The organism is Ancylobacter polymorphus (genome assembly GCF_030813495.1).
GTDB lineage: Bacteria > Pseudomonadota > Alphaproteobacteria > Rhizobiales > Xanthobacteraceae > Ancylobacter > Ancylobacter polymorphus.
Genome location: NZ_JAUSUI010000010.1, coordinates 1 through 55,888 on the forward strand (window position 1 = coordinate 1; position 55,888 = coordinate 55,888).

General features: G+C 64.6%; 54 protein-coding genes and 9 pseudogenes (1 of these 63 cut by a window edge). 42 read left to right on the forward strand and 21 right to left on the reverse strand.

From position 1 onward, the window contains the following. Positions 1-97: 97 nt before the first annotated feature. Positions 98-676: pseudogene (locus tag J2S75_RS19310) on the forward strand (IS630 family transposase); the annotation flags it as partial. A 70-nt stretch (positions 677-746) separates the two neighbouring features. Here the strand turns inward: J2S75_RS19310 and J2S75_RS19315 are convergent. After that, a pseudogene (locus J2S75_RS19315) lies at positions 747-974 on the reverse strand (transposase domain-containing protein); the annotation flags it as partial. Between the two features lie 215 nt (positions 975-1,189). Here J2S75_RS19315 and J2S75_RS22510 point away from each other — a divergent pair. The 5 genes and pseudogenes from J2S75_RS22510 (at position 1,190) to J2S75_RS19335 (ending at position 4,638) form a co-directional block, all read left to right on the forward strand. Next, on the forward strand, positions 1,190-1,405 hold the full coding sequence (locus J2S75_RS22510) for an IS66 family transposase (RefSeq protein ID WP_370874177.1): 216 nt from the start codon (positions 1,190-1,192) through the stop codon (positions 1,403-1,405). Further along, positions 1,377-1,775 (forward strand): annotated as a pseudogene (locus tag J2S75_RS22515) (IS66 family transposase); the annotation flags it as partial. The gene J2S75_RS22510 and the pseudogene J2S75_RS22515, both read left to right, overlap by 29 nt. A gap of 6 nt (positions 1,776-1,781) precedes the next feature. Further along, positions 1,782-2,336, forward strand: a pseudogene (locus J2S75_RS19325) (transposase); the annotation flags it as partial. Between the two features lie 432 nt (positions 2,337-2,768). After that, a complete protein-coding gene (locus J2S75_RS19330; protein ID WP_307022348.1) occupies positions 2,769-3,266 on the forward strand; it encodes a MarR family winged helix-turn-helix transcriptional regulator in 498 nt (165 codons plus the stop codon). 37 nt (positions 3,267-3,303) lie between these two features. Further along, the gene (locus J2S75_RS19335) at positions 3,304-4,638 is read left to right on the forward strand and encodes a DHA2 family efflux MFS transporter permease subunit (RefSeq protein WP_307022350.1); all 1,335 of its coding nucleotides are present in this window, start codon (positions 3,304-3,306) and stop codon (positions 4,636-4,638) included. Positions 4,639-4,717: 79 nt separating this feature from the next. On the opposite strand, the gene J2S75_RS19340 is transcribed toward J2S75_RS19335, so the two are convergent. The 5 genes and pseudogenes from J2S75_RS19340 to J2S75_RS19360 form a co-directional block, all read right to left on the reverse strand. After that, entirely contained in the window at positions 4,718-5,293 is a 576-nt protein-coding gene (locus tag J2S75_RS19340; protein ID WP_307022352.1) for a maleylpyruvate isomerase N-terminal domain-containing protein, read from the reverse strand. 11 nt (positions 5,294-5,304) lie between these two features. Continuing rightward, positions 5,305-6,405: a cupin domain-containing protein gene (locus J2S75_RS19345; protein ID WP_307022354.1), complete on the reverse strand. Its 1,101-nt coding sequence runs from the start codon at positions 6,403-6,405 to the stop codon at positions 5,305-5,307. A 152-nt stretch (positions 6,406-6,557) separates the two neighbouring features. Next, positions 6,558-7,208 (reverse strand): maleylacetoacetate isomerase, encoded by a 651-nt coding sequence (gene maiA / locus J2S75_RS19350; RefSeq protein ID WP_307022356.1) that lies wholly within the window; start codon positions 7,206-7,208, stop codon positions 6,558-6,560. After that, positions 7,205-7,904: pseudogene (locus J2S75_RS19355) on the reverse strand (fumarylacetoacetate hydrolase family protein). The gene maiA and the pseudogene J2S75_RS19355 overlap by 4 nt, the downstream one beginning before the upstream one ends. Before the next feature lie 39 nt (positions 7,905-7,943). Then, positions 7,944-8,612, reverse strand: coding sequence for an FAD-dependent monooxygenase (locus tag J2S75_RS19360; RefSeq protein WP_307022358.1), 669 nt, complete (start codon positions 8,610-8,612; stop codon positions 7,944-7,946). A 102-nt stretch (positions 8,613-8,714) separates the two neighbouring features. Between J2S75_RS19360 and J2S75_RS19365 the strand changes: the two genes are divergently transcribed. Continuing rightward, entirely contained in the window at positions 8,715-8,960 is a 246-nt protein-coding gene (locus J2S75_RS19365; RefSeq protein WP_307022688.1) for a hypothetical protein, read from the forward strand. Here the strand turns inward: J2S75_RS19365 and J2S75_RS19370 are convergent. The 5 genes and pseudogenes from J2S75_RS19370 to J2S75_RS19390 all read right to left on the reverse strand — a co-directional run. Next, positions 8,899-9,153, reverse strand: a pseudogene (locus J2S75_RS19370) (helix-turn-helix domain-containing protein); the annotation flags it as partial. The gene J2S75_RS19365 and the pseudogene J2S75_RS19370 sit on opposite strands and share 62 nt — an antisense overlap. Before the next feature lie 121 nt (positions 9,154-9,274). Continuing rightward, a complete protein-coding gene (locus tag J2S75_RS19375; RefSeq protein WP_307022360.1) occupies positions 9,275-10,234 on the reverse strand; it encodes an ABC transporter substrate-binding protein in 960 nt (319 codons plus the stop codon). A 90-nt stretch (positions 10,235-10,324) separates the two neighbouring features. Next, the gene (locus J2S75_RS19380; protein ID WP_307022363.1) at positions 10,325-11,623 is read right to left on the reverse strand and encodes an amidohydrolase family protein; all 1,299 of its coding nucleotides are present in this window, start codon (positions 11,621-11,623) and stop codon (positions 10,325-10,327) included. Next, complete coding sequence (locus J2S75_RS19385; protein ID WP_307022364.1) at positions 11,596-11,916, reverse strand: hypothetical protein; 321 nt, start codon at positions 11,914-11,916, stop codon at positions 11,596-11,598. Before J2S75_RS19385 ends, J2S75_RS19380 begins: the two co-directional genes overlap by 28 nt. After that, positions 11,903-12,265, reverse strand: coding sequence for a Rieske (2Fe-2S) protein (locus tag J2S75_RS19390; protein ID WP_307022366.1), 363 nt, complete (start codon positions 12,263-12,265; stop codon positions 11,903-11,905). The genes J2S75_RS19385 and J2S75_RS19390 overlap by 14 nt, the downstream gene beginning before the upstream one ends. Positions 12,266-12,459: 194 nt before the next feature. Here J2S75_RS19390 and gcvA point away from each other — a divergent pair, with 194 nt between their 5' ends. Beyond that, positions 12,460-13,356, forward strand: a complete 897-nt coding sequence (gcvA, locus tag J2S75_RS19395) for a transcriptional regulator GcvA (protein ID WP_307022368.1) — start codon at positions 12,460-12,462, stop codon at positions 13,354-13,356. 408 nt (positions 13,357-13,764) lie between these two features. On the opposite strand, the gene J2S75_RS19400 is transcribed toward gcvA, so the two are convergent. From J2S75_RS19400 to J2S75_RS19410, 3 genes are all read right to left on the reverse strand, one after another. Beyond that, a complete protein-coding gene (locus J2S75_RS19400) occupies positions 13,765-13,971 on the reverse strand; it encodes a hypothetical protein (protein WP_307022370.1) in 207 nt (68 codons plus the stop codon). A gap of 77 nt (positions 13,972-14,048) precedes the next feature. Beyond that, on the reverse strand, positions 14,049-15,269 hold the full coding sequence (locus J2S75_RS19405) for a Gfo/Idh/MocA family protein (protein WP_307022372.1): 1,221 nt from the start codon (positions 15,267-15,269) through the stop codon (positions 14,049-14,051). A gap of 9 nt (positions 15,270-15,278) precedes the next feature. Then, the gene (locus tag J2S75_RS19410) at positions 15,279-16,238 is read right to left on the reverse strand and encodes a PDR/VanB family oxidoreductase (RefSeq protein WP_307022375.1); all 960 of its coding nucleotides are present in this window, start codon (positions 16,236-16,238) and stop codon (positions 15,279-15,281) included. A gap of 115 nt (positions 16,239-16,353) precedes the next feature. Between J2S75_RS19410 and J2S75_RS19415 the strand changes: the two genes are divergently transcribed. The 3 genes from J2S75_RS19415 (at position 16,354) to J2S75_RS19425 (ending at position 21,215) form a co-directional block, all read left to right on the forward strand. Then, positions 16,354-17,691 carry a Rieske 2Fe-2S domain-containing protein gene (locus tag J2S75_RS19415; RefSeq protein ID WP_307022377.1) on the forward strand — a complete coding sequence of 446 codons (1,338 nt, stop codon included), beginning with the start codon at positions 16,354-16,356 and terminating at the stop codon, positions 17,689-17,691. A gap of 34 nt (positions 17,692-17,725) precedes the next feature. Next, positions 17,726-19,195: an aldehyde dehydrogenase family protein gene (locus J2S75_RS19420; protein WP_307022379.1), complete on the forward strand. Its 1,470-nt coding sequence runs from the start codon at positions 17,726-17,728 to the stop codon at positions 19,193-19,195. A gap of 247 nt (positions 19,196-19,442) precedes the next feature. Then, positions 19,443-21,215: a thiamine pyrophosphate-binding protein gene (locus J2S75_RS19425; protein ID WP_307022381.1), complete on the forward strand. Its 1,773-nt coding sequence runs from the start codon at positions 19,443-19,445 to the stop codon at positions 21,213-21,215. Here the strand turns inward: J2S75_RS19425 and J2S75_RS19430 are convergent. Further along, positions 21,212-21,718 carry a MarR family winged helix-turn-helix transcriptional regulator gene (locus J2S75_RS19430; RefSeq protein WP_307022383.1) on the reverse strand — a complete coding sequence of 169 codons (507 nt, stop codon included), beginning with the start codon at positions 21,716-21,718 and terminating at the stop codon, positions 21,212-21,214. The genes J2S75_RS19425 and J2S75_RS19430 overlap by 4 nt on opposite strands. A 278-nt stretch (positions 21,719-21,996) precedes the next feature. Between J2S75_RS19430 and J2S75_RS19435 the strand changes: the two genes are divergently transcribed. The 4 genes from J2S75_RS19435 to J2S75_RS19450 all read left to right on the forward strand — a co-directional run bounded on the left by J2S75_RS19435 (position 21,997) and on the right by J2S75_RS19450 (position 25,982). Further along, positions 21,997-22,884, forward strand: coding sequence for an ABC transporter ATP-binding protein (locus J2S75_RS19435; protein WP_307022385.1), 888 nt, complete (start codon positions 21,997-21,999; stop codon positions 22,882-22,884). A 3-nt stretch (positions 22,885-22,887) separates the two neighbouring features. After that, positions 22,888-23,649, forward strand: coding sequence for an ABC transporter permease (locus J2S75_RS19440; RefSeq protein WP_307022387.1), 762 nt, complete (start codon positions 22,888-22,890; stop codon positions 23,647-23,649). Positions 23,650-23,668: 19 nt separating this feature from the next. After that, on the forward strand, positions 23,669-24,682 hold the full coding sequence (locus tag J2S75_RS19445; RefSeq protein WP_307022389.1) for a LysR family transcriptional regulator: 1,014 nt from the start codon (positions 23,669-23,671) through the stop codon (positions 24,680-24,682). A gap of 391 nt (positions 24,683-25,073) precedes the next feature. Continuing rightward, the gene (locus tag J2S75_RS19450; protein ID WP_307022391.1) at positions 25,074-25,982 is read left to right on the forward strand and encodes an NAD(P)-dependent oxidoreductase; all 909 of its coding nucleotides are present in this window, start codon (positions 25,074-25,076) and stop codon (positions 25,980-25,982) included. Between the two features lie 7 nt (positions 25,983-25,989). Here J2S75_RS19450 and J2S75_RS19455 read toward each other — a convergent pair whose 3' ends face one another. Next, complete coding sequence (locus tag J2S75_RS19455; protein WP_307022393.1) at positions 25,990-26,919, reverse strand: LysR family transcriptional regulator; 930 nt, start codon at positions 26,917-26,919, stop codon at positions 25,990-25,992. Positions 26,920-27,153: 234 nt separating this feature from the next. On the opposite strand from J2S75_RS19455, the gene J2S75_RS19460 reads away from it, so the two are divergent. The 19 genes and pseudogenes from J2S75_RS19460 (at position 27,154) to J2S75_RS19560 (ending at position 44,511) form a co-directional block, all read left to right on the forward strand. Further along, the gene (locus tag J2S75_RS19460; RefSeq protein WP_307022657.1) at positions 27,154-27,960 is read left to right on the forward strand and encodes a class II aldolase/adducin family protein; all 807 of its coding nucleotides are present in this window, start codon (positions 27,154-27,156) and stop codon (positions 27,958-27,960) included. A gap of 48 nt (positions 27,961-28,008) precedes the next feature. Continuing rightward, the gene (locus J2S75_RS19465; RefSeq protein ID WP_307022395.1) at positions 28,009-28,992 is read left to right on the forward strand and encodes an ABC transporter substrate-binding protein; all 984 of its coding nucleotides are present in this window, start codon (positions 28,009-28,011) and stop codon (positions 28,990-28,992) included. Further along, positions 28,989-29,807: an ABC transporter ATP-binding protein gene (locus J2S75_RS19470; RefSeq protein WP_307022397.1), complete on the forward strand. Its 819-nt coding sequence runs from the start codon at positions 28,989-28,991 to the stop codon at positions 29,805-29,807. The genes J2S75_RS19465 and J2S75_RS19470 overlap by 4 nt, the downstream gene beginning before the upstream one ends. Before the next feature lies 1 nt (position 29,808). Continuing rightward, on the forward strand, positions 29,809-30,561 hold the full coding sequence (locus tag J2S75_RS19475; protein WP_307022399.1) for an ABC transporter permease: 753 nt from the start codon (positions 29,809-29,811) through the stop codon (positions 30,559-30,561). Next, entirely contained in the window at positions 30,558-31,295 is a 738-nt protein-coding gene (locus J2S75_RS19480; RefSeq protein WP_307022401.1) for an ABC transporter permease, read from the forward strand. Before J2S75_RS19475 ends, J2S75_RS19480 begins: the two co-directional genes overlap by 4 nt. A gap of 137 nt (positions 31,296-31,432) precedes the next feature. After that, on the forward strand, positions 31,433-32,347 hold the full coding sequence (locus tag J2S75_RS19485) for an EamA family transporter (protein ID WP_307022659.1): 915 nt from the start codon (positions 31,433-31,435) through the stop codon (positions 32,345-32,347). Between the two features lie 248 nt (positions 32,348-32,595). Further along, entirely contained in the window at positions 32,596-33,588 is a 993-nt protein-coding gene (locus J2S75_RS19490; protein WP_307022403.1) for an ABC transporter substrate-binding protein, read from the forward strand. 78 nt (positions 33,589-33,666) lie between these two features. Then, positions 33,667-34,632, forward strand: a complete 966-nt coding sequence (locus tag J2S75_RS19495) for an ABC transporter substrate-binding protein (protein WP_307022405.1) — start codon at positions 33,667-33,669, stop codon at positions 34,630-34,632. Between the two features lie 20 nt (positions 34,633-34,652). After that, the gene (locus tag J2S75_RS19500; RefSeq protein ID WP_307022407.1) at positions 34,653-35,465 is read left to right on the forward strand and encodes an ABC transporter permease; all 813 of its coding nucleotides are present in this window, start codon (positions 34,653-34,655) and stop codon (positions 35,463-35,465) included. Positions 35,466-35,561: 96 nt separating this feature from the next. Continuing rightward, positions 35,562-36,269: a CoA transferase subunit A gene (locus J2S75_RS19505; protein WP_307022409.1), complete on the forward strand. Its 708-nt coding sequence runs from the start codon at positions 35,562-35,564 to the stop codon at positions 36,267-36,269. Next, positions 36,269-36,931, forward strand: coding sequence for a CoA transferase subunit B (locus J2S75_RS19510; RefSeq protein ID WP_307022411.1), 663 nt, complete (start codon positions 36,269-36,271; stop codon positions 36,929-36,931). Before J2S75_RS19505 ends, J2S75_RS19510 begins: the two co-directional genes overlap by 1 nt. Then, positions 36,928-37,641, forward strand: a complete 714-nt coding sequence (gene pcaH, locus J2S75_RS19515) for a protocatechuate 3,4-dioxygenase subunit beta (protein ID WP_307022413.1) — start codon at positions 36,928-36,930, stop codon at positions 37,639-37,641. Before J2S75_RS19510 ends, pcaH begins: the two co-directional genes overlap by 4 nt. After that, positions 37,634-38,329 (forward strand): protocatechuate 3,4-dioxygenase subunit alpha, encoded by a 696-nt coding sequence (gene pcaG / locus J2S75_RS19520; protein WP_307022415.1) that lies wholly within the window; start codon positions 37,634-37,636, stop codon positions 38,327-38,329. Before pcaH ends, pcaG begins: the two co-directional genes overlap by 8 nt. Continuing rightward, positions 38,326-39,471 carry a lyase family protein gene (locus J2S75_RS19525; RefSeq protein WP_307022417.1) on the forward strand — a complete coding sequence of 382 codons (1,146 nt, stop codon included), beginning with the start codon at positions 38,326-38,328 and terminating at the stop codon, positions 39,469-39,471. The genes pcaG and J2S75_RS19525 overlap by 4 nt, the downstream gene beginning before the upstream one ends. A gap of 3 nt (positions 39,472-39,474) precedes the next feature. After that, a complete protein-coding gene (gene pcaDC / locus J2S75_RS19530; protein ID WP_307022420.1) occupies positions 39,475-40,650 on the forward strand; it encodes a bifunctional 3-oxoadipate enol-lactonase/4-carboxymuconolactone decarboxylase PcaDC in 1,176 nt (391 codons plus the stop codon). Positions 40,651-40,731: 81 nt separating this feature from the next. Next, positions 40,732-41,940, forward strand: coding sequence for a 3-oxoadipyl-CoA thiolase (gene pcaF, locus J2S75_RS19535; protein ID WP_307022661.1), 1,209 nt, complete (start codon positions 40,732-40,734; stop codon positions 41,938-41,940). 670 nt (positions 41,941-42,610) lie between these two features. Next, a pseudogene (locus tag J2S75_RS19545) lies at positions 42,611-43,201 on the forward strand (IS110 family transposase); the annotation flags it as partial. Positions 43,202-43,556: 355 nt separating this feature from the next. Next, positions 43,557-44,210 (forward strand): annotated as a pseudogene (locus J2S75_RS22555) (autoinducer binding domain-containing protein); the annotation flags it as partial. 151 nt (positions 44,211-44,361) lie between these two features. Then, positions 44,362-44,511 (forward strand): SDR family oxidoreductase, encoded by a 150-nt coding sequence (locus J2S75_RS19560; RefSeq protein ID WP_307022422.1) that lies wholly within the window; start codon positions 44,362-44,364, stop codon positions 44,509-44,511. A 114-nt stretch (positions 44,512-44,625) separates the two neighbouring features. Here the strand turns inward: J2S75_RS19560 and J2S75_RS19565 are convergent, their stop codons facing one another. The 3 genes from J2S75_RS19565 to J2S75_RS19575 all read right to left on the reverse strand — a co-directional run bounded on the left by J2S75_RS19565 (position 44,626) and on the right by J2S75_RS19575 (position 47,485). After that, positions 44,626-45,717, reverse strand: coding sequence for a hypothetical protein (locus J2S75_RS19565; RefSeq protein ID WP_307022424.1), 1,092 nt, complete (start codon positions 45,715-45,717; stop codon positions 44,626-44,628). A 71-nt stretch (positions 45,718-45,788) separates the two neighbouring features. Beyond that, the gene (locus J2S75_RS19570; RefSeq protein ID WP_442320039.1) at positions 45,789-46,817 is read right to left on the reverse strand and encodes a nucleotidyl transferase AbiEii/AbiGii toxin family protein; all 1,029 of its coding nucleotides are present in this window, start codon (positions 46,815-46,817) and stop codon (positions 45,789-45,791) included. Then, the gene (locus J2S75_RS19575; protein ID WP_307022664.1) at positions 46,814-47,485 is read right to left on the reverse strand and encodes a DUF6088 family protein; all 672 of its coding nucleotides are present in this window, start codon (positions 47,483-47,485) and stop codon (positions 46,814-46,816) included. Before J2S75_RS19575 ends, J2S75_RS19570 begins: the two co-directional genes overlap by 4 nt. A 188-nt stretch (positions 47,486-47,673) precedes the next feature. Here J2S75_RS19575 and J2S75_RS19580 point away from each other — a divergent pair. Next, positions 47,674-48,023 (forward strand): annotated as a pseudogene (locus tag J2S75_RS19580) (damage-inducible protein); the annotation flags it as partial. A gap of 300 nt (positions 48,024-48,323) precedes the next feature. On the opposite strand, the gene J2S75_RS19585 reads toward J2S75_RS19580, so the two are convergent. Next, on the reverse strand, positions 48,324-49,682 hold the full coding sequence (locus tag J2S75_RS19585; protein WP_307022426.1) for a sensor histidine kinase: 1,359 nt from the start codon (positions 49,680-49,682) through the stop codon (positions 48,324-48,326). Beyond that, positions 49,679-50,338: a response regulator transcription factor gene (locus J2S75_RS19590; protein WP_307022428.1), complete on the reverse strand. Its 660-nt coding sequence runs from the start codon at positions 50,336-50,338 to the stop codon at positions 49,679-49,681. Before J2S75_RS19590 ends, J2S75_RS19585 begins: the two co-directional genes overlap by 4 nt. 142 nt (positions 50,339-50,480) lie before the next feature. Here J2S75_RS19590 and J2S75_RS19595 point away from each other — a divergent pair, with 142 nt between their 5' ends. From J2S75_RS19595 to J2S75_RS19625, 7 genes are all read left to right on the forward strand, one after another. After that, entirely contained in the window at positions 50,481-50,795 is a 315-nt protein-coding gene (locus tag J2S75_RS19595) for a PepSY domain-containing protein (protein WP_307022430.1), read from the forward strand. 166 nt (positions 50,796-50,961) lie between these two features. Then, positions 50,962-51,300, forward strand: a complete 339-nt coding sequence (locus J2S75_RS19600; RefSeq protein WP_307022432.1) for a hypothetical protein — start codon at positions 50,962-50,964, stop codon at positions 51,298-51,300. A 42-nt stretch (positions 51,301-51,342) separates the two neighbouring features. Continuing rightward, a complete protein-coding gene (locus J2S75_RS19605) occupies positions 51,343-51,813 on the forward strand; it encodes a DUF2271 domain-containing protein (RefSeq protein WP_307022434.1) in 471 nt (156 codons plus the stop codon). A gap of 9 nt (positions 51,814-51,822) precedes the next feature. Next, complete coding sequence (locus J2S75_RS19610; RefSeq protein ID WP_307022436.1) at positions 51,823-54,030, forward strand: PepSY domain-containing protein; 2,208 nt, start codon at positions 51,823-51,825, stop codon at positions 54,028-54,030. Beyond that, positions 54,011-54,985 (forward strand): FAD:protein FMN transferase, encoded by a 975-nt coding sequence (locus tag J2S75_RS19615; RefSeq protein ID WP_307022438.1) that lies wholly within the window; start codon positions 54,011-54,013, stop codon positions 54,983-54,985. Before J2S75_RS19610 ends, J2S75_RS19615 begins: the two co-directional genes overlap by 20 nt. Positions 54,986-54,988: 3 nt before the next feature. Beyond that, positions 54,989-55,237, forward strand: a complete 249-nt coding sequence (locus J2S75_RS19620; RefSeq protein WP_307022440.1) for a hypothetical protein — start codon at positions 54,989-54,991, stop codon at positions 55,235-55,237. Continuing rightward, positions 55,234-55,888: the 5' portion of a VIT1/CCC1 transporter family protein gene (locus J2S75_RS19625; RefSeq protein WP_307022442.1), read on the forward strand. Its footprint extends 47 nt past the window's final position; 655 of the gene's 702 nt are visible here — the first part of the coding sequence; its start codon is at positions 55,234-55,236; the stop codon falls past the right edge of the window. The genes J2S75_RS19620 and J2S75_RS19625 overlap by 4 nt, the downstream gene beginning before the upstream one ends.

The window sequence follows — 55,888 nt, forward strand, 5'->3', positions numbered from 1 at the left end:
ACGCCATGTAGTCTTGCCGGTCCACCTTCGCCTCCTGCGTGCAGATCGCCAGCCTACCAAATCGGATCGTGCATAGCTAACGCGAATTGAGCCTTAAAAAAACTTCGCCCGGACCCTGAACGCTCATGTCGGGCATCTGCCGAAGGGCCAACGGATCGAGGTCTGGTTCCAGGACGAGGCTCGGATCGGGCAAAAGAACGGGATCGTCCGACAGTGGGCGCGGCGAGGGACGAGACCCCGCCAGCCGGCCGATCAGCGCTACGAGAACGCCTATCTCTTCGGCGCGATCTGCCCGGCGCGTGGCGTCGGCGCCGCCTTGGCGCTCCCCTACATTGGCACCGACGCCATGCAGATGCACCTCGACGAAATCTCGACCATGGTCGCCCGAGGAGCGCACGCCGTGCTGCTGCTCGATCGCGCCGGATGGCACACCACGGGAATGCTCACGGTGCCGAAGAACGTGACGCTGATCTTCCTGCCGTCGCGATCACCGGAGTTGAACCCGGTCGAGCAAATCTGGCAGTACCTGCGCTCGAACTGGCTCTCCAACCGCGTCTTCGAGACCTACACCGACATCGTCGACGCCGCCTGCGATGCCTGGCGCAGGCTCGTCGACAGTCCGGACGTCATCACATCGATCGGAATGCGCGACTGGGCACACATCGGTCAGAAATGAGGGCCGTTGGTATAAGCGCTGTTGTCAGGCCACGGCCCTGAACTCGGGAGCCTGAATGTAGGCCCAGGGGAGGAGAGGTGCCGTCGATCTGGCTGTTGGGGTGGCCGTTGACGATCCTGGTGAGCACGTCGGCGAGGTAGCCGAGCGGCTCGACGCCGTTGAGCTTGCAGGTTTCGATCAGCGAAGCGACGACGGCCCAGTGCTCGGCGCCGCCATCCGATCCAGCGAAGAGTGCATTCTTGCGGTTCAGCGCGATCGGGCGGATCGAGCGTTCGACGGTGTTGCTGTTGATCTCGATGGTAAGCGATCCATGTCGCCCTGGGAAGCCTGCTCCTGCGAAGAATCAGTCACTGAACGCATTCTCAAACGGACTCTGAGGACGTCAGCGAGGCCCTCGACATCGTTCCCGCCCTGCTGCGCGTGATCCGCACGATCCGGCCCAAATACGCCTGTCGGGCCTGCGAGGCCCATGTAGTCCAGGCGCCGGCGCGCCCGCGGGTGATGGATGGTGGCATGGCGACGACGGCGCTGGTGGCGCATGTGGTCGTCTCCAAGTTCGCCTGGCATCTCCCCCTCTATCGCCAGGCGCAGATCTTCTCGGGTTACGGCATCCATCTCGACCGGGGAACGCTCGGCGGCTGGGGTCGGACGGGCCACCGCCTGGTGGCTGAAACCGCTTTACGAGCGGCTGCTCGCCTTCATCCGCTCGCAGCCGCGGGTGTTCTGTGACGAGACGCCCCTTCCGCGGCTCGATCCGGGGCGCAAGCGCACGAAAGTCTGCCAATTGTGGGCGCAGGCGATCGATGATCGGCCCTGGCAGGGACCGGCGCCGCCGGCGGTCGGCTATGTCTTTGCCGAAAGCCGCGGGACGGGAGAGATCGAGACGCAGCTTTCAACCTTCGGCGGCATTCTCCAAGTCGATGGCTATGCCGCCTACAAGAGCCTGGCCAAGCAGCGGCGCAAGAGCAATGCCGCACCCCTCAGGCTTGCCTTCTGCCTTGCACATGCGCGCCGCAAGTTCGTCGAGGTGGTCAAGACGACGAGCTCGACCGAGGCACTGGCGGTGGTCGCCGCTATTGCAGAGGTCTACCGGATCGAGGAACGCAAGCCCGCCAAGCTCGCCCAGAAGGACCGGGACGCCCGCTGGACGGTGAAGTACACCAAGGCCAAGCCGCGCGAGGACGGGAGCCTGCCTTCGGTCGACCTCGCCATTCCGGCGTTCGGCTACAAGAATCATGTCTCGATCGACCGCGGCTTCGGCCTGATCCGGAACTGGATGACGACACATGCCGCCGCGCACGACGGGGCGCGTCTCGAAGAGGTGCTGGATCGGACAAACACGGCCAGCGACGTCTGGGCGGACACGGCCTATCGGTCGGCGAAGAACGAGGCGATGCTGGCGCGGCGCGGGTTAGTCTCGCGCATTCATCGCAAGAAGCCGCCGGGTCGGCCGATGCCCGATCGCATGCGCATCGCCAACGCGCGGAAATCGAAAGTCCGCAGCGCTGTCGAGCACGTGTTCGCCCATCAGAAGGGTCCGATGGGCCTCGTCGTTCGGACCATCGGCATCGCACGCGCCAGGGTGAAAATCGGCATGGCGAACCTGGCCTACAACATCCGCCGCTTCGTCTGGCTGAGGACGAAATACGCCGTCGCATGACCAAAAGGGCCGCGACGGCGGCCCATATCCGGGCCACGCTTGGACCCTGAACCGGTCCGCTCGATGTTCCGAGCGCACGGAGCCGCCGCCACGCCGACAATCACCGCGACAAAACGCAGTTATTGGAGCTGTCCAGTCACCGTCAAGCAATTCCTTCTGGACGATCGGAATAACGACTTGTCATTTACACGAATGTATTTGCGTATACTCGATACATGGCAAATACTGCGCCAACGCCAAGAGCATTGACCTTGACGTTGGGTCGACATGACGGTTCGCCGAACGGGATCTGCGCCCGCCCGGCCTGCCGGAATGGCGGCGCGGCCCGCGAGCGCGCCGGAAATGGCCTGTTAGGACCTCCGGCCGCTACGCGACGAACTCTTTTATGAAGCTAAACTTGCAAGTTTGGCTGCTGCGGTGTAGCGTTATCTTATGTCCGATGTCGATGATCCGCGAACGGTGCCCGAGGCTGACGCCGCCGCACTCTCCATGGCCGTGAGGCAGCTGTTTCGTCGCCTGAGAGCGGAGGCAGAGCCCGGCGCCTTCAATCTCTCCGAGGTCAGCACGCTCGCCCGGCTGGACCTGCACGGCCCCGCCACCACGGCAAGCCTCGCGCGAGCGGAGGCGATGACGCCGCAATCGATGGGCGCCATCCTCGTCAGCCTCGAACGAAAGGGGCTGATCGAGCGCCGCCCGCACCCGACCGATCGCAGGCAGACACTGCTCGCGCTGACGGCCGCCGGCAGATGCGAACGGCAGCGGCGCAGCGCGGCGAAGCGGGACTGGCTCGTGGCCGCCATGGGACGCCTCGACGAGGCTGAGCGCCGCGCCCTCATCGCCGCGATCCCGCTGATCGCCCGGCTCGGCGAAAACGAGGGGCCGGCGGACAGCAGAGAAGCTCCGCCGCGCGCGGAACACACCGGTGGATAGCCGCCCGTCGCCAGTCGCCGGCCGGCTCGACGCCTCGGTGTGGAAGGTCGCCTTCGTCGCCATCCTCGGCACACTGCTCGCGCAGCTCGATGCGACGACGATCAACGTCTCCCTCGCGCAACTGGCGCGGGAATTTCGCGTCGACCTGTCGGTGGTGCAATGGGTCACGACGGGGTATCTGCTGTCGCTGACCCTCGTGCTGCCGCTGAACGGGTGGCTGGTAGAGCGTGTCGGGGCGAGAACGCTCTACATCTTCTGCTTCGCTTCCTTCGTCGCGGCCTCCGCGCTCTGCGCCGTCGCATGGTCCGCGCCGTCCCTGATCGCCTTCCGGCTGCTGCAGGGAATGAGCGGGGGACTGCTCGCGCCGATGGCGCAGATGATGATCGCGCGCGCCGCCGGCGATCAGATGACGCGGGTGGTCGGTATCGTCGCTCTGCCGGTCATTTTCGCCCCCGTGCTGGGGCCGGTGATCGCAGGGTTCATCCTGCAGCACGGATCCTGGCGCCTGCTCTTCCTGGTCAATCTGCCGGTGGCGGCGCTGGCCTTCGCGCTGGCGCTGATCTGGCTGCCGGAAGATGAGCCGAGTGAGCGGCGCAGGCCGCTCGACTGGATCGGACTGGCGCTTCTGTCACCGGGGCTGGTGCTCGTGTTGATCGGCCTCGGCGACCTTGGCCGGACGGCCGGCTGGGCGATGCTGGCGGGGGCCTGCGTGCTGCTCGCCATGTTCGTCTGGTGGGCCGCCGACCGCGGCAGCCGCGCCCTGGTCGATCTCCGGCTCTTCAGGAGGCGCGGCTTCGGCAACGCGGCCATGACGCAGTTCCTGTCGAACGGCGTACTGGTCGGCGGCCAGACCCTGATCCCGATCTATCTCATCGACGGCATCGGCCGCTCGCCGACGGAGATGGGATGGCTGCTCGCCCCACTCGGCCTCGGCATGGCGATCACCTATCCGCTGCTTGGCAGGAGCGTCGGGCGCTGGGGCGTACGGGCCGTTTCCACGGCGGGCGCCTTGCTGGCGTTCGGCGGAACTCTGCTGTTGCTCCATCTCGCCGTTCACGGTTTCGAGCCCTCCGTGCTCGTACTGGCGCTCTTCATCCGGGGCATGGGTCAGAGCGCGGTCGGGCTCCCGGCGATGTCGGCCGCCTACAGTGCCGTTGCCCGCGACGAACTGCCGATGGCGTCGACCTCGATCAACATCGCCCAGCGCCTCGGCGGGCCCACGCTTACGGCCATCTGCATCGTGTTCCTCGACTGGCGCATCGGCGCCGGCGGCGGTGCGGACGGCTTCGGCGCCTATGGCTGGGCCTTCCTTCTGCTGAGCGCGATGACGGCGCTGACCGTCGTCGCGGCCCTGCGTCTGCCCCGGAGGTGAGCCGCTCCTCCCCTGCCCATGGCCTGGACCTCGGGACGGACCGGCATCCGACAGCCCCGGCGCCGGACGGGATCCGATGTCATGGCGGGTCGAGCAGATCGGGCGGAATGTCCGTTGCGCTGCCGCCGCAGTCGAGGTCGAGGGCGCGGCGCCAGATCTCCCGCGCGCGAAGAAGGGGCGTCTCGCGCACAGGCACCGCCACGCCGCCGGCCAGCGGTCTCACGCGGGCGCTCCAGCCGGGCGCGTCGAGGTCCCGCCATTCGACGTTCAGATGGACTTCCGCGTGGTGGAACAGATGGCGCAGTGCATGCGGGGGGAGCGTTGCGCCGAATTCCACGTCCTCGATCTGGTTCTCCGGCTCGGCGAGCTGCTCCCGGTCAAGGCCGTTGCGGGCGGCCTCGACAAGGCGGGCCAGCCCCCGCGCATGGTAGCCGACATGAGCGACCACATGCCGCCGGCTCCAGCCCGGAACGCGCGAGGGCAAGGCGAGGGCTTCGTCGTCGAGTTCGTTGAGCTTGCGGGCGAAATAGGCGGTGCCGCGTCGCGCCAGCAGGAGATCGCGTTGCGGCGCCGCCGGCGAATCATATCGCGCGCCGGTCCCCTGCCGCTCGCGCAGGCGCTCGTGCGCCCATGCCTCCTGAGCGGATCGATCCATGCGAGCACCTGCTATGTCAGCGCGCCGGTGCCGACGATCTGGGTGCGGGCGAAGTGAAGCCGCTCCATGATCGGCGCATCCGAGAAGCGGAAGAGATCGAATTCGGTCTCGGCCCGGAGCGACCAGGCCACCCATGACGGCACGACGAAGAGGTCGCCTTTGTCGAGCTTCGTTTCTGAGCCGTTGAGTATCACCGAGCCGGCCCCGTCGAAGACCTGGAACACGGACGAGCCGACCTCGCGGCGTGGCGGGGTCGTCGTCCCGGCCCGCAGGCGATGGAACTCCGCCCGGATCGTCGGCATGATGTCGCCGCCGGTCGTGGGATTGACGTAGCGCACGGCAGCGTGGCCCTGCTCCACCGTGGCGGGCTGGCCCTCGTCCTCAAGCAGAAGCTGCTCGGTCAGCGCGCGGTCGGTGAACTCCCACCGATAGGCGCCGAGCGGCGAGCTGACGGTATTCTGCAGCGAGGAAAGCGGCCGGAGCCCCGGATGGGCCCACAGCCGCTCGCCGCGCGAGAAGCGGGGCGTGGCATAGTCCGTGACGCGGTCCGACCCGAACTCGAAGAAGCCGACGTCGTTCTGGTAGGAGAACGGGATGTCGAGGCCGTCGATCCAGGCCATGGGGTGATCGGTGTCGTTGTGGTGGCCGTGGAAATGCCAGCCCGGCGTCAGCAGGAGATCGCCCCGGCTCATGCGGACGGGATCGCCGTTCACCACGGTCCACACGCCCTCGCCCTCGACGACGAAACGGAACGCATTCTGCGCGTGCCGGTGCTCGGGCGCGGTTTCGCGCGGGCCGAGATACTGAATCGCCGCCCACAATGTCGGCGTGACATAGGCTTTCCCGCCGAGGCCGGGATTGGCGAGGCCGATCGCCCGGCGCTCGCCGCCGCGCCCGACCGGCACGAGCTGCCCCGAGCGCTCCGCCAGGGGAAACAGCCGCGACCATTTCCAGACATGCGGCGTCGCCTTCGGATTGGGCATGACCGGCATGATGTCGTCGATCTGGGTCCAGAGCGGCATCAGATGCTCAGCCTCGAAATCCGCGTAGAGCTGGCGCAGCTCCGGCGTGTCGACCGGTTTCATCACGTTGCTATGGCTGGTATCGCTCATGCGTTCCTCCTATGGCCCTGCCCGCTTCGGGGCTCGGCCCGGCTTGGTCTTCACGGCAGCCGATGCCGCGCCCCCGCCGCGGCCTTGTTTACGCCGGCTATCCGTTCCGGCGGCGCGAGCGGGCGTCCGTTCGCGCTGGCACTGGCCTCCCCCTATTCGGCGTCGGGCTGCCTTTCCGGCGCCGCATCGGCAAAGGCGGGAATGTCGGCGCACGCCTGGAAGATGCGCGCGATCGTGGGATAGGGATCCATGTCGACGCCGAAGCGCCGGTTGTTGACGACCTGAGCGTAGAGGCAGAGGTCGGCCAGCCCCGGCGAGCCGCCATGGCAGAAGCGTCCGGTTCTCGGGTCGCCGGCCAGCAGGGTCTCCAGCGGCGCGAAGGTCTCGTCGACCCAGTGCCGGAACCACAGCGACGTCGCCTCCTCGTCAGCGCCGAAGGCGGATTTCAACCGGGCCAGGACGCGCAGATTGTTGAGCGGATGGATCTCGCACGCGATGGCATAGGCAAGCGCCCGGACCCGCGCGCGGTCGACGGCGCCGGCCGGCAGCAGCGGCGGCTCGGGATGGGTCTCGTCAATGTACTCGATGATGGCCAGCGACTGGGTGAGCACCGTCCCGTCCGCGAGCACGAGCGAGGGCACCAATCCCTGCGGATTGACCGTGAGGTAGCCGGCCGCGCGCTGCTCGCTCTTGCGCAGATGATGCGCCACGTAGGTGTAGCCCAGTCCCTTGAGATTGAGGGCGGCGCGCAGCGGGATCGAGGTCGAGGAACGGAAATAGTTGTGCAGCGTGAGGCCGGTCATCGCTCCGGCTCCCCGATCGTCGTGGTCAGAGTGCCGAGCCGTTCGATCTCCACCACGCAGACGTCGCCGGGCACCAGTGCGCCGACGCCGGCCGGCGTGCCGGTGTAGACGAGGTCGCCGGGAAGGAGACGCACGGCGCGCGACAGGATCGACAGGAGTTCGGGGATCGACCAGATCAGCTCGGCGAGGTCGGCGTCCTGGCGGACGGCGCCGTTGACGGACAGCCTGATGGCGCCGGTCTCCGCGCCGGCCGATTTCGGATGCCTTGTAGATCGGCCCGCAGACCGCCGAGTGGTCGAAGGCCTTGCCCCAGTCCCACGGGCGCCCTCTGTCGCGGGCCTCGAACTGCAGGTCGCGGCGCGTCAGCTCGTTGCCGATCGTGTAGCCCCAGATCAGATCCCAGGCATCCTGTTCGGCAACGTCGAACCCCGACCGACCGATCGCGACGACAAGCTCCGCCTCGTGATGGAAATTCGCCGTGAGCGGCGGATAGGGCACGACGGCACCGTCGTCGACCACGGCATCGGCCGGCTTGGTGAAGAAGAAGGGCGCCTCGCGGGCAGGGTCCTTGCCCATCTCGCGCACATGGGCCTCATAGTTGCGGCCGACGCAGAAGATGCGCCGGACCGGGAAACGGGCGCCGTCGCCGTGCACCGCGACGCTCGGCGTCGGCTGGGGCTTGAATACGAAGCTCATAAGGCGTTCCTCGTCGTTGTCTTGGCCGTCCCGGCTGCGTCAGGCCGCCGCCGCCGGCGGCAGGATGGAACCGCCGTAGAGCCAGCTCAGGCGGTCGTAATATTCATTCGGCGTCCACGACTTCAGGACCGAATTGCGCACGAGCGCCGCCGCCCCGCCGGGGTGATAGATGAACTTTCCGATCTCGCGGGAGCCGAGCTGCACCCGGGCCGTATGCGGTATCCGCAGCGCCTGGTAGGTCCGAAAGGCCTTGTCGATGTCGCCCGGATAAGCGGCGACCAGCTCGGCCAGCGTCACCGCGTCCTCCATCGCCATGCAGGCGCCCTGGGCCAGGTACTGCAGCATCGGGTGCGCGGCATCGCCGAGCAGCGCGACCCGCCAGTCGATCCACCGCTCGACGGGTGTCCGGTCGCAGAGCACCCACAGCTTCCAGTTCGAGCCGTGCTCGATGACACGCCGGGCTCGCGGGTGGATGTGCTCGAAGCCCTGCATGACCTCCTCGACTGGCACCGGCTTGCTGACGACGGCCTCCTTGACGTCGTTGTGGTAGGTCACGACGAGATTGAAGACCTTCCAGCCTTTGAGAGGGTAGTGCACGATGTGGCATTTCGGGCCGGCCCACAGAGTCGCCGCGTTCCAGCGCCTTGCCTTCCTGACCCCATCATGCGGCGACCCTGCGTCGACCGCGAAGAGAAGCGAGTGACCCACGGGGCGACGCGATCCAAGACATCATCGCCGCCGTCAAGCGTGGGCACCAAGTGTTAGATTCCATCCACTAGGCTACCTGATCGTGCTTCGGTCGAGGAGGCTTTGGCTGCGCTGCCCGCCGGCTTGGACGAAGGCGCGCTTGCCGAAGAGCTGACGCAAGCCTTTCCGGGCTTTTCCTTCTCGGCCGCCAGCATCGACGATCCCTATTGGCGCGACACCCGGTCGGTCCTCGCGCCGGACGGCACCCGCATTGCCCGAGCTCCGACCGTGGATGACGGCGCAGATGGAGCCGGGGTGGAGGCCCCTTCGAGCGAATGTCGCGCAGTCCGTCGGGCCCCTGTTGGTTGAAGCGATGGACCCAATCGCGCAGGGTCTGGCGATCCATCCCACCGATCCGCGCCGCCTGCTCGCGGTCCATCCCGTCGAGCACCGCCGCCAGCGACAACAACCGTCGGCTCTGATTGGCGTGCTTCGATGCCGCAGCGAGCCGCCGCAGGTCCAAAGCCGAGTAGTCCGTCCGAAGCTTCACCGCAGCGGCCATGGCGCGAATCCTCCCCGCGCCATGGAATCAGCGATCCGACCCCCCGAAAAGCCCGGAAGAGTCAGCCGCCGTGGCCGTTGGTATTACGCTTCAACTCGGCTTCTTCCCCGTGAATTGCCTGTCACCGCGGAGGGATTTGGATGAGTTGGCGAATCTGGCCCGCATCCAGCGCGGCGGTGATGTATTTTTGCGAAACGGCATCTTCGATCAGCTGATCGATGCCATGGATCACATCGGGATCGAGTACCGATTTGGGGAAGAATTGTTTGCGAATCCGCCGGGCATCGTCAATGCTGATGTGAGCGAATTCAGCGTAAATCTTCAATGCGTCATCGCTCTCATACATCCAGTCGATGGTCTCACGATAAGCAGATGCGAATCTCTCGATCTGATTCCTTTTTGCCAAGAGCGCGGGGAGATTTGCGATATTCACCCGACTGGTCCGTTCCTTCACTCCTCGAGCATCGTCACCCGTGAGAAGGATACGGATCTCCTTTCTATCGAGTTGTGCCAGACCAAAGGGCGGGGCGCTCCATCCCACGGCAATCTGGCCTGAGAGGACTTGCGTTAGGGTGGCGGCCGCGCCGCCGGTCGCGACGGGTGTCGCCTTGAGGATACCGGTTTTGGTGAGCTCCATGACGACAGAATGGGAAGAGGAGCCGTTTGCCGAGTAGGCGATGGTCTTGCCATTGATGTCGGCGAGCGATCTGATCGGAGAATCTGTTCTGACATACCAGAACAGATCGGCGGCCCCGGTTTGCTCGTTGCCAATGATGCGCACCGGAGCTCCTTTCGAAAAGGCGCCGAGCACGGCCATCACACCAATGGCCGTGCCCACATCGGCACTGCCAGACAGCACCGCTTGCAGCGTCTCACCGCCGCCATACGACCAGATGACGTTCACATCAAGAGCGTGTTTTTTGAAGATTCCGGCTCTCTGCGCTAGCTCGGCTACAGATGTGTCCCAGTTCCCCTGTTGGGTTGAGGCAACCGTCAATCTCCCGATTTGAGCCGCGGCAGGGCGGCCAATAGCGGCGCTCGCTATGAGAGCGCCACCAAGCATCTGCCGTCTATTGAGCATATATGGTCCTCCCATGGACTTTGATTTTAGTTAGAATTCAATTTAGTTTTTGATATTGCATCACGATATAAGGGCTTGGATTTGAGCAATCTATTTTGCGACGACAGGTTCCGCGCTCCGGCTTTTGGCGGGGAAACGGTGGGAAATGTCGATGTTGAATATCTTCTGGGCGGTTCCGCCGAGAATGTTCTTTTTAGCTTCAGTGGTAAGAAACGGCAGATCCCAGATGGTGCTGGGTAGGTCCATGTCCCAATGAGGGTAGTCGGACGCATAGAGGAGCTGCGTCGGCGCATTGATCATCTTCATGGTTAATTCGAGCGCTTCCCCATTACTAACCATTTCCATGGGCTGCGTCGTATAAAACATCTCTCGCATGTATTCACTCGGAAGCTTCCTGAGCGCCGGCGCTTCAGAGGTACGCATGCGAAAGTCGTGATCTAATCGCTGCATCAACCAAGGAATCCAGGAGAGGCCGGACTCGATCCATATGACATTGAGTTTAGGAAAGCGTTCAGGAAGCCCGTTGATCACCCAGTTCGAGCAATGCACTGCATTGAAGAATGTAAAACCAAGAGCATGTGCGGTCAGGAAGCGATTACATTGAGAAATGATCTGATCGCTCCAGTGATATGATGCGTGAAAGGCGATCGGTACACCAAGTTCTTCGATAAGGGCGTAGGTTTTCATATATGCATTGTCATGAACTGGCTTGTACCGCGTGGATACTACCATGAAACCTGCGACGCCCTTCTTGCCGGCATGCTCTTTTACCACTGCATAAGTAGCTTCCGGATCGTTGAAGGGAAGGTACAGCATTGTTACGAGCCGCGGATTGGACGGTAAAAGAACCTCTGTCATCCACCGATTGTATGCGCGCGCCATGAGGACTTCGACTTCGACCTGGGGGTGCAACCCGAGCAAAAGCATCGGTGTCGGAAACAGGCAGGCATAGTCGACGCTGAATGCGTCCATCCACTTGTGGGCCTGCTTTGCATCGCGCTCCGCTCCGGTCAATCCGAGGCGGCTTCCTTCACCTTTTCGCTCAAGATAGCGCGTCACGCGCCCTCCAACATCCTGATATCCCGGCTGATCAAAAAAAACGGCGCTGGCACCGCGGTAACGATAAGTGTTCAGCGCTACCTGCCGAAAGGCAGGATCATCAATCATCTGTAAAATTGGTTCAAGGTTGTCGGTTTCATAGTGATGGCAATCTGCATCAACAATTAATATGTCGTCGAGTCCCCGCTCGATAGCCTGTTGCCGCGCGTTGGCAAGATGTAGGCTCGTGTCGAATGTTGGCGTATTAAGATCATATTTGGGATCGCTTGACTGAAAGCGCATGTCCAATAACCCTTCGAAGCCTATTTTATGCCGGAGAATGACTGCCACATGCCAAGCTCAAATAGCTCAACATTAGCCGCCTTCAACAGCATTGTTGTTGTGATGAGAACATTTGTGGCGCTGAGCGACGGATCTACATAAGGTAAGGCCCGGCTGCCACGCTCAAATTTCCTTGCATACATCTTGATGATGTGCACGAAAGCCGCTTGTAATTCCTCATCGGACATGACCGCCGATCCGTCATCAACGTTGACCTCCAGATTCAGCTCGGAGAGCCTGTCGAGGCCGGCGTAAGGCGATGCTTGCGGGGCATCCGAAGGCCGATCGTCAGACGACAACATAGATTGCTCCATCCCGCTCCTGGACAGGAAATACACGCAGCGACTTCGCTCCATCGCCGGCGCAGCGCCCCGTTTCGATGAGGAATTCCCAACCATGCCAAGGGCAAACCAAGTGGAGATCATCGGTGTAGCGCATGCCCCGGTATTCGTGGCCTGCCCCGATAATTTCCTCGACCCGATGGATCATCATGCCTTCGCAGACGGGCCCACCCTGATGCGGACAAACATTCAATATGGCTCTTAGGCGACCATTCGCTCGCAGCACTCCAATTTCGAGGCCACCATGCTTTATGAGCTTACGCTCGCCTTCTCCCAATTCACTTGACTTCGCCACATACAATTCTTCCATCTCGTTTCACCAGCCTGCGACAGTTTTACTTATATTGGTGTAACACCGGTTGATACTTCTTCTAAGAAAACTATCAGCGGCCGAGATCGCGGCAAAACAACGAATTCTTGCCCCGACATAAGGAAAACTTATATACGGAATTGGGCGCGCCGCCGTGGGCGAGACACTGATGGCCGTGGGGGGGGGGAACCAGTATGCGGACTTTAGTACCATCAATCAGCGCGTTGCGCGCATTCGAAGCGACAGCGCGCCATGGCAGCTTCACGCGCGCCGCCGCCGAGCTCAACGTAACCCAGGCCGCGACGAGTCAGCAGGTTAAAGGATTAGAGAGCTATCTCGGAGTTACGCTGTTTATCCGATCCGGCAATGGCCTTATTCTGACCGATGCGGCGCAAAGATATCTTGTATCAGTCAGGAGCGCGATTGAACTTTTAGCGCAAAGCACAGAAGACCTCGTGCAGAGCGAAAACGATCATGTTCTTACGGTAAATTCCTTGGCGACCTTTACGTTTCGCATGCTTCTACCACATCTTGCGGACTTCAGGGCTCGTCATCCGGATATCGGACTTCGCGTGTCAGCAAGCGTGTCGCACGAGGAATTTGATCGTAAACCTCACGACGCGGCCATTAGGCTCGGTTATGGAGACTATCCTGGAATGCGCGTGGACCCGTTGTTCGAGGATCGAGTATTTCCAGTCTGCAGCCCCGTGCTTCTCGCCCGCTGGGGTGGGCTGAGCCATCCGGAGCAGCTTGCACGCCATGTTCTGCTCCGCAGCGGGTTCTCGTTTCTCCTCGCAGATGCGTGGCCGGCGTGGCTTCGTGCCGCTGGCGTTGCTCATATCCCCTTGAAGAACGAATTGGCGTTCGAGTTCGCGTTCGCCGCTCTGGATGCCGCGAACCAAGGGCTCGGCATAGCATTGGGACGCGGGCCATTTGTCCAGTGCGATTTGGCGGAAGGCCGCCTTATCAAGCCGTTCGATATCGAGGTATCGACGGGGCGAGCCTACTATTTGACCTCTCCAATCGAGGTCGCAAATCGGCCGAAAGTAAAGCTGTTCCGTGAGTGGTTGCTGGAACGAGTTACCAGTTGACGATCCCGGCTATCTGGCGGTCTGACAGGCGCAAGGCGTGTGACCTATAGCGCTTCTGAGCGAAGTGGGTGTCGGTCGCGTGAGGAAAACGCGCCAAGCCAAAAAGTTGGAGCATTTCGGCGTTTCCGCGAAACGATGAAATGCTCTAGCGGCCAGGGCGCTGTCGGCCAGTCGCCACCGATTCGCCAAGGCGATTGGTGATCGAGGCGACCAGCATGGATCATCTGCACGGCGGCGAGCCTGTTATTGTGTAGCGCTTTTGGCGCATCGGGTATTGAAGTACGTCGCTGTAAGGAGGCGTTCGGGCCGTGGCGAGATGGTTTGCCGAGGCAGAAGGCGACTGATGCGAAACGGACTGGCTCTCCGACAGACCGGCTATCCGTTGGGATGGTTCGTAGACGGCGTGCGTTACCGGTTGCTTGCAGGCTCCTCGGGCGGTGGATTGTTCGCCGCGGCCGAGAGAATCGCGATCGTGTCCTGCTCGGCAGCGGCCGCACTCTTGTAGCGTGGTGTGGTCGTCACCAACGGCCGGTCAGCATCAGCGGGATAGTAGATTTCGAGCGCGTAGCGCCCGGAGGCCTGGTCCTCGACCGGTTCGATACGGATTACGGGCATGACGTCTCCTTTGGGTGGGAGGGATACGATAGTCGCAGGCTAGACTAAACTCTGATGCCAAGAGTACGTATTGAGGTTTACAGCCCGCCGCCAAGAACCGGGCCACGTGCTCGCTGATGGGCGAGCACCGTCTCGTTGCCGGACCTCGCAGATTCCAGAATCCCGAGGCAAATCTCCAGCGTCGCCATTCCCCACTCGCCCGAATGCAGCGGTGGTACGTTTTTCCTGACGGCGGCATAGAGTTCGTCGATCACTTCCGCCCTTGGCACCGCGGGCTGGGGCAGCGGTTCGAGCCAGCGCTTGTCGTCGGCATAAATCATCACGCCGTCAGCCATCGGCCGCAAATCCGCCTTCTCGCACGACACGATAATGTGCCCGAAATGATTGTGCGCCGCCGGCCTCGCGAATGAGCCGATCGCGCTCGGCGCGATTCCGTACGCACGGGTGTTCTTCAGCGCGGCCTCCTCCTCCGGCGTCGAGACTTTCGCGAGCGCACGCCGCGCCGCGCCATAGCTCTCGGGATTGCGCTTCCGTCCCATTTCGCCAAACCAGTTGAGCGCCTCGTCGCTGTCATAACGCCCATAGCCGCTATAGGTGAGGGTCGCACTCGCACCCTCGTCGAAGGTCAGGAAGGCCTGGTAGGCGCCCTCGGTCGGCCTCGATGGGTCGAAGCGCCCGGTCACTGCGCGCACCGACCGGGCGGCGGACGCCGCCAGCAGCCTGACCACATCAACCTGATGCGCCGCCTGGCTGAACACCACGCCTCCGCCCTGCGAGGTGTCCAATTCCTCCGGCCGTCGGGGTCGGTACAGGAAATCGGTGTAGTTCGCCGCTGTGATCATGCGCGGCCGTCCGAACGATCCGGAACGGATGAGCATTGCCGTTCGAAGATACGGTGCGTCGAAGGAGTGGCTGTGCCCCACCATCAGGTGCACCGCGTTGCGGCGCGCGGCATCGATCATCGCCTGGCAGTCCTCGATGGTCAGCGCCATCGGCTTCTCGACCAGAATATGTTTCCCGGCCTGCGCCGCGAGCCGGACATGCTCGACATGGAACTGGTGAGGCGAGGCAATATAGAGCGCCTCGACCCTCTCGTCGGCGCACAGCTGCTCCAACGAAGCGTAGGCGCGGGCGGGAAGGTGCGGACGGGAGAAGTCAGCCTCGAACTGCCGGCGCGCTTCCTCCCGGGGATCGCTGGCGCCGACAAGGCGTACGAGCGGATGCTGCGCCAGCGTCGGCAGCATGAGCATGAAAGCGCGTCCGAGACCGACGACGCCCAATCGCAACGGATCTGTCATGGCGGTCTCCTAGAGATCGAGCACGAGCTCGGCCGACTTGGCACGAGACACGCAGATCATGATGTTGCGGGCGCGCTCATGATCGGAAAGCGCGAGATCGCGGTGATCGGCCTCGCCTTCCACGAGTCTGGTCCGGCACGTACCGCAGGTGCCGCTTTCGCAGGAGCTGGGCAGCGTCTTGCCGGCCTCGCGCAGCACCTCGAGGATCGACTTGTCGACGGGCACCTCGTAGCTCTCGCCGCTCTTCGCCAGGCGCACCACAAAAGGGGTGTTGTCCTCCGGCCGAGCCTTGGCCGCGCCGAAGTCCTCAAAGTGGACGGCCGCCGACGACCAGTGCCCGGTCATATCGCGCACAGCCTCCATCAGGCCGCGCGGTCCGCAGCAATAGAGGTGCGCCCCTTTCGGCTCCTCGAGCACCGGCCAGAGATCATAGGCCTTCTCGGGATCGCCGCAATCGTGATGGATGACCACCTTGCCGCGAAACGCGGGATCGCTGAACTCCTCACGGAACGCCATCATCGCCGGCGTGCGCGTGAAATAATAGAGCTTGAACGGCTTCCCCTTGGTAGCGATCAGATGCTTGATCATCGCCCGGATCGGGGTGATGCCGATGCCTCCCGCGATGAAAATGTAGCTCGACGGGCCGCTCTTCAGCTCGAAGTCGTTGCGTGGCGGCGTGACGGCGAGCTCGTCACCTTCCTTGGTCTGATCGATCAGGCTGACGGAACCGCCGCGGCCCCCGCGGTCCTTCTTGACGGCGATCATATAGCGATCGGTTTCATCGGGGTCATTGCACAGCGAGTATTTCCTGATCTCGCCGGTGGGCACCCGCACACTGAGATGCGCCCCTGGGGTGAAGGCGGGTAAGGGGCCTCCATCGGGTGCTCTCAACTCGAACAGGCAGATGTCCTCCGCAACCGGCTCCTTGGCACTGATCCTCACCGTAAGCGTTTGATTTTCTTCTGTCATATCGTCGTCCGCCCGCTTCCCTCGACAAGGGCTTGAAACCAGAATAATCTAATACTTAGATATCTAAGTAATATGCGGCTGGCTAGCCCCAACCGCGCAACTGGAGGAACCACCCGTGCTGAACCATGAGGAAAACCAGCTTCTGTGCCGCGTCGAAGGCGAGGCGCCGATGGGACAGTTGATGCGGCGGCACTGGGTGCCGGCGCTGCTGTCGGAACAGCTCGTCGAGAATGATGGAGCGCCTGTGAAGATACGGCTGTTCGGCGAGGATCTCGTGGCATTCCGCGATACGGATGGCCGCATTGGCGTGCTGGGCGAGTACTGCCCGCACCGCAAGGCCTCGCTCGCCTTCGGCCGGAACGAGGAATGCGGCCTGCGCTGCCTCTATCATGGCTGGAAATTCGACGTTGACGGCAATGTGCTGGAGATGGTCTCCGAGCCGGCGGAAAGCGGCTTTGCCGAGAAGGTCAAGCACAAGGCCTATCCGACGCATGAGGCCGGCGGCTTCGTCTGGGTTTATATGGGCCCCAAGGAGCAGATCCCCGAGTTCGAGGCGCCGCCCTGGGCGCCGACGCCGGAGGCGAAAGTGTCGATCGTCAAGATCGACCTGCCTTGCAACTGGGCGCAGATCATGGAGGGGCAGATCGATTCCGCCCATTCTTCCAGCCTGCATTCCTCCGACATGAAGCCCGCCCGGGTCACCACGGCCGGCGCCACCAGCACCCACTGGACCCGACCCTCGACCGACAAGAATCCGCGCATCCAGGTGCAGCTGACCAATTACGGCTTCCGCTATGCCGCGATCCGCCGGCCGATCGCCAACGCGCAGACGCACGATTATGTGCGGCTGACCACCTATGTAGCCCCCTTCACGGCGCTGATCCCGCCCAACGCCTCCTATAATGTCGCCACCGTGATCGTGCCCAAGGACGATGTGTCGAGCTATTTCCACTTCATCGCCTGGGGCAATGACGACTGCATCGACCAGGAGAGCTGGCGGAAGTTCTGCGTGGCGCAGGTCGGCATCGACCTCGACAAGAACTACAAGCCGGTGCTGCGGACCCGCGCGAACAACTATCTGCAGGACCGTCAGGCGATGAAGCTCGGGAACTTCACGGGCGTACCCGGCATCCCGAACCAGGACATCATGATGTGGGAATCCATGGGTCCCATCGCCGACCGCACCAGCGAGCGGCTCGGCGCCAGCGATATCGCCATCGTTCAGTTCCGACGCGTGATGATCGATGCAGCGCGCAAGCATGCCGCCGGCGGCGGCGCGATCGGTCTCCTCGCGCCTCATATTCCGCAGGCGAAACTGCGCTCCTACCAGGGGATTGTCCCCAAGAACGAGGACTGGCGAAAGCTCGGCGCCTCAAACGAGGAGATCGCCATGTTCGACGGTCTCGAGCAGGACGAGACCGAAGCCGAGATGGCGGCGGCGGCAAACAGCTGAGTGGCGCAAAGAACGGACAGCGAGGACGTATTCAATGCACCATTCCTTTCCGGCGCCGAGCGGGCGCAGCCTTTATGTCGGCGGCGCCTGGCATCATCCGAGCGCGGGGCGTTACGTCGAAACCTTCAATCCCGGCCTCAACGAGCCGATCTGCGAGGTAGCAGACGCGACGGCGGCCGACATTGATGCCGCCGTGGCGGCGTCGCGAGCGGCATTCGGCGTGTGGCGGGACGTTGCACCGCTGGAGCGCGGACGAATCCTGAAGGGCGTCGCCGAAGTCGTGCGCAAGAATGCGCGCGAGCTCGCGGCACTCGACGCGGCCAATTGCGGAAATCCGGTGAAGGAAATGCTGGGCGACGCGGCCATCGCGGCCGCCCAGCTCGAGTTCTTCGCCGGACTGGTGACCGAGATGAAGGGCGACACCATTCCCATGGGCCCAGATGCGTTGAACGTCACGGTCCGCCAGCCCCTGGGGGTCGTCGCGCGCATCCTGGCCTTCAATCACCCCTTCATGTTCTGCGCCGGCAAGATGGCGGCGCCGCTCGCCGCGGGAAATGCGGTCATCATCAAGCCGCCGGAACAGGCGCCGCTGTCGTCGCTTCGTCTCGCGGAGCTGGTGCACGACCTGTTGCCAAAAGGCGTGTTGAGCGTGATCCCGGGAGGACGCGACGCCGGGGCGGCGCTCGCCTCTCATCCGGGTGTCGACAAGGTGGCGATCATCGGCAGCGTCGGCGCCGGACGCGCGGTGATGAAGGCGGCCAGCGATACGCTGAAGCCCGTCCTGCTCGAGCTCGGCGGCAAGAACGCCTTGCTCGCCTTTGCGGATGCCGATCCCGAGCAGATCGCCGATGCCATAATCGGCGGCATGAACTTCACCTGGTGCGGTCAGTCCTGCGGCTCGACCAGCCGGGCGTTCCTGCACAAGGACATCTACGAGGACGTCCTCGCCCGACTGCCGGAAAAGGCAGGGCGCTTCGTTCCGGGCATTCCGACCGACGACGCCACGACGATGGGCGCGATCATCAGCAAGGTCCAGCATGATCGCGTCATCAGCTACATCGCCTCCGCCAGGGAAGAAGGGGCGCGGCTCATCACGGGCGGCGGCGTGCCCGCCGATCCGGCACTCCAGCGCGGGTTCTACATTGAGCCGACCATCTTTGCCGACGTAACGCCGACGATGCGGATCGCCCGCGAGGAGATATTCGGCCCGGTGCTGGCGGTTTCGCCATGGGACGACGAGGAGACGCTAGTGCAAAACGTCAACGCTCTCGAATATGGACTGACCTGCTCGATCTGGACGAATGATCTTCTGAAGGCGCATCGGACCGCCATGGCCGTCGAAGCCGGCTTCGTCTGGATCAACGAGGTTTCCAGGCACTTCCTCGGTGCCCCCTTCGGCGGATGGAAGCAGTCCGGCATCGGCCGGGAAGAATGCCTTGGCGAGCTGATCTCGTTCACCCAGGAAAAGAACATCCATATCAGCCTCAAGCCGAAAACGCGGTAGGATACTGCCGGCTCGATCAGATCGGTTGATCCGCATCGCCATCGGCACCTGTGCCGATCGGTGGCGCATCGCCGAGCCGCTCCCTGAACCCTCAGCTCACTCCCTCGCCCAAAGGGAGCGAGCTTTCTGCCAGACATATCTCATCGTTCCCGTCGCGACACGGCTGTGAGAGAACGCCGGCAACGCTGCGCCGAGCAGCACCAAGAAATGGCACGATGCGACGGAGGAAACCGTGACGAATTCTGCGATGTCGGAGATCGACGCTCCGCTGCCGTCGGGCGACAATGGAGTCTGGGGCAGCGACGTCGTCGCCGGGATGCTGCGCCTCCTCGACATTCCCTATGTCGCCTTGAACCCCGGATCGAGCTTCCGCGGACTCCACGACAGCATCGTCAACCATCTCGGCAACCAGCGGCCGCAGATGCTGCTGTGCCTGCACGAAGAGCATGCCGTCGCTGTGGCCCATGGCTATGCCAAGGTCACCGGGAAGCCGATGGGCGTGATCCTGCACAGCAATGTTGGACTGATGCACGGCGCCATGGCGATCTACAATGCCTGGTGCGACCGCGTGCCGATGCTGATCCTGGGAGCCACAGGACCGGTCGATGCCGCCGAGCGCAGGCCCTGGATCGACTGGCTTCACACAGCGAAGGATCAGGGCGCCCTGATCCGCCCGTATGTGAAATGGGATGATCAGCCCGTCTCGGTTCCCGCCATGATCGAGGCGCTCATTCGCGCGGCGAACGTCACGCGCACGGCGCCGATGGCGCCGGCCTATGTGTGCCTGGACGTCTCCATGCAGGAACAGCGTCTCGATGAACTGCCCGCACTGCCGGCTCCAGGGCGGTTCGCGGCCCCGTCCCCGTCCGTGCCGGGGCGAGCCGACGTCCGGTCGGCGGCGGACATGCTCGCGCGCGCGGCCAAGCCGGTGATCCTGTTCGGGAGAGTGTCCCGCAGCGGCAGTGACTGGGCGCGCCGCGTCGCACTCGCCGAGAAGCTCGGCGCCTGCGTTCTGACGGATATCAAGGTCGGGGCAGCATTTCCGACCGATCACCCGCTGCACGCGGCAAAGCCAGGCTTCTTTCTCGACGAGGCGGCGGCGGCGACGATCCGGAACGCAGACCTGATCCTCGCCTTCGACTGGGTCGACCTCAGCGGCACGCTGCGCCAGGCCGGCGATATCGCAGAAGCCCAGATCATCAACGTTTCGCTTGATCATCACCTTCACAATGGCTGGAGCATGGATCATCAGGCGCTGGCACCGGCACATTTGCATCTCGTCGGCGATCCCGATCTGGTCTTGCATTTGATCGCGGACGAACTCGGTGCCGAGCCGGGCCTCGATCCTGCCGTGCTTCCGGCGGCGCCGGCCTTGAAATTGGCGGAAGACAGGCCGCTCGACATCGTCTCGCTGGCAGCCACAATGGGCGAGGCTTTCAGGGACCAGGTGATTTCCCTCGTCCGGCTGCCTTTGGGCTGGGCGGGCGACAGCTGGCATTTCCGCCACCCGCTCGACTATCTGGGCACCGACGGCGGGGCCGGCATCGGCTCGGGGCCGGGCATGCTGGTCGGAGCCGCGCTCGCGCTGGCCGGATCCGAGCGGCTGCCGGTGGCGGTGCTGGGAGACGGCGACACGATGATGGGAATATCGGCGCTCTGGACCGCCGCGCACTACAAGCTGCCCTTCCTCGCCATCGTCGCGAACAACCGCTCGTTCTACAATGACGAGATCCATCAGGAGCGTGTCGCCCTGACGCGCCATCGTCCCGTAGAGAACAAATGGATCGGCCAGCGGATCGACGAGCCCGATATCGATATCGCGGCGATCGCGCGTGCGCAGGGTCTGGTCGGGCTGGGACCCGTGTCGACGGCCGGTGAACTCGCGGCAGCGCTTGCCGAAGGGTTGAAGGCGGCTAGGTCCGGCTCACCGGTCGTGATCGACGCCCGGATTGTGCCCGGATACAGCCCCGCCATGGCCGCAGGCATGACGCGGCAAGGCGCGAGCCCGGTCGAGGCTTAGGGATCGACGCCGTCGTCCCCGGTCGAAACTTCGGCCAGATTGCTCTGGACGGTGGCGAGATAGCGCAGGAAGCGGACCTTGTCCTCCGCGCTGAACCCGGCGGTGGCGCGTTCGACGACCTCGATCGCGAAGGGCATCATCACCTCCTTCAGCGCATGACCCTTCGCGGTGAGCAACACGTTCAGCTTGCGCCGGTCGGTGTCGTCGCGCTCGCGCGTGATCAGGCCGGCGCGTTCCATCGCGATGAGGGCTGTAAGGGTCGTCGGCTCCATCGTGCCGATCCGGCGCGACAACTCGCGCTGGGTCAAGCCGTCCTCCTGCCACAGCGCACGCAGGAAGTACCACATGCCAGGCGTCACGCCGTAAGGCTCGATCTTCGACTGGAGATAGCGCTGCGTGGCGCGGTTGGCCATGCGCAGCTGATAGCCGACGCTGCTTTCGAACGGGAGCTCGATCGGAGACGGCCTCCGCGGATTGTGGGCAGCCCTGCTTGTACCGGCCATCAGTCTTCCAATTCGATTGCAGCTCCGCGGCCACTATAGCCGGTTGGGAGAGCATTCATCCACCATGGGCGGCATGGCTGGCCCACAGCCAAATGTTTGAGAGAGCAAGCGAGATAATCTTGGACCTCAAACGGTGGTCCTCGTACCTTCAGAACCAAGCAGGCCGCAACATGACAAGGGCCGCGTCTTAGGGAAGGTCGAATGCTGCCAGCCGACAGATGCCACCCAGGACCGGTGCGCTGGGCTCCACGAGGGAGCTCGGCACGCGGGCGATGCCCATGAGCGACAGCAAGCCAGAGGACAACAGGGACATGCGTGCATCTTCTGCCAACCTGCGTCTCGCGCCCGCCGAGATCGCCGAGACCGACCTGATCATCGACGGCGTTTCGAAGCGCTTCAATACGCGGGAGGGCACGGTCACTGCGGTTGACGGCATGTCCTTCTCCATCGAGCGGGGAGAATTCGTCTCGATCATCGGCCCTTCTGGCTGCGGCAAATCGACGATCTTCAGTATCCTGGGAGGCCTTGTCCGCAGCTTTGACGGGCGTGTTACCGTCAATGGCGAGGAGATCTCCGGACCTCACCCCGCGATCGGAATGGTGTTCCAGGAGGAATCGACCTTTCCCTGGCGCACGGTTATCGACAATGTCGCCTTTCCGCTGGAAGTGCAGGGCGTCGCCAAGGCCCAACGATACGAGATCGCGCGCCGATTCATCGACATGGTCGGTCTGGCCGGGTTCGAACAGCGCTATCCGTCCGAGCTCTCCGGAGGCATGCGCCAGCGCGTCGCCATCGCGCGTACGCTCGTGTTCGAGCCCAAGATATTGCTGATGGACGAGCCCTTTGCGGCCCTGGACGAGCAGACGAGGCTGCTCCTCGGCGACAAGGTTCTCAAGATCCAGCAGGACCTGCGTCAGACCACGCTGCTCATCACGCACAACATTACCGAAGCGGTACAGCTTTCCGACCGCGTCATCATCATGACGTTCCGTCCCGGGAGGGTGAAGCGTATCGTCGATATCCGCCTGCCTCGTCCGCGTCATGGCGATGTCGTCAGCAGCGAGGCCTTCGGTCGCTATGTCGCCGAGATCTGGAGTGATCTGCGCGAAGAGGCCTCGCGCGGCATGGCGGAAACAGAAGCCGGCGCTCGCCAGAGCAAGGCCTGACAGATGAGATACCTGACCCTCCTACCCCTATTCTTCGGCTTGGCCAGCGTCGCCATCTTCCTCGGTTGCGTCGAGCTGCTGCTGACCTTCGGTCTCCTCAACCAGTTCGTCATCCCGTTTCCCTCGGCGGTGCTCGGCAGCTTCGGCCGGTTGTTCGCCGAGGAACAGCTTTTCCATCGTCTGGTGCTGACGGGCACGGAAGCCCTGGCAGCGAGCGTGCTGGTCAGCCTGTTTGGCATCTCCATCGGCGTGCTGCTGCACCGATGCCGGGTGTTGCAGCTCGCGACGGAGCCCTGGATTGCGGCCATTACCGCAGCTCCGATCGTCTTGGCCTATCCGCTCTTTCTGGTCATGTTCGGTCGCAGCGCCGTCACCATCGTGGCGATGGGTTTTTTCGCCGGCCTGGCGCCTGTCATCCTCAAGACGCTTGAAGGCTTGAACGGGGTCCGGAAAAGCTTCATCAATGTCGGCCACAGCTACAAGCTGACGCCCGCGCAGCTTTTCTGGAAGATTGAATTGCCGGCCGCCGTCCCGACGATCTTTGTAGGCGTTCGCCTCGGGTTGGTCTTCGCTCTCATCAACCTGATCGGCGTCGAATTCCTCATTAATTTCGGAGGCCTCGGCCAGCTCGTCAATGATCTCGCCGAGCGCTACGATCTGCCGGGCGTATTCGCGACGATCGTCTTCGTCATCCTTGTAAGTGTCGTGATCTTCTCGGCGCTGGAACGCATGGAGCGCTGGTTCCGGCCCGCGGACCGAAGCTGAGGACGTTCGGTCTGGAACGATGGCGACGCCGGCGGTCGATTGCCGAGCCGCCGCGTTGGACATCATAATGCGGACGGGCGAACCGTGCCGTCGGGAGGCCGCGATCAATCTGCGACAGCTTCGATATTTTGTCCGCATTGCCGAGGTCGGCAACATCACCAAGGCCGCCGAGGAGTTGAACGTGGCACAGCCCGCCCTCGGCCTGCAGATTCGCCAGCTTGAGCAGGAATTGCAGACCGGGCTGCTGGTTCGGCACTCGCGCGGCGTCGTGCTGACCGAGGCCGGAAAGCTCTTGCTGGAGAGGGCTCGACGCCTGCTGCAGGATGTTGACGATATCCGACGCGATGTCCTGGCGTTGTCCGACGTCGACCAGGAAGTGCTGTCCCTTGGCCTGACACCCAGCATCATGCTGCAGATCGGTCCGGACATGCTGCTCGACGCCAAGAATATGATTCCGACGGTTTCTCTCAGTCTGGTCGAGGAGCTCAGCTACGGTCTCGTGCTCTCGCTCGAACGCGGAGAGGTCAACTACGCATTCGCCTATGGCGTCGACCAGGCACGACCAGGGGTGGAGCGCCGGCCCATTCTGGAAGAGGAATTGCTCTTCATCCGGCCCGCGACCGACGCGGTCATCCCTGAGACAACCACGCTTGCCGAGGCATTGACGCATGAGCTGGTGCAGGCAGGGGAGCGGGACATGGTGCAGCAACTGCTGAGGACCGCGGCGGAAAAGTTCTCGTTGAGCCCCCGCATCCTCTACGAGGCGCAGTCGATCCCGGCAATGCGGACGCTCGTCGTGCGGGGTGCCGCGGCAAGCTTCATGCCCTATGGGACGGCCGTTGAGGAACTGCGCACCGGCAAGCTGGTGATGCAAAGGATAACGGACGTACCCCTCAGGCGGACCCTCTATCTGATCAAGCCGACCAATGCTCCCGCCTTCAAGCAGCAGGATGCCATCGATAGCTTCCTCGAGTCGGTCGTGCAGCGCCTGCTCGAATCTCTCGGAGCATTGGCGCGCCGCGTTGGTACGTGATGGCCGCCTGCGTTGATGCAGCCGCTTCAGCTGTCGAGCCTGCGGTTCGGAGAACCGACAGGATTCCCGTGATCGCAGGTCCGCCGCATCGTCTGGTCGACTTGTTGCAGACTCGGCCCTCCTCTCGCGATCGCTTCGGCGTGCTGGCGTTTTCCGCACAAGGCCCATTGTCGGAAACGCCGGTCGGGGCCGATCTGCGGCCTACGCGGGCGTTTCGAAATAGAAGGGTTGCTTGCGTGGTCTTGACGTTTCCTCGCCAGTTTGAGGGCGCGGCCTTGTACCCGACCGGGAGAGCTAGAAGAGAACTTGCTCGCGGGGCGCGGAAAATTGTCCTTCACCACATTTTGCTGCGGAATAACAATACAGAGTTCCAGTGTGGTCGAGCAGAACGATGATATCGCGTGGTGTGGATGTTCCGGTGATTGGTTTTCTCGGGCTAGGGGCCCTCGGGGCACCGATCGCCCGAAGGCTGGCGGGTGCGCGCTCGATCGTCGCCTTCGATCCGGCTCCTGCGCGGCTGTCCGGTTTAGCGACAGGGATAGAACATTTGGATTCGCCAAAGGATGTGGCGGATCGCGCCGACATTGTATTCGCGTGTCTGGTAGAGGAACGACACCACCGCGACGCTCTCTTCGGAGGTAATGGAGTCCTGCATGGCCAGCGCTGCAAGCACTATGTCCACCTGGGGACCAGCGGTTCACCGTTCATCGAGGAGTTGGACAGACGGTTGTCAGCCGGAGGGATCGCGACGGTCGACGCCCCGGTAACCGGCGGCCCGCCAAAAGCCCGCGCGGGTGAATTGACGACCATCGTTTCGGGCGTCACCGGAAGCGTCGCCTTTGTAAGGGAAGCGATGTCCCGGTACAGCAGCAAGATCGTCGTCGCCGGCGACAAGCCGGGCCGTGCCCAAACCCTCAAGCTCGTCAACAATGCGATCGCGCTGACGAATCTGGTTGCGGCCTGTGAAGCCATGGTGATTGGCGCGAAGGCCGGCATCCCAGCCGATACGATGCTGGACGTCATCAACAGCGGTAGCGGCCAAAATAGTGCGACGCTGGGCAAGCTTCCCCATCACATCCTGCCGCGCTCCTTTGATTTCGGCGCGACGCTGGCGGTCGTGATCAAGGATCTCGAATTGTTCCTGGCCGAACCGGCCGCTTGCGCGGCGACGCTGACCGACACCTGCCGCAGTGCCCTACAGGCCTTTCGGCGCGCAAAAGACGAGGGCGTCGAGATTGATGATCTGACCGCCGTGGTACGGCCAATGGAACGCCGCGCGGGCATCGAACTCGGGCGGTAGCCGGGGTTCAGGCGAGCATCAGAACCTCGCCCATACCCCAAGCCCGGGCAATTTCACGATAGACCGACAGAAACGTCGAGATCAGCAGGGTGTCGATGGCAGGATCGAGGTCCGTCGGGCGGATCGCGTAAAGGGTCCGGTCAAGCGCTGCATCGAGGATCCTGGATGCAGAGAGTTGACCCGCCACGACTTCGTCGTGGACACATCCCAGCGGCAGGATGGCTAAGGCGAGACCGCGTGCGACCAGTTGCTTAATGGCGGTGATCGAGTGCACCTCATAGGCGACGTCGAGCGCGAGCGCTTCGGTTGCCGCCCGTTCCTCGATCATCCGGCGCACGACATCGCCGCGGTCCGGCATGGCGAACCGATTGCCCAGAGCTTCATGCAAGGCAACGGTCTTCGTCCGGCTGTCGGGGTGCTCCGGCCGGCGTATGAGGTAAAGCGACTCGCGCAACAGTGGGGTGCAGCGCAGCGTCGCGGAGGCATCAGGCTTGAAAGCGAAGATAATATCGGCCTTGCCCGATGCCATGCCCGCGACGATGACGTGGCTCAAACCCTCGGTCAGCTGCAGGTTTATCTTGATTGGCGAGCGGCCGACCGCTTCGATCAGGTCTGCGCCAAGCAGCAGCGTCAGACTGGGCGTCAGGCCGACAGTCACGATTTGTGGGGTATCATCACCGCGGAAAGCCGCCAGGTTTCGCTTGATCTCGTGCCTGCTATCCAGGGTTCGCCGAACCCAGTCAAGAAATAGCTTGCCTGCCTCGGTCGGCTGTACCCCCCGGCTGGTCCGCATAAGCAGCGAGACACCCATCTCATCTTCGAGCTGGCGAATCTGGATGCCGAGCGCGGTTTGGGCGATGTTTAAAGCATTGGCCGCCTGGGTGATGCTGCCATGTGCGCAGACGTGAAAATAGCATTCGAGCTGCCGAAACCTCACCGCGCTCGTCTCCCCTTCGGCACGTTGGACGATCGCATCAGACGCCAGATGCCGTTTACAGCCGCCCCGCCAAGCCGGATTCTAAACTTAGTGAGCGATTTTTCCGCTTGCGGCAAGGGGATTTTAGCGTTTCCCGGCACGCGCGCGATGCGCAATTGCTGAGGCACGTGGAAATAGGGGCGGCGAGGCTGACGGCGGCATGGACAGGACGATACAGACGGCGACCAGGTGGCGATGGCTTTCGCAGGTCAGTTGCTCGGGCAACACGAATTGGCAGAGCGAAGGATGACAGCGTTGCCACGCACGGCCGTCGGAATCCCCGGTGAGATCCTTGACGGTGCGCTCGAGACCGTGCTGAACGATCTCGTCGCCGCCAACCGCATCCTGGCGCGGGAAAACGTGCTCGACGGCTTCGGCCATGTCAGCGCCCGCCATCCGTCGAATCCCGATCGCTATTTCATTTCACGCTCGCGCAGCCCGGCCCTGGTTGAACGCGCAGACCTCGTCGAGCTCGACATGGACGATCAGCCAGTGGTGGAGACGCCCGTCAGGCTCTACGCCGAGCGGGTGATTCACAGCGCCATTTATCGGGCGCGTCCAGACGTCATGTCGGTCTGCCACCATCATGCGGCCGCCGTCGTCGCCTTCTGCATCGCAGGCGTCGACATCGTTCCCGTCTGCCATCTGGGTGCGGTGATCGGAAGCCGTGTGCCGATGTGGGACAGTCGCGAAGCGTTCGGCGACACCGACATGCTGGTGCGCACGATCGAGCAGGCAGAATCCCTTGCGGCCACGCTAGCGGACAACTGGGTCGTGGCGATGCGACGCCACGGGGCGACGGTGGTCGGGCGCACGGTACGGGAACTGACCTTCCGCGCCGTGCATCTGCGCCTGAACGCGGAACTCCAGCTTCAGGCCGCCAGCCTGGGCACGATCTCTCCCCTGACCAGTGGCGAGACCGCACTGTCCAGCAGAGCAAATCTCAACGAGGCCGTCGAAAGCCGAATCTGGGAGTACTGGACGGCCGGCATCGCCGGCTGAACATGCAGGCAATCCATTCGAAAAAAGAAAAGCGAGGGAGGAAAGACAATGAGATTGAAGCACTGGTTTGAGTCGTGGCTGCCGGCACTGGCGCTGGCCTGCTGGCTCGGCATGCCGGCAGCGCACAGCGAGGAGATCGTCGTCAGCAACTACGGCGTCTCCGCCAGCGGAATGCCCTTCGCCATCGCCATGGAGAAAGGGTTTTTCGACGGCAAGGTCTCGGGAATCCTGTCGTCACAGGGAGGCGGCACGACGGTCCGCAATCTGCTTGCCGGGCAGATCGCCTATGCCGAGGTCAGCCCGATCGCCGCCGCCACGGCAATCCGGCAGGGTGCGCCGCTGAAGATCATCAGCAACAATGTCCAGACCGTGTCCGAATTCGGCTGGATGGTGAAGCCGGATTCGCCGATCAAGAGCATTGCCGATCTGAAGGGCCGCAAGATCGGCTATTCGAGTCCGCGATCGGTTAGCCAGGCCCTCGCGATGCTCATTGTCGAGAAGGCCGGACTCAAGGCCTCCGACGTCGAACTCGTCATGACCGGCGGCTTGGGCGAGGCGCTGGTCGCGCTCGACCTCGGCGCCATCGATGTCGCGCCTGCAACGGAACCGTTGCTTTCCAAGTATCGGGACAAGTACCGGATCATCGCGACGGCGGACGAGTTGTTCCCCTCCATGAGCAATGTCGTGGGCGTGACCACGGACGCCGCCGCCGCCAGCCGGGGAGATTTCCTGCGCGGCATCGTTACCGGCCGGGCAAAGGCCGTCGCCTTCATGAGCGACAATCCGGAGGAAGCGGCGCAGATCGTCGCCAAGGTCTACAAGCTTGATCCTCCCATCGTCCTGGAGGCCATCAAGCATCTGACCCGCAAAGGCGAGGGGCTGCCTTACTGGAGCACAGGCAAGTTCGACCTGGCCGGGCTCAAGGAAATGTGGCGGGCACAGATCCTCGTAGGCGCCGCCGAGGGCGAGATCGACTGGACGAAGCTGATTGACGTAAGTTTCCTGCCTGAAGCCGAACGCAGCCTGAAATGAACATGGCGGCGAGAATTGCGGAGGCTCATGTCGGGCTGACCGGCGTGACGCGCGTCTTCGGCAGCGATCCGCAGACGCAGGTGAAGGCCCTCGGGCCGATCGAGCTGGAACTGCGCAAGGGGGAGTTCTTCGCGGTGGTCGGACCATCCGGCTGCGGCAAGTCCACGCTCTTCGACATCGTCGCCGGCCTTTCGCCGGCGACGAGCGGCAAGGTGACGTTCGAAGGACGGCCCCTGACGGGCAGCGCGGTGCCCGACGGCATCGGGGTCGTCTTCCAGGAGGATGCTTCGTTTCCGTGGCTGACGGTCGCGGACAACGTCGCCTTCGGCATCCGGCGGGCGGGGCTGAGCGAGGCGGAAGTTTCCCGCCGGGTCACCGCGACTCTCGCTTTGATGGGGCTGGCGGATTTCGCCAAGGCCTATCCTGCGCAATTGTCGGGAGGCATGCGTCAGAGGGTCTGCATCGCCCGGACGTTGGTGCAGCGGCCGCGGCTCATCCTGCTCGACGAGCCGTTTGGCGCACTCGATCAGCAAACGCGGCTGATCATGGGCGAAGAACTGCTGAAGCTCTGGCGCGAGACGGGTGCCACGATCCTGCTGATCACGCATGCGCTCGACGAGGCGGCGATGTTGGCCGATCGGATCGGCGTCATGTCGGCCCGACCGGGTCGAATATTGGACATAGTCGAGACGCCCTGGGGGATCGAGCGGGATAGCCGCGTGGTGTCTGACCCGCGCTTCGGCGACATCACGGGTCGGTTGTGGTCGCGCCTGCGCGAGGAATCGATGGCGGCGCTCGCCACCGCGGGACAATGAGATGCGACACGCAGCTATCCTTCGCTTGGCCATCATCGCGGCGATCGTCGCTCTGCTAGAACTGCTGTCGCGCTCCGGCGTGATCTCGCGCTTCGTCGCGCCGCCGCCTAGCGAGATCGCGGTGGATCTCGTCCGTCTGCTGACATCGGATCGGGTTCAAGCCGCCATTGCGCAAACGCTCTCCAAGATCACCATCGCCTGCGGTGCCGCAATCGTCGTCGGCACCGCGCTGGGCGTGCTCATCCACCGCTCGCGGGCATTGGCGCAGACGCTTTCGCCCTATTTCGGAGCCTACTACGCCGTCCCGATCTATGCGTTCTATCCGCTGATGATTGCGATCTTCGGCATCGGCGAGGCGCCGCAGATCGTCATTGGCTTCATGCTCGCCATCGTCGCGGTGATCGTCAACACGATCAATGCGCTTGACCGGATTCCGCGCGTTCTCCGCAAGACCGTCGCCATCTATGGAATGGGATCGATCGAGGCATCGTGGAACGTCTATTTGCCCTATGCCGGCCCCTATCTGGCGACCGGCATCAAGCTCGCCGTCGCCTATTCCTTCATCGGCGTGATCGGGGCGGAGTTCATCATGTCCAGGATCGGCATCGGTCACGAGATCGTCTTTGCCTACAATAATTTCGACAATGAGGTCATGTATCCGCTCATCCTCTTTGTCCTGCTCGTCGCCGGCACGATCAACGGACTGTTCTCTGCCTGGGAAAAGCGCCTGCTCGGCCGCAGGAGCCGTTCATGACGAAGGATCTCCGGAATCATGTGCTCGTTCTCGTTGTGCTTCTGGTGCTATGGCAGGCGGTGTATCTCTTCGTCGGCGATCTTGCGTTGCGCTCGCCGCTGGATACGGCTCGCGCCGCCTTCGGCTTGGTCCGTTCAGAGGGTTTCGGCGCTCACCTGCGCGAGACCGCGACCGCCTTCGCAACCGCCTTGGCCATCGCCATCGTGCTGGGGGTCGCGATCGGCTTCGCACTCGGCATGAACAGGTTGGCCGGCGAGGTCGGCGAGCCCCTCCTGGTGTCGTTCTATTCCCTGCCGAAAATCACCGTCTATCCCATCGTCCTGCTAATCTTCGGCATAGGCATGCCATCCAAGGTGGCCTTCGGCGCCATCCACGGCATCATGCCCATTGCGATCTTCACACTCGGCGCCTTGAGGAATGTGCCCCCCGTCTTGATCCGCACCGCCAGGGTGCTGCGCCTCGGCGCATGGCAGAGCGCATGGTCGGTGCTTTTTCCGGCGGCCAGGCCGGAGATCTTTACCGGGCTGCGGCTCGGCTTCTCGCTGACACTCATCGGAACGCTTCTGGGAGAGATGTTCGCCTCGCAGCGCGGTCTCGGCTTTCTGCTGATGCAGGCCATCGGCTTGCACGACACCGATCTCATAATGGCTCTGACATCGCTGATCGTATTGTTCGCAGTGCTTGCAAGCATGATGCTTCTCGCATGCGATCGCGCGCTGCGGCACGGATCCTGAACAATGGTTCACTTTTCCGATTGCGAGTCGCAACATCATGACAGACGACGGCGCGTCGGCGGGGGTCATGCCGGAAAGGAGGCGCGATTGCCGCATCGGGCGCGGACACGATTTCCCGATATGGAATCGTGATCGACATGCTGGGCGAGGCGTTTGCGTTGGCGTCCGTGTTGTCCTTCTCCTTCGGGAGTATTGCCGTGTTCAAAGCGGCACAGGACGGCAGGAGCGGCGGCGGTGCCCTGCTTTCCGTCGTGATGACGGCGGCTATGGCAGCTGCGGTCTGGCTGCTGGTCGGATCGGGGCACTCCGTGACCGGGCTCGGTGGGGACGGGTGGAAGGGCTTGCTGTGGTTCGCGGTGAGCGGCCTGTTGACGACGACGGTGGGGCGCTCTCTCTACTTTGTCTCCATCCGCGATCTGGGATCTGTGCGAGCCGCCGCCGTCAAGCGTGTGACCCCTCTGTTTTCGGTTCTGCTCGCTGTGGTCATCCTCGGTGAGATCCTCGGCGGTCGGACCGCGGCCGGGTTGGCCCTCGTGGCGGCGAGCCTTTTTCTACTCTTCGGCGATTCGATCTGGCAAACCAAGCGCGGACGGGGCCTGACAGGAGAAAATGGCGGCTCGCTCTGGCGCGGCTACGGATCGGGAGCATTATCAGGCTTTTCCTATGCCGCTGGCTTCGTAACCCGCAAGCTCGGTCTCGCCCTCGTGCCGGATGGTATCTTCGGAACGCTCGTCGGCGCCCTGGCAGCGCTGTCCTACTATGCGTTCCTCGCAGCTTGGGACCACGAGAAGCGGACAGCCCTGCACGCCGAACTGGCCATGCGCAATTCCTGGCATTGGCTAGCGGCCCTGGCGATTTCCACCGGGCAGATCTGCATGTTCGTTGCCTTGCAGTTCACCACTGTCACGCGGGTCGCGATCATCTATTCGCTGGAGGTGTTCGTCACCATGGTGTTCGCCATTGTCATCTTCCGAACCGAAGTGATGCCAGATCTCGTCACTATTGTTGCAACGCTTCTCGCCACAGTCGGAGTCATCATTATCGTGATGTGAGCGTTAACCACGTCACTGTTCAATCAAAACATACACGATGCTGTCGTATGAACCTGAATTGCGCCAAAATATTGTGAGGCGTGCTGTGACGCCCTTTGTCTAGAACTAAGTCCACGCTGACGCGCCGTTGGCGCTCCCATACAGTTCGCATCTCACTCCCATTTCGCGGAAGTCTTTGTCCGGGACGACCGGGGGTCTCATGATTGGCGCAGGCCGCGGCGTCCTCGAATGCGGCTCGGGAGGAATGATTGTCCAATTTGCGCCTTTCCATCGCCATCGGCGACTACGACCGCAATCGGCCGCTGATCGACGGCGCCGTGCTGATCGACGGTGTGGATCCGGTCTTCATGAAGCTGGTGCCGGAGGAGATTTTCTTCCGGGCTTTTCGCCATGCCGAGTTCGACGTGTGCGAGGCGTCGCTCTCCAGCTTCGCCTTGAAGACGGCCCAGGGCACGAACCCCTATGTCGGGGTGCCCGCTTTCGTTTCCAGGGCCTTCCGCCATACCGGGATCTTCATCAGAAACGACCGCGGCATCGACAGTCCCCGCGACCTCAAGGGCAAGCGCATTGGATGCCCGGAGTACCAGCTCACGGCCTGCGTGTGGATCCGCGCGCTGCTGGAAGAGGATTACGGCGTCAAGCCGTCCGACGTAACCTGGGTGCGCGGCGGCATCGAGCAGCCCGGCCGGGCCGAGAAGATCCTGGTGGAGCTTCCCGCGGACATCCGCGTCGAGCAGGCACCATGCGATCGTTCACTCAATCAGATGCTGGTCGATGGTGACATCGACGGCTTCATCGGCCCCAGATCGCCCTCATCGTTCGACGCCGGCGACTCGCGGGTGATCCGCCTGTTTCCCGATCCGACCGCCGCGGCAGCGGACTACTACAAGCGAACCAAGATTTTCCCGATCATGCACGTCATCGGCGTGCGGCGGACGATCGTCGAGGCGCATCCCTGGCTTCCGGCCGCTCTCCTGAAAGCGTTCGAGCGGTCCAAGGCAGCGGCCTTGACGAAGCTGGGCGATACCTCGGCGACGAAGGTGACGTTGCCGTTCGTCGAGGAACAGCTACAGGCTGCCCGCGCCCTGATGGGCACGGATTTCTGGTCATACGGCATTGGATCGAACCGGCATGTGCTGGAGGCATTCCTCAAGGCGCATCATTCGCAGGGGCTGTCGTCCCAGCCGCTGAAGGTCGAGGACCTGTTTCACGCATCGACCCTGGAGGTCTTCAAGATTTGATGCCCGCCAGGAGCTGAATTTCGTCTGGACGACAGAGACTAACAATAATCTCCACAAAAATACTTATGGGAGGACGTTATGGGCAGGTTCACGTGGATGGTCTCGGCGATTGCCGGGGTAAGCTTGATGGTGTGCGCCGCCCAGGGCGTCGCGGCTCAGGACCGTCTTAAGCTCGCGGTCGGCCAGCGTGGGAACTGGGACACATCGGTTGCTGAGATCGGCAGCCGGCTGGGCATATTCAAGAAGCACAACCTCGAGCTTGAGATTCTCTATACCCAGGGTGGCGGCGAAACCCAGCAGGCCGTCCTGTCCAACAGCGTCGATATCGGCGTCGCGGGCGGCATCATGGGAGCGATGTCGGCCTTCTCCAAAGGGGCGCCGATCCGCATTATCGGTGCCGAGACGACGGGCGGACAGGATCTCTACTGGTATGTGAAGTCGGATTCGCCGATCAAAACCCTGAAGGACTTCGACGGCCGAACGATCGCCTACTCCACCAACGGCTCTTCGACGCATGGCGTCGTGAATGCCTTCATCAAGGAGAACGGGTTGAATGCTCGCCCGACGGCGACGGGCGGTCCGGCAGCCACCTTGACGCAGGTGATGTCCGGACAGATTGATGTCGGCTGGTCGGCTCCGCCTTTCGGCCTGGAACAGCTCGACCGAGGCGAAATCCGCGTCATCGCGACCGGCAACGATACCAACGCCTTCAAGAACCAGACGGTTCGCCTGCTCATCACCAATACCAGCGTGCTCCAGAACAAGAAGCCCTTGATCGACCGTTTCATGGCGGCCTATCGCGAGACGGTCGACGCCATGTATGCCGGCGAAGACGCCATCAAGGTCTACGCCGCCTTCGTCGGCGTGCCTGAGGCCATTGCGCGGCGAACGCGGGACGAGTTCTTCCCCAAGCAGGCCTTGAATCCTGACCGCATCGTCGGGCTTGAGACGATTGTGCCGGATGCCGTGGCGCTCAAATACACCTCCCAGCCCCTGACGGAAGAGCAGCTCGCCCAGCTCATCCAGATTCCGCCGCGCAACTGAGACCGTGAGGGAAAGACATCATGAGCGTCAGAGCAATTGCAAGCCCGGCTCGTCCCGCCTTGGCGTCCATCAACGAAGATCGCGCGGTTCTCCTGACGCGCATTGGGATCATGGTGGTCCTTCTGGTCGGCTGGGAGGCTCTCGCACGTTCCGGTCTTCTCTATCGGGACGTGGTGCCCTCCCTCGCGCTCATCGCCAGAGAACTCGCCTTTCTGCTGGTCGATCGCAGCTTCTATGCGAATCTGGGAGTGACGGCCGGCGAAGTGCTCCTGGCGATTGCCATTGGCGGCGGGACCGGCATCGCGGTCGGCATCCTGCTCGGACGGAACCGCTTCTTGGCACAGGCCTATGAACCGCTGCTTCACTATCTCGGTCCGACGCCGAAGATCATTTTCTTCCCGATTCTGATCATGTGGTTCGGGGTCGGACCAAGCTCGAAGATCGCTATGGGGGCGCTGTCGTGCTTCTTCCCGGTCGCGATCAGCGTCGCGGGCTCCATGCGCGAAATCGATCAGGTCTTGATCCGTGTCGGCCTGAGCCTGCGGCTTACGCCCTCGCAAATGTTCAGGAAGGTCTACCTGCCGGCCATGCGCATTCCGGTGATCAACGGTATCCGCATCGGCCTCGGCGTCGCCATCGTTGGCACGCTTCTCGCGGAAACCAAGCTTGCAAATCAGGGGCTGGGTTACGCGATCATCCAGACCTATACGACATTCAACATGCCGCGCATGTACGCGTTGCTTATCATGGTTTTCCTGTTGGCCGTCGGCGTGAATATGGCCGTCGGGCGCTACACCGAAGCTCAGGCCAAGCGCAGGACATCCCATGACTGAGCGGCGAGCCTGTGAACGCCCGTCGCGAGCGCGGCGGCTGTGTCGTCGGTTTCCGCTTGTCTAGCAGCGCCGATCAGCGATTCAAGGGAGCATTTTATGAGCAAGATCTTCGGCAGCCCGGAAAGCGCTCTCGCTGGTCTTCTTTTCGATGGAATGACCATCATGTCGGGCGGTTTCGGCCTGTCCGGCAATCCGGAGAGCCTGATCCCGGAGATCCGCAGGTCCGGTGTCAAAAACCTGACGGTCATCTCCAACAATGCCGGCGCGGACGGCTTCGGGCTGTGGATGTTATTGGAAACGCGCCAGGTCGGGAAGATGATCGCTTCCTATGTCGGGGACAACAAGCTGTTCGAGCAGCAGTACCTTTCCGGCGAGCTCGAACTTGAGTTGAACCCGCAGGGAACGCTGGCGGAGCGCATCCGAGCCGGCGGCGCCGGCATCCCGGCCTTCTTCACCCCGACCGGCGTCGGCACGGTCGTGGCGGAAGGCAAGCCCGTGGAGGAGTTCGAAGGCCGGCCTTATGTCCGCGAGACCTGGCTGCGCGCTGACCTCGCCATCATCAAGGCCTGGAAGTCCGACACCGCCGGCAACCTCGTCTATCGGCGCGCCGCGCGCAACTTCAACCCCAACATGGCGACTGCCGCCAAAGTCACGGTCGTCGAAGTCGAAGAGATCGTCGAGGCGGGCAGCCTCGATCCGGAAGCGATTCACACCCCAGGCATCTACGTCGACCGCATCATCAAGAGCACGATCAATGAGAAGCGGGTCGAGAAACCGACGACCCGCAAGAGGGAGGCCGCGTGATGGCGTGGACCCGCGAGCAGATGGCCGCACGCGCCGCGCGCGAGCTGAAGGACGGCTACTACGTCAATCTCGGCATCGGCATCCCGACGCTGGTGGCGAACTACATCCCGCCTGGCATCGAGGTTACACTGCAGTCCGAAAACGGCATCCTCGGCATGGGCCCCTTTCCCTTCGAGGGCGACGTCGACCCTGACCTGATCAACGCCGGCAAGCAGACGATCACGCTGCTACCGACGACAAGCTTCTTTTCGTCCGCCGATTCCTTCGCGATGATCCGCGGCGGTCATATTGACCTCGCCATTCTGGGAGCCATGGAGGTCGCCGCCAATGGCGACATCGCCAACTGGACCATTCCCGGCAAGATGGTGAAGGGCATTGGCGGCGCCATGGATCTCGTCGCCGGCGTCAAGAAAATCGTCGTGGTGATGGAGCACGCCAACAAGCACGGCGAGGCGAAGATCCTCGAGCGCTGCACCCTGCCGCTGACCGGCACCGGCGTCGTCGACCTGATCATCACCGATCTGTGCGTCATCGCCTGCGACAAGGTCAAAGGCGGGCTGACGGTCACCGAGCTTTCACCCGGCACCACGCTGGACGAGGTCGCCGCCAAGACGGGTGCCCCGTTCGCGGTTGCTTCCACGCTCAAGGGACAAGCAGCATGACATTGATCCTTCCCTATGCCCGCGAGGATGGCGGCAACCCACCTTCGCTCTATCCCGATTATCGTTCCACCGTGCTGCGCAGCCCGCGCCAGCCGCCGCTGCTGGTGCCGCCGACCCTGACCGAAGTGACCGGCCCGGCCGGCAATTGGGAGCGGCTGATCGGCCCGGCGATGACGGATTTGACCACCCAGCACAAGGGCACGCCACAGGGCCAGCGCATCGTCGTCACCGGGCGCGTCCTCGACGAGCGCGGCAGGCCGGTGCCGAACACCATCGTCGAGATCTGGCAGGCCAACGCCGCCGGCCGCTACATCCATTCCAAGGACGACTGGCCAGCGCCGCTCGATCCCAATTTCACAGGCGCCGGCCGCGTGGTCACCGACGAAGAAGGCAATTACCGCTATGTTACCATTCGCCCGGGCGCCTATCCGTGGGGCAACCACAAGAACGCCTGGCGTCCCGCCCATATCCATCTGTCGCTGCTCGGGCCGGCCTTCGCCACACGGCTGGTGACACAAATGTATTTCCCCGACGACCCGCTGATCGAGATCGATCCGATCGCCAATGCGGTGCCACTGCCCTTCCGGCAGCGCCTGGTGTCGCGTTTCGACATCGGCACCACTGTGCCGAACTGGGCGCTCGGCTATCGCTTCGACATCGTGCTGAAGGGCCGTGAGCAGACGCCGTTCGAGGATGATCATGATGATTGACGAGCTCGAGAGACGCGACGCCGCACCACGTCACGACAATCAGGACCCGGCGCTGTTCGGGCAGACCCCGTCGCAGACCGTCGGGCCGTTTTTCCATTACGGCCTGCCATGGAAGGGCGGCGCCGACCTCGTCGGACGCTCCGACCTCGGCGCGCGTCCCGACCTGATGCCGCCCGAGCACTATCTCTTGGGCACCTCCGGCGTGACCGGCACCCCGCAGGGCGAGGCGATCGAGATCGCCGGGTGCATCTATGACGGCAATGGCGCGCCGATTCCCGATGCTATGGTCGAGCTCTGGCAGGCCAACGCCGCCGGACGCTATGCCAGCCCCGACGACGGACGGCAGGAGATCGAGCTCGATCCCCACTTCATCGGCTTCGGCCGCTCGGCGACCGACAAGGAGGGTGTGTTTCGCTTTCGCACCATCCGGCCGGGCCGCGTTCCCGGACCCGGCAACAGCCTGCAAGCGCCTCACATCGCCTTGTCCATCTTCGGCCGCGGCCTGCTCAAGCGGCTGGCGACCCGGCTCTATTTTGCCGATGGCGAAGGCAACGACACCGATCCGATCCTCGCGCTTGTTCCCGAGGAACGCCGCCGGACACTGATCGCCGTGCGCCGGCCCGACCATACGTGGTGGCTCGATGTGCATCTTCAGGGTCCCGACGAGACCGTGTTCTTCGACCTATGACCAGCCTGCTGCGGACGCGGCCAGCCACCACGCCGGCGATGGAGGCGGTGTTCGACGACGACACCGTGCTGCACCACGTGCTCGCCTTCGAGGCGCAACTGGCGTTGGCCGAAGCCGCGGAGGGAGTGATCGACCCGGCCGACGCGCGGATGATCGCCGATCTATGCGCGGAGATCGCACTCGATCCGGCAAGGATCGCCGACGAGGCCGCTCTCGCCGGCACCCTGGCCATACCGCTGGTCGCGCAATTGCGTATCGCCCTGCCCGAAAGCGCGGCGCAAGCAGTGCATCGCGGCGCGACCAGCCAGGATGTCGCCGATACGGTGCTGATGCTGCAGGTTCGCGCCGCTGAAGAACTGCTGCGCGCCGATCTCGCCGCGACCGCCGCGGCGCTGGCGGCGCTGGCGCAGCGGCATGCGGCGACGCCCGCGATCGGACGCACCTTGCTGCAGGACGCGCTGCCGATCAGCCTGGGCCTTCGCTTTGCGCAGTGGCGGAAGGGGATCGCCGACGCGGCGGACCGGCTCGAACGGGAAGTGGCCGAGGGCGCCACCCTGCAATTCGGCGGTGCTGCCGGCGCCCGCTCGGGCCTCGCCGGTAAGGGGGAAGCCGTCGCCTCACGCCTTGCGCGTGCGCTGGGACTGCCGTCGAGCCCGCCCTGGCACGCCCGGCGCGGCGGAATAGCAGGCATCGCCGCCGCGCTCGCGATCGTCCTGGGGGCGCTCGGCAAGATGGCAAGGGATGTCTCGCTGCTCGCCCAGAACGGCATCGGCGAGGGGCGCGAGCCCGCCATTTCCGGTCGCGGGGGCTCTTCCGCCATGGCCCACAAGCGCAACCCCACCGGCTGCCAGATCGCCCTCTCGGCGGCGCTGCGTGCGCCCGGCCTCGTTGCCGGCATCCTCGCCGGCTTGCCGGCGGAGCAGGAGCGCGGGTTGGGAGGCTGGCAAGCCGAGGGACCGGTTCTGGCCGAGCTGTTCCTGATTGCCGCCGGCGCGGCCGCCGCCATGGCGGCGGTCGCGCAAGGGCTGGAGATCGACGAGGCCGCGCTCGCACGCAATCTTGCCGCCGCAGGCGTCGGCGACGACATCGGCGAGAGCGGGGCGATCGTTGTCTCCCTGCTGGCCGACCAGCAAAGAGACTAGGCCATGCCCTTCGCCGAGCGCGACGCAGTTCGCATCTACTGGAGGCTCGAAGGCGAAGCCGACAAGCCCGCGCTCGTGCTGCTGAACTCGATCGGCACCGACATGGCGTTGTGGGACCCTGCCGTGCCGCATCTGCTGCCGGCCTTTCGGCTGCTGCGGATCGATACGCGCGGCCACGGCGCCTCCGATGCGCCCGCTGGCGACTATTCGCTGGCGCTGCTGGCCGAGGATGTGGTGGCGGTGATGGATGCGGCAGGCATCGACCAGGCAGCCATAGCGGGGGTCTCGCTCGGCGGCATGATCGCGATGGAACTCGCTCTCGCCTGTCCGGAGCGTGTGGCGGCACTGGTGCTGATCTGCACTTCCGCGACAATGGATGCCGGCGCCTGGCAGGACCGGATCGACAAAGTCAGGGCGGGCGGCACGGCCGCGATCGCCGATCTCGCCATGCAGCGCTTCCTCTCGCCGTCATTCGCGGCGGCCCAACCCGCGGTCGCGGAAAGCGTTAGACGCGGCCTCGTGAGCATGCCGGACAACGGTTATGCGGGAGCGGGCGCGGCGATCCGCGACATGCAGCTCGCCTCCCGGCTGCCTGAACTGAGGGTGCCTACGCTGGTCGCGGTCGGGGACCGGGACGTCTCGACGCCCTTCGCCGCACATGGCGAATATCTTATCGCGGCGATCCCCGGCGCGCAGATGGTACGGCTTGATTGCGGTCATCTCGCACCGCTGGAAGCGCCGGTTTCGCTCGCCGCCGCGCTGCGCGGATTCCTGCATCCCAATGCGTCCGTCGGGGAGGCCGCCGCAACGCTGTTCGAAGCAGGTCTCAGGAACCGGCGCCGGGTGTTGGGCGACGCTTGGGTCGACCGCTCGCTCGCCAACCGCACGCCGTTCAACGCCGAGTTCCAGGCGATGATCACCCGTATCGCCTGGCAGGAAATCTGGAGCCGACCGGGACTCGACGACCGCACGCGGCGGCTTCTCGTACTGGCGATCACCGCCAGCCTCGGCCGGTGGGAGGAGTTCGCGCTGCATGTCCGGGCGGGCCTCACGCGCGGAGGCTTCAGCCGAGACGACCTCAAGGAAGTGCTGATGCAGACGGCGATCTATGCCGGCGTGCCGGCCGCCAATACCGCTTTCGCCGAGGCCGGGAAGATCATCGCGGAGATCGACCGGTGACCGGTGCAACGCACGATTTCCGAAAACCGAAACCGGCTCCGCGTCGCCGATCCGAAACTATCGTCAGAAAGTTTTCCAAACATGTCCGAGGCCTATATCTGCGACTATATCCGTACCCCGATTGGCCGCTTCGGCGGGGCGCTCTCCTCGGTGCGCGCGGACGACCTTGCTGCGGTGCCGTTGAAGGCGTTGGTCGAGCGCCATGCTGGACTCGACTGGAATGCGCTCGATGAGGTGATCTTCGGCTGCGCCAACCAGGCCGGTGAGGACAACCGCAACGTGGCGCGGATGGCGCTGCTGCTCGCGGGTCTGCCGAAGGAGGTACCCGGTACGACGATCAACCGCCTCTGCGGCTCGGGCATGGACGCGGTCATCACCGCCGCGCGCGCGATCAAGGCCGGTGAGGCTGATCTGATCATCGCCGGCGGCGTCGAGAGCATGAGCCGCGCGCCGTTCGTCCTGCCCAAGGCCGAGAGTGCTTTCTCCCGCCAGACGGAGATTCACGACACCACCATCGGCTGGCGCTTCATCAATCCGCTCATGAAGCAGCAGTACGGCGTCGATTCGATGCCGGAGACCGGCGAGAACGTCGCCGCGGACTATCAGGTCAGCCGTGCCGACCAGGACAGCTTCGCGCTGCGCTCGCAGCTGAAGGCCGTGGCCGCCCAGCAATCCGGTCGGCTCGGCAAGGAAATCGTTCCCGTGGTGATTTCCGGCCGCAAGGGCGATCCGGTCACGGTTGCGAATGACGAGCACCCGCGCGGTGACACCACCCTGGAGAAGCTCGCCAAATTGCCCACACCCTTCAGGAAGGAAGGTGGGAGTGTCACCGCCGGCAACGCCTCCGGCGTCAATGACGGCGCTGCCGCTCTGATCGTCGCCTCCGCAGCCGCGATCAAGCGCCACGGGTTGACGCCGCTGGCACACATCGTCGCTGGTGCTGCCGCCGGCGTGCCGCCGCGCGTCATGGGCGTCGGCCCGATCCCGGCCACGCGCAAGCTGTGCGAGCGGATCGGCCTAAGCCCCGGTGATTTCGAGGTGGTCGAGCTCAACGAGGCCTTCGCCAGCCAGAGCCTCGCCGTGCTGCGCGAGCTCGGCATCCCGGAGGACGCCGACTACGTCAATCCGAACGGCGGCGCGATCGCGCTTGGCCATCCCCTCGGCATGTCCGGGGCGCGCCTCGCCGGAACGGCGGCGCTCGAACTTTCGCTCGCCGGCAGGAACCGGGCGCTCGCCACCATGTGCATCGGCGTCGGCCAGGGAATTGCCATCGCCCTCGAAAGAGCCTGATGCGCCGGCCTTTCAGCCGAACGACGACCTGCTGCTCATCTACACGCAGGGTGCCCGGAGCATTCGGGTGGAATGGCGGTGCTTGCCTCCAACACGGCCGTCTCGCCGGTGACGCCGGAGATTCTTGCCGCGCAGGAAATGCGCCGCGGCACGGTGCAGCTCATCGAGGACATCGCACAATTTTGCCACCTCGCATGCCGCCGCTGTCCCGGAGCACCGGAGTCAACCGCGGCCCCATCGCCTTGGCGAACGCCGCGTCGACCGCGATCTGGAGCCCGCCCTCGGCTGGCCCGCCAAGAGCGAGGCAGCGGCGGGGATCAGACTAGCTTCCGGCAGGTGGACTTGGCTTGGCGCCGACTCCTCCGAGCCCGTGCGCGTCATCTTTTTGACCCCCGACAATCTTCAGCCGGAAGGAGCGCATAGGCCATTCGACGTGGGTGGCGCGCGACGGATACCGTGCTCCCGGTCGTTGTGGGAATACGACGGAGTGAATGCGACAGGGAGGTAGATGCGATGAGAAACTGGTTCCAACGGCTGACCGATGTCTCCTCCCTGGCGCGCACCGAACAGATGGGGTGATTGGGGGTCTTAGCCGGAAGGTGGCTGCTCCATTCGAGATGTTGGAACGTGGTCCGTGTTGAGCGGCCACAAGCATCATGAAGGAGCAGCCATGAACCATTATGCCGGACTGGACGTGTCGCTGGAAGCAACGGCGATCTGCGTGGTGGATGAAGGCGGGCGGATCGTGAGAGAGGCGCTGGCGGCGAGCGAGCCGCAAGCGCTTGTCGCCGTCTTGCGGGAGATCGCTCTGCCTTTGGAGCGCATCGGGCTGGAGGCGTGTTCGCTGACCGCCTGGCTTCACGATGGGCTGCGCGCGGCCGGCTTGCCGGCGATCTGCATCGAGACGCGCCAGGCCAATGCGGTGATGAAGACGATGCCGAACAAGACCGACCGCAACGACGCCCGGGCCCTGGCGCAGATCATGCGCACCGGGTGGTAACGCCAGGTCCACGTCAAGAACCGGCAGTGCCGGCTGTGGCGCGCGCTGCTGGTGGCGCGCCGCACGATCCTGAACGAGATGCGATCGATCGAGAACGTGGTGCGGGCGCTGCTGCGGGAGGCCGGCCTCAAACTCGGCACACCGAGCCGCGCGGCCTTTGCCGGACGCGTCCGCGCCCTCGCGGATGGCGATGCTCTGGCGATGGAACTCGTCGAGCCGCTGCTGCGGATACTCGCCACCATGCCAAACGCCGTGCATGGCACGAGCGCGCGTCGCGGTCGCCCGTAAACTCGCCGTCATCCTGCATCGCATGTGGAGCGATGGGACGCCGTTCCGCTTCGGCACACAAGCCGCCGCCTGAGGCAACGTCCAGCTGGAGGGCCTCCACTCAAGCATGCGCCGGATCGTTCCCGTGGGGACGAGGGGCAAGGCGATCTCGCTGAGAGTCTCGAGCCGAGGGCGTAAGCCGCAAGGTCGCGAAACAGATTGAGACGCCTTGCCCTCCTGACCCCATCATGCAGGCGGCCCTGCGCCGACCGCGAAGAGAAGCGAGTGACCCCAACGGGAAACCCGATCCGAAACAAGCCATGGAGCAGCTTGACCTACCTCACCCCAATCAGAGAAGACACTTAGGGAGGCGCTCGCGAAGTTGGTGCAGGATCTTGGCTTTGATGCCTACGCCTATCTGAACGTCCAGCCGGTGCGCATCTTTGCGATCTCCAACTACGCCTCCGAGTGGCAGGTCCGATATCTCACACAGAACTATGCTGCGATCGATCTGGTCGTCTCGATGGCGAAGGAACAGATGAAGGCCTTCGCGTGGGCAGCCGCCGCGCCGCGCTCCCTTTCGAAGCCGCTGCGTCGCTTCTATTCGGAACCGGGTGATTTCGGAATCAGATCAGGAATCTCGATCCCTGTGCGGACGGCGTTCGGGCACCTGTCGATGCTGACATTAGCATCGCACAAGCCGTCGCTGAGCCTCGAGACCGACATCGATCAGATCGCGGCGGTGACGGCGGTCGCCCAGCTCCACGCGAAGATGGAGCAGCAGGACGCGGCACCGACGGCCAGCGTGGAGATCGATCTCAAGGCGAAGCAGGCTCTCTGCCTGAAATGGTCCGCCGAAGGGAAGACAATGAAGGATATCGCGTCCATCGAGGGCATGTCGTTCGCGACGGTGAACTTCCACCTGAACAATGCTCGCAAGGCGCTCGATGCGGGAAGCCTGGCACAGGCGACGGCTCTCGCCACGAAGCTCAAGCTGATCTGAGCGGTCCGTCAGTACGAAGGCACCGCCGAGATATGTCCCAGTACGTCGAAGAAGGTCGATAGGAGTGCCTGCTACGCGCGCATGCCGATCACTCCGGTGACATAGGCGGTGTGGTGGGGCCACAATGTCACAACCGGCAACGGGCGGCCCCTTGCACGAAGACGTCGACGAGATCGCCGAAACGGCCGGCTGGCTGTGCTCACCGAGTGCGAGCTTCGTCACGGGCCAGACAGTGCTCGTCGATGGCGGCTACACGATGCTGGCAACCGGGTATGAAGCAAAACACTCCACGACGAGTTGAGGCGTCCGATGTTTGCCTCCGGTCTGTCTCTCCTTTGTCGCCTCAGTAGATGAGCCGCGTCGCGCGAGGGAATTCGGTAGCAAGGGCGCTCCCGAGGTCTGAATTGTCCTGGCGCTAGAATCCGTATCGATGATCGGCCCAGCGCAACAGCACCTTGGCATCGTGATCTGGCAAGCGAATCCGCGCATCGCGGAGACCCTTTGCGATTGCCTCGCCGACGTCTGGATCGATCCGGTTGCCGTGCGTCATGAGAAAAAACCAGCCGAAGGGAAGTCCTGCCTCGCGATCGATCGCCTCGATGCGGTCCATGAGGATATGGACGGACGCATCGCCAGCTTCCAAACGCTCTCCCGGCAGATGTAGCGGACGAGGAATGAACGCGAGCTCACGTTCACCCTTGTGTTCGTAGTCCCGGATGTCGAGCGCCCAATGCGCGTGAACACGGCTCGCTCGCGCGCTCGATTCCTCCCAGTCCTGAAAGAAGCGAACCTCGCGAGGCGTAAAATCGAAGTAGTTGGGCTGCATGTCGAGAAACGGCGTCCGCGTGCCGTCGGAGCCCACCCAGGCACGTCGTTCCAACTCCGGCCGTCGCGCCTCCCGCTTGTCGCGCTCGAGACGCGCGCAGCGGGCGAGGAAGCTGCGGACATGCACGATGCTGGTTCCCGACCTGCCGAGCAGGCGATAGAGCGGCCCCGCCAGGATCTTGTCGTCGGACATGGCATCGTGACTCAGCCAGGACGGATCGAGCAGCTCATCAGCGCCCCATGGCCGATAGTCTGGATTGACGATCGGACCAGCGCGCCACTCGGTCTCGCGGCCGAGTGCAATCTGAACGTAGTCGGCAGCACCGGGTCCCGTCGGGGCAAACGCGAAGACGGCATTGCCGTGCCACTCGGCGAGCTCCATACCGCTGTCGCGCAGCGCGCTCCAAACAGCGTTGACGTCACCGGCGTGCTTTTCGATCTCTGCCGTCATCCACGGTCGAAGCTCCGCAATGCGGGTGCCGTCCGGCGCGAGGACCGACCGCGTGTCGCGCCAATACTGGTCGTCGACGCTCGCCGCCGAGAAAGCAAACCCGGGGAAGGGCTCACCCAGCGCGGCGGCCAAGACGGTCTCGTCGGCGCCGGCCGGCAGACGCGCCAGGACGGCCTCGACCGAGCCGTGGTCAGGCAGTCTGGTAGGTGCGTTCTCCGAAATCTCAGCCATGTGACCACCCTATCATTTCAGGCCCACGCGGTCCTTGACTGGCTTCGCGGGATCTCCCGCTGCGCCGCTATTTACAGAACGTTCGATCGTTTCAATCGACGCCATAATTTCCTCGAGCGAAGGAGCCGCGCCGAAATCATCGCCGTCATGTTCGAATAGTCGCGGATGAGGCCGGGAACCATCTTCGGAGTCGGCACGAGCGCGAACGAGCCGGCGACGGCAGAGGCGAGGTCGTAGTCGGGCCGGTTGAAAAACATTCGCGCATGTCGGACGCAATCGGCGCCCAAGTCCGCGTCCGCGAGGGCTGTCTTGCCGGCCTCGGACGCGAGGAGGCAATGCAGGTCGTAGAAGTGGCGCGAGATGCGCTGCCCTTCCTGCCTCAGTTCGCCGCGACGCTCGAACCAGCGACGCAAGCCGTGTGCGATCACGACTTTATCCCAAAAGGTGCGCGTTGCGTCGATCGTCGTGACGTTAGGCACCAACAGATCGAGGTCTGCGGCTTCATCTGCAATGTAAGGACTGATGTCCGCAGGATGGTTCGGATCGAGTGCCGACTTCGCTCCCGATTCAATGCGCACCGCAGGACGCACATAAGCGTCGTCACGCGGCTCAACCTCCGGATACCAGATCAGAAGCGTCTGGGCGTCGGAATCGGCCTCATCAATCGTGACGCGTCCTCGTCCTCCCGTGGCGTCGGCAAGTTGTTCAGCTAGGAACGCATGAAGTGGGCCGGTGATGAAGCTACGACAGGCGTCTCGGATCGCATCCAGTCGAGCACGACGCTTCTTGTTCGAAAGCGCTTCGAGCTCGGCGACGGAAGCGGGCTCGTCGAGATCGTCGCGAAACACTGTGACGTCGATGTCTTCGGAAAAGCGCTCGATCAGCCCATGTGCCTTGGACAGAGACGTGCCGCCCTTGAACAGCAGACGCGGCCCTCCGGCTGGCCGCTCATGATAAAGAGCGTTGAGCGTCCAACAGACCCAAAAGTCCTTCTCGACGTTTCCGATCGGCGCCCCGAGCCGGTTTGCCGTCGTCAAGAAAAGATCGAGCCTCTCGTTGGCTGGCGCGAGGATGACCTCGTTATAGGCGGCATTGCTCATGCGCGAGTCTCTGGCGCAGCGTCGGCGGGTCCGAGCAAAGGTCTGAGAAAATCCTGCATCCAGATCGGCATTGCCGACAGGCCTGTGCGAAGATCGTTGCAGATCTCCTTTCCATGCTCGGGATTTTTGAACAGTCTGTCGAGGCCGTTCGTTATGGCCTCCCGATCGTTGTCTCCCTCCATCATGGCTTGTATCCAATAAAGCGCTTGAACGACCCGCATGCCCGGGCGTCCAGCCCAATAGAGACGGCTCGGCGCCGCCGCTTTGAAATGGATGACCTGCTTTCCGAGCTTGATCGGTTTCAGGCGGGCGTCGACGAGAACCTCGATGCGCGCCGGCACGGCTGTCGTGAGACCAAGATCATTCGCGGCCGTCATTCCGTCGACCACGATGCGAACCTGGTCGCGACGTGCCACAGCTCTGATCACGGCGCGATAGTCGGGGACCGCCACCTTGCCCATCAGTTTGCTCATTCGCGGCCGGTCGTAGAGCCCGCGGTCGATGCGGCGTAACTCGCCAGCCGCGACGAGACGCTGCAGCGTCTTGTCGACGGCCGAACGACTGCCGAGATCGGCGAAATCGCTCGGCGTCCATACCTCTCCAGGAGGTGCCCCGTTGATACGGGCGAGGAGCCGCGGCCGGAGGTCTATGGTCGGTTTATCAAGCATGTCCGAAATATGATGCATTTTTCGGACACAGGCAAGGGGAGTCCGATCGATGCTGCATTTTTCGGACAACATCCTTGCAATCCCAGCCCCCGCCGGTTCCCTCCCGGGCGGAGGATAGCTGCAATTGACTCTCCCTCGAATTAGAACAAATATAGAACATGCCCAATGCGGAGAGCGTTGCAAAGGACATGAGTACGTCCGCCACCCGATCTGTCGTGTCCGAGCTTCGGGTACGCATCGCCCGGCTAGAGGGTAGGGCCGTGCATCAGCGCGCGGTCCTGCCCTTCGGCCTGGCGGCGATCGCCCGGATTTTCCGGAAGGAGGGCTGCTGCGCGGGGCGCTGCATGAGGTCGCGGGCGGCAGCAACGACGCCGTGATGGCGCGGCCGCCGCCCTGTTCGCTGTCGGTGTCACAGCGCGCAGCGGCGGCAAGGTGCTGTGGTGCGTGACGCGGCCCGACCTGTTCGCGCCGGCTCCAGCTCGCGGCCGAGGCTTCCGGTACGCTCGGCCTCGCGGTCCGGCGCTGGCGGCGGCAGACCAATGTGGAAGCTCGCCTTATGCGCCGCCATCCGTTCGCGCCTTGAGTCGGAAGGGGTCATTCGCGGTTCGAGGCAACGACCCGGGCAATGATACCCTCCGGACACGAATACGATCTGGCGATCGGCGATCACATCCGGTTCCTGCGCCGCTTCGATGAACTCAGGGTTGTCAATGTGTTGATTTCCGGAGGAGTGACCCTGGAAGAGGATCCGCCTGTGGTGATGCTCGACGGCGTGAACCCAATGTCGCCTTCTGGCACTTGGACCATTGAACCCAAACGACAAGGATCAGGGCCGGCATCACGACCATGTCGTCACCTCGACCTTACCCGTGGTTGCGAACCTGACGCTGGCTTCGAAGCCCGATTGCCTGCCGGGCCTCGGCGAGCGAAGCGTCAGCGGGCTGCCTATGCGCTCGGCGATGGTCGAGACGATCGACAGGCCGATCCCGCTGCCGCGAGCCGAGGTTCCGGCGCGCTCGAACCGGCCGGCGAGTTTGGCCAGCGTCTCGGGCGGGACGACGGGGCCGTCATTCGACACCGTCAGCAGCCCGCCGGGGTCGAGGGTCACTTCGACGGGCGATGACGGGCTGCCATGGCCGAGGGCGTTCTCGACGAGGTTGCGGCACACGATCCCGGCGGCGTCGGGATCGATGTCGGACATCACGGGGGTCTCGGGCACGCGCAGGGACAGCCTTTCCTCAGGCACGCTCCTGTGCATGTCGTCGATCACGAGCCGCAGGGCGTCGCGCAGGTCCGACGTCCGGTCGAGCCGAAGCCGGCCGCCCTCCGCGCGGGCGAGCTGCATGAGGCGCTCGGCGCGCGCCGTCAGCCGCTTGAGCGTGGCCTCGATGTCGGCTCCCCGCCGGGCGATGTAAGGCTCCCCGGTCTCCTTCTGGATACGCTGGGCCTGGGCGATCGCCCCGGCGAGCGGGTTCCGGAGCTCATGGGCGGTGTTGGCGGCGAGGCTGCGTTCCGACTCGAAGGCCGCCCTGAGCCTGTCGAGCAGCGCGTTCAGCGTGGCGGCGAGCGGGGCGACCTCGCTGGGCAGGTCGTCGGAGGCGACGGGCGCGAGATCCCTCTCACTGCGGGTCTCCAGCCGTTCCCGGAACGCCCGCAGCGGCCGCATGCTCCGGCGCACCGCGAGGATGACGGCGGCGAAGGCGGCCGGGATGACCAGGAGGATCGGCAGGCCGAGGCCGATCTGGATCTCCCGCGCGACCCCGGCCTCATGGGCGAGCGGCTCCGCCACCGTGATGCGCACCGTGCCCTGCAGGGCCTCCTCGCTGTACAGGCGGTGCGTCGCGGTCCGGCCGAATCCGGGACCGCCATAGGGCGGGAAGACCGACAGGTCGGCGGCATGGGACTGGAGCAGGACCTTGCCCTTGTCGTCGCGGACCACATAGGTGAAGAGCTCGTCATGGCCGTGGATGGCGCCGAGCCGCTGGCTGGCGACATCTCCCTCCTCGCGGCCGACGATGTCCATGACCGCGAGGGGAAGCAGGCGCTGCGCCGTCTCCTGCAGGGAGGAATCGAAGACCTCGCCGATCTCGTGCCGCAGCAGCACGGCGGTCGTCCATGCCGCGCCGACCCAGATCACCAGCAGCACCGCCCCGAGCGAGAGCAGGAGCCGGCCCTGGAGGCTTCGCGGGCGCCTCATGCCGCGGCCAGCCGGTAGCCGAGGCCGCGCTCGGTCTCGATCAGGTCGGCGCCGAGCTTCTTGCGCAGCCGGCTGACATGGACCTCGATCGTGTTGCTCTCCACCTCGGCATCGAAGTCGTAGAGCTTTTCCTCGAGCTGCGCCTTGGAGAGCACCTGGCCCGGCCGCGCCAGGAATGCCTCCAGCAGCGCCCATTCGCGGGCCGTGAGCTGCACCGGCCTGCCCTCCCGGCGCACGCTCCGGCGGGCGATGTCGATGTCGAGCGAATGATGCCGGATGATCGGGTTGGGATTGCCGGAATAGCGGCGGGCGACCGAGCCGATGCGCGCCGACAGTTCGTCGAGGTCGAACGGCTTGACCAGGTAGTCGTCCGCCCCGGCGATCAGGCCCTCGATCCGGTCCGACACCTGGTCGAGCGCCGTGAGGATGATGACGGGCGTGACGTTCCCCGCGGCCCGCAGGGCGCGCAGGAACACGATCCCCCTGCCGTCTGGGAGCATCAGGTCCAGCAGGATCAGGTCGTAGACGGCGCCCGCCATGGCGTCGCGGGCCGCGTCGATCCGCATGACCCAGTCGGCGGAGTGACCGTCGCCGACGATCTGGTCCCGCACGGCCGCGCCCAGCACACCGTCGTCCTCTATCAGCAGGATTCGCATCGTGGTTCGCCTTTCGCGGCTCCTGCTTCCTTGACGGTCTTTCCTTACGCGGCGCTGAAGCGGATCGCATGCGAGCTTCAGGATGCCGTCAGCTTCGCCCTCCAGGCTTGTCGCAGATCAAGGTGGAAGGAAGCTCCGGCCCATGCGGCTCGCTCTGACAATTCTCGCATGTATCGCGATCCTCCCGGTGGGGCAGGCGCTCGCCGACGACGACTGCTTCGTGCCGATGGCGGACTGGAAGCCGAAGGAGGCCGTCGCCGCCCTCGCCGCCCGGAACGGCTGGACGGTGCGCCGGATCAAGATCGACGACGGCTGCTACGAGATCGACGGCACGGACGCCGAAGGCCAGCGGATCGAGGTGACGGTCCATCCCTCCACCCTCGACGTCCTCGAGATCGAGCGCAAGGACGGCTCCGGCCGCCGGCGCCGCGACGGGGAGGATCGCGGCGGCGATTGAGCAGCCGCCGGCCGGCCCGGCCCCCGCACGGAAGACCGATCCGGCCCCGTCTCTCGGCGGGGCCTTTCGATTCCTGACGGCAGGCTGAAGCAGAAAATCCGTTTGCGTCAGGAACGGATCAGGCAGGGCGCCCAGAACGGCTTCAGCAGAGAAAGGAGACCCTGCCATGAGAAAGACCCTTGCCATCCTCTTCGCCTCGACCGCCCTGACCGCCGGGATCGGCTTTCCCGCCTGGAGCGCGATGCACGAGGCCGCCCGCTTCGAAGGGCTGCGCGACGCCGTCCTCGATGCCGGCCGGGATCTCGGCGTGGTGCTGGCCAGCGACGATGACGACGACCGCGACCATGGACGCCAGCTCCGGCATGGGGACGACGACGAAGACGACGATGACGACGACGATTTCCACGGCGGCAGCGTCTCCGCACCGGCTCCGGCGGGCAGCGTCGCTCCCCCGAACAACGGCCTCTTCGGCAACGGCGCGACGCCCAAGGCGCAGGTGAACTGAGCCCACCGCCCTTCATCCATGCCCGATCGAGAGAACCCGACGATGAGAAGCATCCTCGCCGCCCTGGCGCTGACCACGGCGCTCACGCTTCCCGGCATCGCCATGGCGCGGCCGGTGACCCTGACCACGACGCTGAAGAACTATGGCGGCAACGGCGCCTACCTCGCCATCTACGTCACCGATCCGAAGGGGGCCTATGCCGGCAGCCTGTGGATGGCGGGCACCAAGTCCAAATACTACGGGCACCTGTCCGACTGGTATCGCGCGACCGGCGGCAACACCGCCGAGATCAACGGCATCACCGGGGCGAGCGTCGGGGCGGGCCGCCAGCTGGCGATCACCCTCGACCTCGCCGATGCGCTCTTCGACGCCGGCTACACGCTCCATGTCGATGCGGCGGTCGAGGACATGCGCGACAGCCCCAACGAGATCGCCGTGCCGCTGACCGCGAAGGGCGCGGGACAGCCCGTCCAGGGCCGCCGCTACATCGCGAATTTCAGCTACGGCATGTAGGGGACGAGCATGCTCCGCGCCCTCCATCGCTGGCCGGGCCTGCTGGCCCTCGCCCTCGTGACGCTGCTCGCGGTGAGCGGCGCGGCGCTGTCCGTCTTCCCGGCGGCGGAACGGATCGCCGCGCCGCAGGCGGAGGAGGCCATGAGCGTGGCCGACCTCGCCACGCGCATCCGGTCCGCCCATCCGGGAGTCGAGCAGATCAGGCGCGCGCCCTCCGGGCGCATCACCGCCTACTGGTTCGACGGCGGCACGCCGGGTTCCGCGGTCATCGACCCGGCGACCGGAGCCGGCGTGGCTTCGGCCGATCCCAACCCGCTCCAGCGCTGGCTCACCAATCTGCACCGCTCGCTGTTGCTGGACGATGCCGGCCGCATCGTCATGGCGGCGGGGGCCGCGGCGATGCTCGTCCTCGCCGTCTCCGGCCTTGCGCTGGTCGCGCGGCGCGTGGGCGGATGGCGACGCTGGCTGGCGCCGCTGCGCGGACCTCTGGCCGGGCGTGTCCATGTCGAGCTTGCGCGGGCCGCCGTGCTCGGCCTCCTGCTGACGTCGGCGACGGCGCTCTGGATGACGGCCTCGACCTTCGGCTTCCTTCCCGACGAGGGCCCCCCTCCGGAACTGCCTTCTGCGGTGAGCGGGAGGGTCGGCGCTCCGCTGGCCTCCATGCCGCGGCTCGCCGCGACGCCCGTCTCGAACCTGCACGAGCTGAGCTTCCCCTATCCCGACGACGCCACCGACGTCTTCACGCTCAAGACCGGCGACGGCGTCGGCTATCTCGACCAGGGCACCGGGGCGACGCTCGGCTGGGCGGAGCCGAGCGGCTGGGAGCGGATCTCGGAGACCGTCTACATGCTCCACACCGGGCAGGGCGCCCCGCTTCTCGGCCTGCTGCTCGGGCTCACGGCGCTCGGCGTCCCGGCGATGGGCGTCACGGGGCTCTCCATCTGGCTGGCGGGCCGCGCCGGTCGCCCCAGGATCCGCGACAACGCCGCGCCGGGCCGCGCGGAGACGATCATCCTCGTCGGCAGCGAAGGCGGCAGCAGCTGGGGATTCGCCGCGACGCTGCACGCGGCGCTGACCCGCGCCGGGCAGCGCGTCCATGCTGCGCCGATGTCGGCGTTCGACCCCGCCCGCTTTTCCGGGGCGCGGCGCTACCTCGTGCTGGCCGCGACCTATGGCGACGGCGACGCACCCGCTTCGGCCAAGGGATTCCTCGACCGCCTGGACCGGCTTTCCGCCGTGCCGGCCGCGCCGGTGGCGGTGCTGGGCTTCGGCGACCGGAGCTTTCCGGCCTTCTGCGCCTATGCCAAGTCGGTCGCCGCCGCGGCGGAAACCAAGGGCTGGCGGCTCCTGCTGCCCTTCGAGACGGTGGACCGCCAGTCGCCGCAGGAATTCGCGCGCTGGGGCCGCGCGCTGGGCGAGGCGCTCGGCATCGCGCTGGAGCTCGACCACCAGCCCGTCCGGCCCGCGACGAGCACGCTCACCCTCATCTCACGCCGCGACTATGGCCACGACGTCCAGGCTCCCACCGCCATCCTGCGCTTCGCGCTGCCGCGCCTCTGCCTATGGCAGCGCCTGACGGGGCAGGGATTTGCCCGCTTCGAGGCCGGGGACCTCATCGGCATCGTGCCGGAGGGATCGCCCATGCCTCGCCTCTATTCGCTCGCCTCGGGCCGCCGGGACGGCTTCGTGGAGATCGTGGTGCGCAAGCATGTCGGCGGCCTCTGCTCGAGCGCGCTCACGACGCTGGAGCCCGGCGGGACGGTCGCCGCCTTCATCCGCCGCAATCCCGGCTTCCACGCGGCCCGCGACCGCACGCCCCTGATCCTGATCGGCGCCGGCACCGGAATCGGGCCGCTTGCCGGCTTCATCCGTGCGAACGCCTCGCGGCGCCCGATCCACCTGTTCTTCGGCATGCGGCATCCCGACAGCGACTTCCTCTATCGCGAGGAGCTGGAAGGCTGGGCGGCCGGGGGCCGGCTCCGCCATCTGTCCACGGCGGTCTCGCGCGGAACCCGGCCGCGCCATGTCCAGGATGCGCTCGTCGCCGACCAGCCCGAAATCGTCCGCGCGATCCGGGAAGGGGCGCGTGTCATGGTCTGCGGCGGGCGGCAGATGGCGGCAGGCGTCGCCGAGGCGATGACGCGGATATTGCAGCCGCTCGGCCTGTCTGCCGAAATCCTCAAGGCGGAGGGACGCTATGTCGAGGACGTCTACTGAGCTCGCCCGGCACGCTCTCAACGGCCCGACGATGGGGACCCGCTGGTCCGCGCTCTTCCACGCTCCCGCCGGCTTCGACGCCGGGACCGTTCGGTCGGCCCTGCAGGCGGCGGTGGACGAGGTCGATGCGCAGATGTCGACATGGAAGCCCGACAGCGAGCTGATGCGCCTGAACGGGACTCCGGCGGGGCAATGGGTGAGCGTTCCGGCACGCCTTCTGGATGTGCTCCGGCTGGGGCTGGCGATCGGTCGCGCCTCCGGCGGCGCATTCGACATCGGCATGGGCGACGCGGTCATCGCGTGGGGCTTCGGCGCCGCGCAAGCGAGCCCGAACCGCATCCGCAGCGCAATAAAGGCCCGGCGCGTGCCCGCCCATGACGCGCTCGAAATCGATGGAACGAGGGTCCGCAAGCGCGTGCCGATCACGCTCGACCTCAACGGCATCGCCAAGGGATATGGCGTGGACCGTCTCGCCGGCGTGCTCGGCAGCTTCGGCATCCGCGACGGGCTCGTCGGCATCGACGGCGAGATGCGCGCCATGGGCCTGAGGCCCGACGGCGAGGCCTGGACGGTCGCGGTGGAGCAGCCGGACCCTGAGCGTCGCGCCCCGCATTCGCTGCTGTCGCTGGAGGATTGCGCCGTCGCCACCTCCGGCGACTACCGCCACTGGATCGACGTTCAGGGCCGGAACCTCTCCCACACCATGGACCCCGCCCGCGGCGCCCCGCTTGCGCAATCTCCGGCTTCGGTCACCGTGCTCGCGCCGACATGCGCGGAAGCCGATGCCTGGGCGACCGCGCTGATGGTGCTCGGCGCCGACGACGGCGGGGAACTCGCCCGGCGGCTGGGGATCGATGCCCTGTTCCTGCTTCGCGGCGCCTGTGGCATCCGTTCCTGTGGGACCGGACGCCTGTTCGGGGACGTAACGATGGCGGTTCGGGCGTGGGGAGGTTGAACGGTGGTGGAGCATTCGAACGGGGACAGGCTGAAGATCGCTCTGCTGCTGGTGGGGCTCGGCGGCCTCGTGACCGGCCTCGTCCTCCATGTCGCGGGAAGGCCGGATCTCGCGCAGACTGTCTGGTTCGCGGGCGTCGTTCCTATCCTCGCCGCGCTGCTGGTGGAGATCCTGCGCAGCCTTGATACGTCGCCATCCGCATTGGCCCCTGCCGCCACGCAAACCAGCCTTCCAGGAGTGCATCCGAAATGAGCCGTCTTTCGCATTCGGAAATCCATATGATCCACCGGATCGGCTGGCTCCGCGCCGCGGTGCTCGGTGCCAATGATGGGATCGTCTCGACGTCAAGCCTCGTCGTCGGCGTGGCGGCGGCCGGATCGGGATCGACCGAGATCCTGATCGCGGGACTGGCCGGCCTCGTGGCGGGTGCGATGTCGATGGCCGCCGGTGAATATGTCTCGGTCAGCTCCCAGACGGACGCCGAGAACGCCGACCTCGCCCGCGAGAGACGCGAGCTTGCCGAGATACCCGATGCGGAGCTGGAGGAACTGACGCAGATCTACGTCGACAGGGGGCTCGACCGCACGCTGGCGGAACAGGTCGCCGCGCAGCTGACGGAACGCGACGCCTTAGGAGCCCATGCGCGTGACGAACTCGGCATCTCCGAGACCGTCGCCGCCCGCCCGGTACAGGCGGCCATCATCTCGGCGCTCACCTTTGCGGCGGGAGCGGTCGTGCCGGTGCTCGTCGCCCTGGTGTCGCCCGCCGAAAGGACAAGCGTCCTGGTCGCGGCCTCGACGCTCGTGGCGCTGGCCATCCTGGGCGGCCTCGGCGCCACCGCCGGAGGAGCCGGCGTGGTGCGCGGGGCCCTTCGCGTCACCTTCTGGGGTGCGCTCGCCATGG

Bases quoted from the DNA above. Each gene is read 5' to 3' on its own strand.
- J2S75_RS19600 (WP_307022432.1), top strand. From the start codon at position 50,962: ATGAGAAAGACCCTTGCCATCCTCTTCGCCTCGACCGCCCTGACCGCC.
- pcaH (WP_307022413.1), top strand. From the start codon at position 36,928: ATGACATTGATCCTTCCCTATGCCCGCGAGGATGGCGGCAACCCACCT.
- maiA (WP_307022356.1), bottom strand. From the start codon at position 7,208: ATGACCGGCCTCACGCTGCACAACTATTTCCGTTCCTCGACCTCGATC.
- J2S75_RS19405 (WP_307022372.1), bottom strand. From the start codon at position 15,269: ATGACAGATCCGTTGCGATTGGGCGTCGTCGGTCTCGGACGCGCTTTC.
- J2S75_RS19435 (WP_307022385.1), top strand. From the start codon at position 21,997: ATGAGCGACAGCAAGCCAGAGGACAACAGGGACATGCGTGCATCTTCT.
- pcaF (WP_307022661.1), top strand. From the start codon at position 40,732: ATGTCCGAGGCCTATATCTGCGACTATATCCGTACCCCGATTGGCCGC.
- J2S75_RS19610 (WP_307022436.1), top strand. From the start codon at position 51,823: ATGCTCCGCGCCCTCCATCGCTGGCCGGGCCTGCTGGCCCTCGCCCTC.
- pcaDC (WP_307022420.1), top strand. From the start codon at position 39,475: ATGCCCTTCGCCGAGCGCGACGCAGTTCGCATCTACTGGAGGCTCGAA.
- J2S75_RS19430 (WP_307022383.1), bottom strand. From the start codon at position 21,718: ATGGCCGGTACAAGCAGGGCTGCCCACAATCCGCGGAGGCCGTCTCCG.
- J2S75_RS19590 (WP_307022428.1), bottom strand. From the start codon at position 50,338: ATGCGAATCCTGCTGATAGAGGACGACGGTGTGCTGGGCGCGGCCGTG.
- J2S75_RS19505 (WP_307022409.1), top strand. From the start codon at position 35,562: ATGAGCAAGATCTTCGGCAGCCCGGAAAGCGCTCTCGCTGGTCTTCTT.
- J2S75_RS19615 (WP_307022438.1), top strand. From the start codon at position 54,011: ATGTCGAGGACGTCTACTGAGCTCGCCCGGCACGCTCTCAACGGCCCG.
- J2S75_RS19400 (WP_307022370.1), bottom strand. From the start codon at position 13,971: ATGCCCGTAATCCGTATCGAACCGGTCGAGGACCAGGCCTCCGGGCGC.
- J2S75_RS19425 (WP_307022381.1), top strand. From the start codon at position 19,443: ATGTCGGAGATCGACGCTCCGCTGCCGTCGGGCGACAATGGAGTCTGG.
- pcaG (WP_307022415.1), top strand. From the start codon at position 37,634: ATGATTGACGAGCTCGAGAGACGCGACGCCGCACCACGTCACGACAAT.
- J2S75_RS19480 (WP_307022401.1), top strand. From the start codon at position 30,558: ATGACGAAGGATCTCCGGAATCATGTGCTCGTTCTCGTTGTGCTTCTG.
- J2S75_RS19410 (WP_307022375.1), bottom strand. From the start codon at position 16,238: ATGACAGAAGAAAATCAAACGCTTACGGTGAGGATCAGTGCCAAGGAG.
- J2S75_RS19570 (WP_442320039.1), bottom strand. From the start codon at position 46,817: ATGAGCAATGCCGCCTATAACGAGGTCATCCTCGCGCCAGCCAACGAG.
- J2S75_RS19440 (WP_307022387.1), top strand. From the start codon at position 22,888: ATGAGATACCTGACCCTCCTACCCCTATTCTTCGGCTTGGCCAGCGTC.
- J2S75_RS19510 (WP_307022411.1), top strand. From the start codon at position 36,269: ATGGCGTGGACCCGCGAGCAGATGGCCGCACGCGCCGCGCGCGAGCTG.
- J2S75_RS19460 (WP_307022657.1), top strand. From the start codon at position 27,154: ATGGCTTTCGCAGGTCAGTTGCTCGGGCAACACGAATTGGCAGAGCGA.
- J2S75_RS19385 (WP_307022364.1), bottom strand. From the start codon at position 11,916: ATGTTGTCGTCTGACGATCGGCCTTCGGATGCCCCGCAAGCATCGCCT.
- J2S75_RS19500 (WP_307022407.1), top strand. From the start codon at position 34,653: ATGAGCGTCAGAGCAATTGCAAGCCCGGCTCGTCCCGCCTTGGCGTCC.
- J2S75_RS19340 (WP_307022352.1), bottom strand. From the start codon at position 5,293: ATGGATCGATCCGCTCAGGAGGCATGGGCGCACGAGCGCCTGCGCGAG.
- J2S75_RS19330 (WP_307022348.1), top strand. From the start codon at position 2,769: ATGTCCGATGTCGATGATCCGCGAACGGTGCCCGAGGCTGACGCCGCC.
- J2S75_RS19470 (WP_307022397.1), top strand. From the start codon at position 28,989: ATGAACATGGCGGCGAGAATTGCGGAGGCTCATGTCGGGCTGACCGGC.
- J2S75_RS19475 (WP_307022399.1), top strand. From the start codon at position 29,809: ATGCGACACGCAGCTATCCTTCGCTTGGCCATCATCGCGGCGATCGTC.
- gcvA (WP_307022368.1), top strand. From the start codon at position 12,460: ATGCGGACTTTAGTACCATCAATCAGCGCGTTGCGCGCATTCGAAGCG.
- J2S75_RS19345 (WP_307022354.1), bottom strand. From the start codon at position 6,405: ATGAGCGATACCAGCCATAGCAACGTGATGAAACCGGTCGACACGCCG.
- J2S75_RS19525 (WP_307022417.1), top strand. From the start codon at position 38,326: ATGACCAGCCTGCTGCGGACGCGGCCAGCCACCACGCCGGCGATGGAG.
- J2S75_RS19465 (WP_307022395.1), top strand. From the start codon at position 28,009: ATGAGATTGAAGCACTGGTTTGAGTCGTGGCTGCCGGCACTGGCGCTG.
- J2S75_RS19575 (WP_307022664.1), bottom strand. From the start codon at position 47,485: ATGCTTGATAAACCGACCATAGACCTCCGGCCGCGGCTCCTCGCCCGT.
- J2S75_RS19445 (WP_307022389.1), top strand. From the start codon at position 23,669: ATGGCGACGCCGGCGGTCGATTGCCGAGCCGCCGCGTTGGACATCATA.
- J2S75_RS19420 (WP_307022379.1), top strand. From the start codon at position 17,726: ATGCACCATTCCTTTCCGGCGCCGAGCGGGCGCAGCCTTTATGTCGGC.
- J2S75_RS19565 (WP_307022424.1), bottom strand. From the start codon at position 45,717: ATGGCTGAGATTTCGGAGAACGCACCTACCAGACTGCCTGACCACGGC.
- J2S75_RS22510 (WP_370874177.1), top strand. From the start codon at position 1,190: ATGGCGACGACGGCGCTGGTGGCGCATGTGGTCGTCTCCAAGTTCGCC.
- J2S75_RS19605 (WP_307022434.1), top strand. From the start codon at position 51,343: ATGAGAAGCATCCTCGCCGCCCTGGCGCTGACCACGGCGCTCACGCTT.
- J2S75_RS19450 (WP_307022391.1), top strand. From the start codon at position 25,074: ATGATATCGCGTGGTGTGGATGTTCCGGTGATTGGTTTTCTCGGGCTA.
- J2S75_RS19375 (WP_307022360.1), bottom strand. From the start codon at position 10,234: ATGCTCAATAGACGGCAGATGCTTGGTGGCGCTCTCATAGCGAGCGCC.
- J2S75_RS19390 (WP_307022366.1), bottom strand. From the start codon at position 12,265: ATGGAAGAATTGTATGTGGCGAAGTCAAGTGAATTGGGAGAAGGCGAG.
- J2S75_RS19495 (WP_307022405.1), top strand. From the start codon at position 33,667: ATGGGCAGGTTCACGTGGATGGTCTCGGCGATTGCCGGGGTAAGCTTG.
- J2S75_RS19595 (WP_307022430.1), top strand. From the start codon at position 50,481: ATGCGGCTCGCTCTGACAATTCTCGCATGTATCGCGATCCTCCCGGTG.
- J2S75_RS19585 (WP_307022426.1), bottom strand. From the start codon at position 49,682: ATGAGGCGCCCGCGAAGCCTCCAGGGCCGGCTCCTGCTCTCGCTCGGG.
- J2S75_RS19485 (WP_307022659.1), top strand. From the start codon at position 31,433: ATGCTGGGCGAGGCGTTTGCGTTGGCGTCCGTGTTGTCCTTCTCCTTC.